Origin of the sequence: Rhizobium sp. C1, assembly GCF_021026335.1 — a bacterium.
In the GTDB taxonomy this organism is placed as follows: domain Bacteria; phylum Pseudomonadota; class Alphaproteobacteria; order Rhizobiales; family Rhizobiaceae; genus Ensifer_A.
The window spans coordinates 173015-230685 of the sequence record NZ_JAJNCY010000003.1 but is presented as its reverse complement, the minus strand read 5'-3'; the positions used below and the strand labels follow the sequence as shown (position 1 = coordinate 230685).

The window sequence follows — 57671 nt, the reverse complement described above, 5'->3', positions numbered from 1 at the left end:
AGAGGATTTTGATGGCGATTACGTCATACCCGGCCTTGTCGAACTCCACACCGACCATCTGGAATCGCACTATTCCCCGCGTCCCGGCGTGCGCTGGAACATGATGTCGGCGATCCAGGCCCATGACGCGCAGATCTCATCCTCGGGCATCACCACGGTGTTCGATTGCCTGCGCATGGGCGCAGACGAGGATGGCGGTTTCGACGACGGCGAAATGCGCATGATGGCGGATGCGTTGCAACAGGCTGCCGACGAGGAACGGTTGCGTGCCGATCACTTCATCCATCTGCGTTGCGAAGTCTCGGCGCATAATGTGCTCGACCACTTCAACGCCTTCAGCGATGTCGCCGCCGTCCGGCTCGCCTCGATGATGGACCATGCGCCGGGTCAGCGCCAGTTCCAGACCATGGACCAGTACACGCTCTATTACAAAACCAAGCGCGGCCTTTCCGACGAGCAGTTCGCGGAATTTGTGCAGCGCCGCCTCGAAGCATCTGAAAAATATTCCAACCAGCACCGCATCGCGATTGCCGATTCCTGCCATGCGCGCGGTATCTCGATTGCATCGCATGACGACGCAACGCTTGATCATGTCGAGGAAGCCAAGAGCTTCGGTGTGCGCCTGGCCGAGTTCCCGACCAGCATGGAAGCCGCAAAGGCATCGCATGAGGCTGGCATGAGCGTGCTGATGGGCGCGCCGAACATCGTGCGCGGCAAGTCGCATTCCGGCAATATCGCCGCCCGCGATCTCGCCGAACACGGCGTGCTGGACGTTCTTTCTTCCGACTACGTGCCGCTGAGCCTCATCCATGCGCCCTTCATTCTGGCCGAGACGCATGAGGATATCTCGCTGCCGCAGGCGCTCGCCATGGTCACCGCAACACCGGCCCGCACCGTCGGTCTCGACGATCGCGGCCGCATCGCGCCCGGCCTGCGCGCCGATCTCGTCCGCGTTCGCCGCAACGACGGCGTTCCGGTTGTGCGCGGCGTGTGGCGTCAGGGTCGTCGGGTGGCGTGACATGGGCGCGGGAACGATCTTTGTCGTCGTTGGTCCGAGCGGCGCTGGCAAGGACAGTGTCATGGATCTTGCGCGCCGCCAGCTTGCCGGCGACAAAACAATGTATCGCTTCGTCAAGCGATACATAACGCGGCCTAAGGAGGCGGGTGGCGAGGATCACCAGCCGGTCGATCATGCCGGCTTTAGCGAACTGGCGGCGACCGGAAAGCTTGCCCTGCACTGGCAGGCGCACGGCCTGTTCTATGGCATACCCGTCGAAACGCTGGACGATCTCGATGCGGGTCGGATTTTGATCGTCAACGGCTCTCGCGCTGCCCTGCCCACTTTTCGCGAGGTCTATGGAGATGCGCTGAAAGTGGTTCTGGTGACCGCGCCGAAAGACGTGCTTGCCGAGCGGCTGGCCGCACGCGGCCGCGAAAGTGCCGAGAGCATCCTTCAGCGCCTTGAACGCAGCGGGGAACTGGGCGACGACACGACTGCCGATCTGGTCATCGTCAACGACAAGGATCTGGCAAAGGCCGGTGATCTTTTCACCAACTATCTCCGCTTGAGCCTCGCGGCCTGACACAGAACCCCACTTGAATCTCTGCGGTATGATCTGACCGCTGGGGGTACGAGAATGGAGCTTTGTATATGCCCCCGCCAGACATCTGCCACATTTCGAGCTTCTGTAAGCTTCATGATGCAATGTCCCAGCCAAGACGCAAAGACACGTAAGCGTTAACGTCACCCAACGCGCCAGTGAAGAAGGCGAAGCCCGCAAAAAGGCCGGCTTGCCTTCGCTTGCCTAAAGGATCCAGGACATGACACTGAACGACCATGCGACCGCGCTTTCGGAAGCACCGCCCGTGATCGAACGCGCCCGCCTCGAACTCAAGCGCCGCAATCTGACCATCGCCCGATCCGAGCGGCTGTCAGACGGCATGCTGCGGCTGCATTTTACAAGTGAGGACCTTGCCGATTTCGCCAGCCTTGCCCCGGACGACCATATCAAGCTTTTCATCCCCAATGCGGATGGCCAGCCTTTCATGCGGGAATATACGCCCCGGCGCTTCGACACTGCCGCCCGTACGCTGATCATCGATTTCGCTGTCCACGATGCCGGTCCGGCGACCTCGTGGGCGCTGAAAGCCCAGGCTGGCGACACGATCGAGATCGGAGGCCCACGGGGCTCGGCGCTGCTGCACGGCCGGATCGACCATTGGCTGCTGATCGGCGACGAGACCGCTATTCCCGCGATCGGCCGCCGGATTGAGGAGGCGGCACCCGGCGTGACGCTGACCAGCGTGATGGCAATTGCAGCAGACGAAGACAGACAAAGCTTCGAGGGAAGGGCCACACACCGAGAGATCTGGGTGACCCGCCCAGTCTCCGACAGTGCGAACGCGCAACCACTGATCACCGCCCTCAACCAGATCGAGCTTCTTCCGGCGACTTTCGTTTGGATTGCCGCAGAAGCGAAGGTTGCCAAGGCGATCCGGACTTACATGACGGACACCCGCGGCCTCCCAGCCGGATGGTTCAGGGCGTCGGGCTACTGGCAGATGGGCGAGCCCGGCGCGCATATGAGCATTGATTAAGATCGACTCGGTCGCGGGTGCTGTCTACTGCGCCCGCGACCAGCTCACCGACTTGCAGACGATCTTGGCAAGGACGCAGCCGCGCGTCGTCATGCTGGAGCCCTTCACGTCGACCTGCAGATTGTAGGTCAGGCCGCGCTGGGGGTCCTGCGCCTTGCCCTCGTATTTGCCGCCGCCGGACGAGGTGACATTCATGATCAGCTTGTCACCCACCTTTTCGCTCGGCGTACCCGGCTTGATCCAGAGATTGGTGGCGCAGAGAGCAGATCCGCAGCTCTCGATACGAACCTTTGCGTTGCCGTCGCCGCGTGACCAAACCCCTTTCATGGATCCGTCTTCGGCAGCAAACGCCTGTCCGGCGCCCATAAGAACAAGAGCTGTCAGTGCAATCGAGCGGTTCAACATCGCAAATATCTCCTCAGAAATTTTATGCAACTGATTACGGTTTGAAGATCACGGCGGATCGCGCACCAGCGAAATTCTGAAATCCAGAACGCCGATGCCCCCGTAATGAGTTCCATAGAAACAAATGGATTTGGCGATGAATGCGCTTTCGATGATAGTTCCCCTGATATTCCTTTCGCTCGGCATGGCCGCCGCTTGGGCTGTGCAGCGCAAGACCGGCAATAGCGGCTGGGTGGATATGGCCTGGTCGGCGCTGACCGGAATTGCGGCGATCATCGGCCTTGCGCTCGCTGGCGTCTTGACCACTGAGCCGGGCATCGTGGCGGCGCTGATCCTGGCGCTGTGGGCGGCGCGGCTCGCCGTTCACATCGGCGGTCGCAGCCGGTTCGCTGGCGAAGATCCGCGTTACGCGGCACTTATAGAGGAATGGGGCAACGCAGCACCGCAGCAGCTCTTCAAGTTTCTCCAGATTCAGGCCGTCGTATCCTTCATCCTGGTGATCTCGGTCATGGCCGCCACCACCGGCGTCGCGACACTGACGCACTTCCACCTTGCTGCGCTCGCGGTCGCCGTGATCGCCATTACGGGAGAAGCGATCTCCGACCGCCAGCTTTCCGAGTTCCGTCGCGAAAACAAGGGCTTCAAGGGCATTTGTGATGTGGGTCTCTGGCGCTGGTCGCGCCATCCCAATTATTTCTTTGAATGGCTTTACTGGTGCGCATGGCCGGTGATGGCTCTTTCCACGGGCAGCCCCCTGGCGATAGCTGCATCGCTGCTCGCGCCCGCACTCATGTATTACCTTCTCGTGCACGTGTCGGGCATTCCGCCGCTCGAAAAGCACATGCTGGCATCCCGCGGCGAACGCTTCCGCCAGTACCAGCAGCGCGTGAATGCCTTTTTCCCCGGCCCGCCCCGCCCGCTCGATTTCAAGGAGACCGCGAAATGACCATGATCGCCAATGTCATCAATGCCGCCGAGCGGGTGAACCTTCCCGACTGGCTGACCGCCGCCGGCGTGGAGTTCCTCGTCGGACGCACGGGCCGCCGTCTTCAGACCGTCGCAGAGACCGAAGAGGCGATGTTCTTCGAGACGATGAAGGCCTATCCGATTGCCATCCACACGGACGAGGCGAACGAGCAGCATTACGAAGTGCCCGCGGACTTTTTCGGCCTGGCGCTCGGCGCACGCCGCAAATATTCCTGCTGCTTCTATGAAAATGCCGGCGACACGCTCGACCAGGCGGAAATCGCAGCCCTGAAGCGCACCGTGGAAAATGCCGGCCTCGCCGATGGCCAGACCATTCTGGAACTCGGCTGCGGCTGGGGTTCGCTGTCGCTCTACATGGCGGAGCATTTCCCCAACTCATGTATCGTCGCAGTCTCGAATTCCGCCTCCCAGCGCGCCCATATAGAGGGCGTAGCCAAGGCGCGCGGTTTCAAGAACCTCGCCGTTCGTACCGCCAACATGACCGAATTCGACCCGCAGGCACAGTTCGACCGGATCGTTTCGGTCGAGATGTTCGAGCACATGTCGAACTGGCACGAACTGCTGACCCGCACCCGCTCATGGCTGAAGCCGGACGGCCGCCTCTTCATGCATATCTTCACCCATCGCGACCGATCCTACCGCTTCGACCATCGGGACCAGGCCGACTGGATCGCACAGCACTTCTTCACCGGCGGCATCATGCCCTCGCATGAGCTGATCCACCGCTTTTCCGATATCTACAAGGTCGAGGCCGAGTGGAAGTGGAACGGCCAGCATTACGAAAAGACGGCGAAGCACTGGCTGGAAAACTTCGACAGGAACGACGAAGCCGTGCGCCGGGTCCTGAGCGAATGCTACGGCAAGGATGCACAGGTCTGGCATCGCCGCTGGCGCCTCTTCTTCCTCGCCACCGCAGGTCTCTTCGGTCACAACAATGGCGAGACCTGGGGCGTTTCCCACTACCGGCTGTCGCCGGCATGACGCTCGCCATGGACAGAAGCGAGCCCCGCGCGCTCGATCCATTGACATCGGCAGCCATGTCGGTGTCGACGGTGATTGCGCTCAACAAGCCTATCTATCCTCTTTACGTCTGGTGGCTCGCGCCAGACGCACTGAAGGCATCGTTCTGGACGGCCGCGTCGTTTCCCATCTGGGTCGCCCTGCCCTTTCTGGCCCGGCGCAATCCTTATGCGGCACGGGTCGCACTGGTCGCTGTCGGCGCAATTGACACGGTCGCGATCGGCATGGCGCTGGGCGACGGCACGGGTGCCTGGCTCTTCCTCTTCGCGGCCCTGATGCTCGCGGCCATGTCCTTCGAAGCGGCAGAGGTCTGGACGAGGCGCATCGCCATTTCGGCAGTCTTCGTGCTGTTCGCTCTCGTCTATGGCCGCTTTCCGGTGGGCCTCGCGGGCGCATTTTCGCCTGAAAGTGTTGCGACGCTGTTCAAGCTTAACGCCTTTGGCGCGGCCGCACTTCTTGCCTTCATCGGCCTTCGCTATCCTTCCTCACGCTGACCGCGTGAGGACGATCTTTATGTTTTCCTGATGCGCCCTCCCCACCTTCGCAATCGAGACCTGACCTGATGCGGGCGTAAAATCCGGACCTGTAACAACAGGAGTCCGGACATGTCCGACATCATCTTTCTCGCGCTGGGCATCGGCACGTTCATCGTGCTGGCCCTTTATGCGCACAGCCTCCAGCGTCTTTGAGGCTCGCCATGATCATTCCCGTCATCGGCTTCATCATTGCCGTCGCTCTCGCCGTCTATCTGGTCGCCACGCTTCTGCGACCGGAGAAATTCTAAAGGTCGGGGAGAAACATCATGACACTTATCGGATGGGTTCAGATCGGCTTTCTGCTGGCGCTCGTGCTGGCTTCGATCAAACCGCTCGGCCTTTACATGGCCAAGGTCTTCTCAGGCGAGAAGACAGTCCTCGCGCCGGTCCTTGGACCGCTTGAGACCGCCATCTACAAGCTTTCCGGCATCAATCGCGACAAGGAACAGGGTTGGCTTGCCTATACGCTCGCCATGCTCGCCTTCTCGGTCGCCGGCTTCGTCGTACTTTATGCCATCATGCGCCTGCAGGCCTATCTGCCGGTCAATCCGCAGGGCTTTGGCGCTGTCCCGAGCGATCTCGCCTTCAACACCTCGGCGAGCTTCGTCACCAACACCAACTGGCAGAACTATTCCGGCGAAGCGGTGATGAGCAATTTCACCCAGATGGCCGGTCTGGCCGTGCAAAACTTCCTCTCTGCCGCCACCGGCATGGCGCTCGCCATTGCCGTCACGCGCGCCTTCATCCGTTCCAAGGCGGAAACGGTCGGCAATTTTTGGGTCGATACGACACGGGCGACGCTTTACGTCCTGCTGCCGCTCTCCATCATCGTCACGATCGCCTTCATCTTCCTCGGCCTGCCGCAGACGATGGACGGCTCGGTGACCGCCACGACGCTGGAAGGTGCCAAGCAGGTGATCACGCTCGGCCCCGTTGCCAGCCAGGAAGCCATCAAGCAGCTCGGCACGAATGGCGGCGGTTTCTATAACGCCAACGCCGCGCATCCGTTTGAAAACCCGAACGCGATTGCCAACTACATCAACATCTTCGCCATGCTGTCGATCTCGGCGGCCATGGTCTACATGTTCGGCCAGATGACCGGCAACCGCAAGCAGGGCTGGGTTCTCATCAGCGCCATTGCCGTCCTGCTCATCGCCGGTATCGGCATCACCTACTGGGCGGAAACTGCCGGCAACCCGATCCTGACCTCGCTCGGCCTCGACCCCTCCATGGGCAACATGGAAGGCAAGGAAGTCCGCTTCGGCCAGGCCATGTCCACGCTCTACACGGCGGTCACGACAGGCCTTTCGGACGGCGGCGTCAACAGCATGATCGGTTCCTATACCGGCATCGGCGGCCTCGTTCCGATGTTTCTCATCCATCTCGGCGAAGTCCTGCCGGGCGGTGTCGGCTCGGGTCTCTATGGCCTGATCGTCTTCGCCGTGCTCTCCGTCTTCGTTGCCGGTCTCATGGTCGGCCGCACGCCGGAATTCCTCGGCAAGAAGATCGAAAGCCGCGAGATGAAGTTCGCCATGCTGGCGGTTCTCATCCTGCCGCTGGTCATCCTTGCCTTCTCCGCCATCTCGGCCATGCTGCCCGCAGCGGTCGCCGCCATCGGCACGCCCGGCCCGCACGGCCTGTCGGAAATCCTCTATGCCTTCACCTCGGCTGCCGGCAATAACGGCTCGGCCATGGCAGGCCTCAGCGGCAACACCGTCTGGTACAACACGACGCTCGGCATCTCCATGCTTCTCGGCCGCTTCGCCTATGTCGTCCCGGTCATGGCCATTGCCGGCTCGCTCGCCGCAAAACAGAAGATCCCCTCTTCCAAGGGTACCTTCCCCACCGACACGCCGCTTTTCGCCGGCCTGCTGATCGGCATCATCCTGATCCTCGGCGGACTGCAATTCTTCCCGTCACTGGCACTGGGCCCGATCGTCGAGCACTTCGCCATGATGGCCGGCCAGACGTTCTAAAGGTCAATGACAATGTCCAACAAGACAACAACCCCGGCCCTTCTTGATCCGAGCATCGTGTTCCCGGCCATCAAGGACGCCTTTATCAAGCTCGATCCGCGTCAGCTGATCCGCAACCCGGTCATCTTCGTCACGGAAGTCGTCGCCGCCTTCGTATCCGCCATCTTCATCCGCGACCTGATCGCGGGTGGAAACGAAGGCGTCTTCTCCGGTCAGATCGCTGCCTGGCTCTGGTTCACCGTGCTCTTCGCCACCTTTGCCGAAGCCGTCGCCGAAGGGCGCGGCAGGGCGCAGGCCGAAAGCCTGAAGAAGACCAAATCCGAACTCGTCGCCCGTCGTCTCAAGGACGGGCGCGAGGAAAAGATCGCCGCCACGCTCCTCAAGCTCGGCGATATCGTCATCGTCGAGGCCGGGGAACTCATCCCCGGTGACGGCGAAGTGATCGAGGGCATCGCCTCGGTCAATGAAAGCGCCATTACCGGCGAATCCGCTCCCGTGATCCGCGAATCCGGCGGCGACCGCTCGGCCGTCACCGGCGGCACACAGGTTCTCTCCGACTGGATCAAGGTCAAGATCACCGTTCAGCCGGGCTCGAGCTTCGTCGACCGCATGATCGCCCTGATCGAAGGCGCCGAACGCCAGAAGACGCCGAACGAGATCGCGCTGTCGATCCTGCTCTCAGGCCTCACGATCGTCTTCCTCATCGTCGTCGTCTCGACCTGGGGCCTCGCCGGCTATTCCGGCACGCTGGTCTCGGCCACGGTTCTCGCCGCTCTCCTCGTCACGCTGATCCCGACCACGATCGGCGGCCTGCTCTCGGCCATCGGCATTGCCGGCATGGACCGCCTGCTGCGCTTCAACGTGGTGGCCACCTCCGGCCGCGCCGTGGAAGCCGCCGGCGACGTCGACACGCTGCTGCTCGACAAGACCGGCACGATCACCTTCGGCAACCGCATGGCGTCCGAATTCCTGCCCGTTCCCGGCGTCGATGCCCATGAACTGGCGGAAGCCGCGCTTCTCGCCAGCCTTGGCGACGACACCCCGGAAGGCCGCTCCATCGTGGCGCTTGCCAACGGCACCTATGGCGTTGCAACGCCGAACATCACGCCCGATCTCGTCGTGCCCTTCGCCGCTGAAACGCGTCTGTCGGGCTGCGACATCGGCACCCGCCGCCTGCGCAAGGGCGCGGTGGATTCCGTTCGCAACTTCACCGGCCTCACCGAAGCCGAATGCCCCCCGGCATTTCGTCAGGCGGTCGACAAGGTCGCTCGCTCGGGCGGCACGCCGCTCGCCGTCGCCTCCGGCAACAAGCTGCTCGGCGTCATCCACCTGAAGGATATCGTCAAGCCGGGCATCAAGGAGCGTTTCGCGGAACTTCGCGCCATGGGCATCCGCACCGTCATGGTGACGGGCGACAATCCGGTCACCGCTGCGGCGATTGCCTCTGAAGCCGGCGTCGACGACTTCCTCGCCGAAGCAAAGCCGGAAGACAAGCTCGCCTATATCCGCGAGCAGCAGCGCGGCGGCCGCCTCGTCGCCATGTGCGGCGACGGGACCAATGACGCTCCGGCGCTTGCCCAGGCAGACGTTGGCGTGGCCATGCAGACCGGCACGCAGGCCGCCCGCGAAGCCGCCAACATGGTGGACCTCGATTCCAGCCCGACCAAGCTCATCGAGATCGTCGAGATCGGCAAGCAGCTGCTGATGACACGCGGCGCGCTCACCACCTTCTCGATCGCCAACGACGTCGCGAAATATTTCGCGATCATCCCGGCGCTCTTCGTGGTGACCTATCCGCAGCTTTCAGCACTCAACATCATGGCGCTCGGTTCTCCGAAGTCCGCCATCCTGTCGGCCGTGATCTTCAACGCGCTGATCATCATCGCGCTGATCCCGCTGGCGCTGAAGGGTGTCTCCTACCGTCCGGCAGGGGCTGCCACACTGCTGCGCCGCAACCTCCTCATCTACGGCCTTGGCGGCATCCTGCTGCCCTTCGCCGGCATCAAGATCATCGACCTCGCGGTCGTCTTCCTCCACCTGGTATAAGTCCATGTTGAAACATCTTCGCCCCGCATTCTCGCTGGTCATTCTCATGACCCTCGTGACCGGCGTCGCCTATCCCTTTGCCATGACCGGCGTCGCCAAGGTCGCCGCCCCCGCCAAGGCGGAGGGCAGCCTCATTGCCAAGGATGGCCAGATCGTCGGCTCCACTCTGATTGGCCAGAACTTTTCGAGCGATCGCTACTTCTGGCCCCGCCCGTCCGCAACCTCGCCGAACCCCTATGATCCGACAGGCTCGGGCGGCTCGAACCTTGGGCCGACCGCGGCAAAGCTCAAGGACCGCGTCGCCGGCGATGTCGACAAGCTGAAGAAGACCGGCGTTGCCACGCCGATCCCCGCCGATGCCGTCACCGCCTCCGGCTCCGGCCTCGACCCGGACATCACGCCACAGAACGCGCTGATGCAGGTCGGGCGCGTGGCGCAGGCGCGCGGGCTCGATGTCGGCAAGGTCGCCGATCTCGTCAATGCCCATGTCGAAAAGCGGCTCTTCGGCTTCATCGGCGAACCGCATGTTAACGTGCTTGAGCTCAATATGGCGCTCGACGCCCTCAAGAGCTGACAGGACGCATGGCAGGAAACGGCCAGGATCAGATCAAACGTCCGGACCCGGATGCGCTGCTTGCCCTTGCGGATAAGGACCGCAGGGGCAAGCTGACCATTTTTCTGGGCGCGGCTCCCGGCGTCGGCAAGACCTATGCCATGCTCCAGCGCGCCAGGCGGCTGCGCGCTGCCGGAACCGACATCATCGTCGGGCTGGTCGAGACCCATGGCCGCAGCGAGACCGCCTCGCTTCTCGAAGGCCTCGATATCCTGCCTCGCCGCGAGATCGACTATCGCGGCCGCACACTGCACGAATTCGATCTCGATGCGGCGCTTGCCCGGCGCCCCACCGTCATCATTGTGGACGAGTTGGCTCATTCCAACCCGGAAGGCAGCCTGCATCCCAAGCGCTATCAGGACATCGACGACCTGCTGGACGCCGGCATCAATGTCTGGACGGCGCTCAATATCCAGCATGTCGAGAGCCTGTCCGATCTCGTCACCCAGATCACCGGCGTGACCATCCGCGAGCGCGTGCCCGACAGCGTGCTCAACCGCGCCGACGAGATGCTGCTTGTGGACCTGCCGCCCGCGGAACTCATCGAGCGCCTGCAGGAGGGCAAGGTCTATCTGCCGGAAAGCGCCAACCGCGCCGTCGACCGCTTCTTCCGCATTGGCAACCTGACCGCCTTGCGCGAACTGGCGCTGCGCCGCACCGCCGACCGTGTCGACGACCAGATCGTCGATTATCTCAAACAGAACGCTATTGCCGGCCCTTGGGCCAGCGGCGAACGGTTGATCGTCTGCGTCGGCGCAGACCCGCTCTCCGAAATCGTCGTGCGCGCGGCGGCGCGCCTCGCCTCCGGGCTCAACGCGCCCTTCGTCGCCGTCCATGTCGAGCGCGCCGACCGGGAGAATGACGATGCCGCCGCGATCCGGCAGCTCGACAAGGTGCTGCGGCTGGCCGAAGAACTCGGCGGCGAGGTCAAGCGCATCGTCGGCCGCGACTATGTCGAGGAAATCCTGAAATTTGCGGCGGCCGAACACGCGACCCAGATCGTCATCGGCTCAAGCCCGAAACGCGGCTGGGCCTTCTGGCGGCGGGGCTCGCTGCAGGATGCGCTGACGGCCCATGCAGGCGGTCTGGCCCTGCATGTCGTCACCGCCGACAGGGTGCCGGAGAAGCGCCGCAAGCCACGCCCCAACGTCGACCTCGCCTCGCTGCGCATGAATGTGCTGATCGGCGTCGCGGCCGTCGCGGCAGCAAGCCTGATCGGCGAAGGCATCGACCAGATCATCCATCTGCCGAACCTCTCCATCATCTTCCTGATGGGCGTGCTGGTCGCCGCCGTCTATGGCGGGCTGACGTCGGCGCTACTGGCCTCGGCGCTCTCGACGCTGGCCTACAATTTCCTCTTCATCGAGCCGCGCTACACGCTGACCGTCGCCGAGCCTTATGAAGTCTTCGCGCTTGTGGCCTATCTCTGCGCCGCCGTTCTGACGGGCAGTCTCGCGGCGCGAAGCCGCGAACGCGCCAAGGCAGCCCGCAGCCGTGCTGTCGCCATGCAGGCGCTCTACGACTTCTCGCGCAAGCTGTCCGGCACCACGAATATCGAGGAAGTTCTCTGGGCCGCCGTCACCCAGCTTCAATCGGGCCTGAAGAAGAACGTCCTCCTGCTTCTGCCCGTCGAGGGTGATCTGAAGACTCTCGCCGCCTGGCCGCCGGACACGGAACCCGACGTCGCCGATCTCACCGCCGCACGTTGGGCGCATGAAAAGCGCGAGCATGCCGGCTTTGGAACCGGCACACTGCCCAACAGCCGTTTCCATTTCCGTCCGCTGATGAGCCCGCATGGCGTCGTCGGCGTCTGTGGCGTCGAGCTTGCGGAAGAAACGCTGAACCCGACCGATGAGCGCATGCTGACAGCCATCCTCGACCAGACGGCCGTCGCCATCGATCGCGCCCGCCTGTCTCAGGAAAGCGTCGACCAGGCCGCGCAGCTGGAAGGCGAGCGCTATCGCGACGCGCTTCTCTCCTCGATCTCGCATGATCTCAAGACGCCGCTGGCCACCATCACCGGCGCGGTCAGCAGCCTGCGCGAATTCGGCGACAGGATGCAGCCGGAAAGCCGCGACGATCTCCTGCAATCGATCGAGCAGGAAAGCGACCGCCTGTCCCGCTTCGTTGCCAACCTGCTGGACATGAGCCGCATCGAATCCGGCGCGCTGAAATTTACCCGCGACTGGGTGGATGTCGCCGATGTCGTGCGCACCGCCGTCGAGCGGGCGCGGAAATATTTCCCCGGCCGCAGCATAGAGACAGGCCTTGCTGCCGACCTGCCGCTGATCGAGGCGGACAGCGTGCTGCTCGGACAGGTACTTTTCAATCTGCTCGACAACGCGGTCAAATATGGCGGTACGGAGCCGATCAATGTCTATGCCCGCCGTGATGGCGAAGCGGTGATCATCTCCGTCACCGACCTCGGCAAGGGCATTCCACCGGAAGAGCTGGAACGGGTCTTTGAAAAGTTCTATCGACGCGGCAAGAGCGATGGTCGCGCGCCGGGGACCGGCCTTGGCCTTTCCATCGCCCGAGGCTTCATCGAGGCGATGGGCGGCACAATCAAGGCCGAAAGCCCGGCGCTGAAGAAACGGGGAACCCGCATCACCATGCGGTTTCCTCTGAAACCCGCGAGGAACGACGCATGAGCCTGGACCGCATTCTGGTCGTCGATGACGAGCCGCAGATCCAGCGCTTCCTGAAACCCGCGCTCAATGCTGCCGGCTATGAGGTCATGGAGGCAGGGACCGGCGCGGAAGCGCTGAAAGCGGTCGCCACGGCTGCACCCGATGTGGTCATCCTCGATCTCGGCCTGCCGGACATGGATGGCAAGGACGTCGTGGCGCAGCTGCGCGGCTGGTCGGATATCCCCATCATCATCCTTTCCGCCCGCGACCGCGAGAGCGAGAAGATCGCCTCTCTCGACCTCGGCGCGGACGATTATGTCGAAAAGCCCTTCGGCATCGGCGAGCTGACGGCCCGCATCCGAACGGCGCTGCGCCGCAAGAACAAGGAAACCGCCGTTTCCACGCATTTCACCATCGACGGACTGGACATAGACACGCAACGCCGGATCGTCTCGCGCGACGGAGCGCCGATCAAGCTGACGCCGAAGGAATATGATCTTCTCGTCCTGCTATCCCGGCACGCGGGCCGCGTCGTCACCCATAAGATGCTGCTGACCTCCGTCTGGGGTCCGGCGCATGGCGAGGACCTGCATTATCTGCGCGTCTTCATCGGCCAGCTGCGGCAGAAGATCGAGCGGAACCCGACGGAGCCGGTGATCATTCGCACCGAACCGGGCGTCGGCTACCGCTTTGCCGAAAGCGCCGGCTGAACTCAGACCGGCCGCACGCGGGTCACGTAGTTCTCGAAGAAATCCGAGAACCTCGCGACACGCATCGGGAGCTTCTCATAGGGCGGATAGTAGAGCGTGAGCCAGAGTTCGGCGGGTTCCCAGTCGGGCAGTACGGGAACGAGATGACCGGAGCCTAGCACCTCCTCGACGATGAAATGGGGGAGCAGCGCGATTCCCTCGCCGTTTTCCGCCAGCCGCGCCGAAACCTCGCCATTATTCGTCGCCAGCACCTTTCCCGCGTGAACCTTTCGCATGCGTCCAGCCTTCGAAAGTTCCCACTCTTCTGCCAGTGCCTCCTCATCGAAGGCGATGCAGTCGACCTGTCTGAGGTCCTCGGGCTCCTGCGGGGTTCCGTTGATCGCCAGATAGCCCGGCGAGGCGACCAGGAGCCGGCGCACGGGGCGGATCTTGCGCCAGATCGTGGACTTGTCCTGCGGCGCGCGCGAGATGCGAATGGCAAGATCGAAGCCACCCGAAACGATATCGATGAAATGGTCGGTCAGCGACAGAGACACGCTGATATCCGGGTTCTCGACACGAAGCCCGGAGACAACATCCGGCAATATCCTCTGTCCGAGAGACAGCGGCGCATTGAGCCGAATATGGCCTGAAACGTGATCGGTCTGCGCCCGAACCTCATCGGCAACAGTTTCGAACTCATCGAGCAACGGCGAGATGCGCGCGGCATAGACCGCACCCGCTGACGTCAGCGACACCTGCCGCGTCGTGCGCAGGAGAAGCTGGACGCCGAGTTCGGCTTCGAGCGTACTGACCGCCCGTGTCACGGTCGGGGCCGTCATCGACAATTGCCGCGCGGCGGCCACGAAGCTGCGATGGCGCGCGACGGCGAGAAATATCCGAATGTTGGTCAGATCGCTCATGTCGATAATTTCACATTATGCAATAATATTGTCAATTTTATTTCTATTCACAATAGGACGCCTGGGGGCCATCTTCTGCCCATCGGAGGACGCAAACACGGCGTCCCGCAAGAAAGGACCAAGGCAATGCTGACTCAGATCAAGGGATTGCACCATGTGACCTCGATGGCCGCGGATGCGCAGGTCAACAGCGATTTCTTTACCAAGACGCTGGGCCTTCGCCGCGTCAAGAAGACCGTCAATTTCGATGCCCCTGAGGTCTATCACCTCTATTACGGCGACGAAGTCGGGACCCCCGGCTCGGTCATGACCTATTTCCCCTTCCCGGATATCGCCGCCGGCAAGGCAGGCGTGGGCGAAGTTGGCGAGACCTATTTCGCCGTTCCCAAGGGCTCGCTCGGCTACTGGCGCGAACGCCTTTCCAAGTTCGGCGTCCAGGGTCTTGCCGAAACGGAAGCTTTTGGCGAAAAGCGCCTGCGCTTTGCCGGCCCCGACAATGACGGCTTCTCGCTGATCGAGGTCGATGGCGACGACCGGAACGGCTGGCTGCACGACGAGATCGGCGCGGCGGAAGCGATCAAGGGCTTTCATGGTGCGAGCATGCGCCTCAAGGATGCGGGCGCCACCCGCGAACTTCTCGGCTTCATGGGCTACCAGAAGGTCGACGAAAAGAACGAATGGTCGCGCTATGCCATCCCCGGCGGCAACGGTGCCGATTTCATCGACATCGAAACGCTTCCCGGTGCAGGCTTTGCTCGTCAGGGTGCCGGCTCGGTACACCACATCGCCTTTGCGGTGGAAGACAGGGCAGCCCAGCTGGAAGTCCGCAAGGCACTTCTCGACACCGGCTATCAGGTCACCGCGGTCATCGACCGCGATTACTTCTGGGCGATCTATTTCCGCACGCCCGGCGGCGTTCTTTTCGAGATCGCCACCAACGAACCGGGCTTCGATCGCGACGAGGATACGGCCCATCTCGGCCAGGCTCTGAAGCTGCCGACGCGCTATGAACCGCATCGCCAACAGATCGAAGGTCTGCTGAAGCCGATCGTCGATTGATGGCAACGCAACACAAAGCAGCGGGATCGCAAAAGCGGTCCCGCCTGTTGGAGATGATGACATGACCACCTACCATGCTTTCACGAAGGCGCCAGCGCCGGGCGCACCGCTCATCTTTGCCTTTCACGGCACAGGCGGCAACGAATTCCAGTTCAACGAACTGATCGGTGAGATCCGTTCGGATGCGGGCATCGTCGCGCCGGGGGGCGATGTCAGCGAACACGGTGCGCTGCGCTTCTTCCGCCGCACAGGCGAAGGCGTCTACGACATGGACGACCTGAAGCTTCGCACCGAACGGATGGCGGCCTTTGTCGCCGCACAAAAGGAGGCGCATCCAGGCCACCCGCTCTACGGGTTGGGCTATTCCAACGGCGCCAATATCCTCGCCTCGGTGATGTTCGAACATCCGGATCTGTTTGAAAAAGTCGCGCTGCTGCATCCTCTTATTCCTTGGGAGCCGGAGGCAAACGAAGGGCTGAACGGCAAGCAAGTCCTGATCACCGCCGGCGAGCGCGACCCGATCTGCCCGCTTCCGCTGACCCAGCGGCTGATTTCCTACTTCGGCGGTCAGGGCAGCCGCGTCGAAGCCGCCTTTCATCCCGGCGGGCATGAAATCCGTCAGGGGGAACTGCAGGCTCTCGCGCAGTTCCTCGGTGCCTGAGGGCGCAAGGCCCCGGCGATGTGGCCTTTGCCTTCTTCTCACGGGCCTTCAGCGACGCCACCCCGCTGTCGTCCAGATCGGACAACCGCGGGGTTAAATTGCTGTCCCAACCGAGTGTGCAGCGAGCACAACGGATGCCGGTGTCTCACAAGCTGATCACTATCCCAAACAAAATTAGCTAACCTTATGAACACACGTGGACATCGTTCAAAATCGAGTGCTAAAACACGACAACTGACGAACATCAATTCCTGATGGGCGCTTCAAGTTCGGGTTGCATTATTGGTGGGGAAATATGCGCTCAAGGCTCGGCGATAGTGCAGTTGAGCGGTCTGGCTCGAGATGGGCATTCCTGTCGCGTCGCCAGCGCGCCTATGCCGTTGCCATTCTGGCGGCCTTTTGCGCGATCGGCATCTGTCTCGTCTTCAAGTCACGTATGAGCGATTCGCTCGCCGCCATGATTCTCGCCATGCCTGTGGTTGCGTCTGCGGCCATTGGCGGGTTTGGACCTGTGCTGATCGCGGGCCTCCTGTCGCTGGCGGCCCTCGTCGCATTGGACGACCACGCCGACCTCGCCTTTTCACTCGGCCCGGCGATGGCGTTTGCGCTTCTTGTCGTCTCGATCGCCCTGCTGGCGGAGGTCCTGCAGCGCACGCGCGATGCCGGGCGGCAAGCTCTCGCAGAGATGACCGCGCAGGCCGCACATCTGAAATCGGTTCTGGACACCGCTCCGGATGCCGCCGTGGTCGCCAATCCAGACGGGATCATCGTCTCCTTCAATGCCGCTGCCGTCCGCCAGTTCGGCTATAGCGAACAGGAAGCGATCGGCCGGAACCTGCGCATTCTCATGCCGGAGCCGTACAGGGCCGAACATGACGGTTATATCGCCAGATACCGCAACACCGGCGAGCGACGGATCATCGGCATCGACCGCGTTGTCGTCGGCAAGCGCAAGGACGGGTCGACCTTCCCGATGAAACTTGCCGTCGGCGAGACACATAGCGAGGGCAAACGCTATTTCACGGGCTTCATCCGCGACCTCACCGAGCGCGAGGAATCCGAAGCCCGGCTGCAGGCGATCCAGGGCGAACTGGCCCGCCTTGCCCGTCTCAACGAAATGGGCGAAATGGCCTCGACGCTGGCCCACGAACTGAACCAGCCGCTCTCCGCCATCTCCAACTATGTCCACGGCTGTTCGCGGCTGCTGCGCGACATGGACGACGATCTCGCGAGCCGCATGCGCGATGCGCTGGACGAGGCCGGCCGGCAGTCGCTGCGCGCCGGGCAGATCATCCGGCACCTGCGCGAATTCGTGACCAAGGGCGAGACGGAAAAGAACCCCTACAATATCCGCAAGCTGATCGAGGAGGCTGGCGCGCTGGCGCTGGTCGGCTCCCGCGAAAAGGGTGTGCGCGCCGTCTTCGACTTTGCCTCCGAGGCGGAACTGGTCATGGTGGATCACGTCCAGATCCAGCAAGTGCTGATCAACCTGATGCGCAATGCCATTGAGGCGATGAAAGATTCGTCCACCAAGCAACTGGTCGTGCGCACGGCACGTTCGGCACCGGGTGAAATCAGCATCACGGTCGCCGATACCGGACCGGGGATCGCGGAGGAGATTTCCGCCCAGCTCTTCAAGCCCTTCACCACGACGAAGCCAGGCGGGATGGGAATTGGACTTTCCATCTCCAAACGCATCGTGGAGGCTCATGGCGGACGGATGGCTGTGATCTCCAACGAACATGGCGGCGCCACATTCGAATTTACGTTGCCGGAATACGAGGAAACCACCGATGTCGAAGACTGACTTCACGGTGCACATCGTCGATGACGAGGAAGCGGTGCGCAAATCGCTCGCCTTCATGCTGACCATGAACGGCTTTGCCGTTCGCATGCATCAGTCGGCAACGGAATTCCTCGATTTCGCGCCCAGCGCCCGCGACGCGGTTCTCATAACCGACCTGCGCATGCCCGATATGAGCGGCGTCGAACTCATACGCAAGCTCGCCACCGTCAACGGGGCGATCCGCCCCGTCGTGATCACCGGCCATGGCGACGTGCCGATGGCGGTCGAGGCGATGCGTGCCGGCGCGGTCGACTTCATCGAAAAACCCTTCGACGATACGCTGATCATCGAGGCGATCCACCGAGCAGCGGATGGGTTGACGCCGTCTACCGGCGAAGGCGAGGACGTGAACACGGTCAAGGCCCGGATCGACAGCCTCAGCGAACGCGAGCGGCAAGTTCTTTCCGCCGTTGTCGCCGGCCTTCCCAACAAGGCCATTGCCTACGATCTCGACATCAGCCCCCGCACCGTCGAAGTCCACCGCGCCAATGTCATGGCCAAGATGGCGGCGAAAAGCTTGCCGGAACTCGTGCGGATGGCGCTTGCTGCCGGCTTTCATGCTGCGTGATTTTTGATATATAACAAAGCGCATGCGGAAGGGTTTCTGCAGAATGGCGCATTGAAGCCGGATTTTCGGCAAGTTCATTGTGCCAACCATGCCCAAGTCACGCCCCATTGTCGTCATCGTGCCAGATCAGGCCCTCAACAAGTCTCTCGCCTTCGCGCTGGAGGCTGACGGCTATCGTGTGTCGAGCTTTTCGTCCGTTGCCGCAGCGACAAAGGCGCTGCCGGAGGCGCTCTGTATCATCGCCGATGACGGTGTACTGAAGGCTGCTGTCTCGCCGAATGATCTCTCAAGCTTTGCGGGACGAACCTTGCTTCTGAGGGAACATGGAGCGATGCCGCGCCATGACGCCATGACCGTGCTCAGCAAGCCGCTCAGCGGCGCCGACGTTCTGGCTGCCGTCGCCCGTTTCATCCCGCCTGCAACCCTGACCGACCCCGCCTACGTATGACTACGTAGTGGTACAACCGAATTTCGCAACTCGACGCGATCCAGCATAGTCACCTCACAGTCAAACGCCGCACAGCAAGACAGAGGTGGTTCAAATGCAGGCTCTCGCACACACTCAAGCCTTCCAGCCGGTTCCTGCCTCGCATATCCATGCGGCCAACATCCTGAACGGGCCCGGCTCGCTCACGACCTATTCGGCAGACGAGGAAATCTACGGCCAGGGCGAACGCGCTGGTACACTCTATGAAGTCCGCTACGGCGCAGTGCGACTCTATCGGCTTCTCTCCGATGGCCGCCGGCAGGTCGTGGCCTTTCACTTTGCGGGCGAGACCTTCGGCTTCGAGACCGAGGGCGTGCACAGCTTCTTCGCCGAAGCCATCGTCGAAACGGGCCTGCGCAAGGTCGTCACCCACGCCAACAGCAACATCAATCCGGAAATGCTGGCGCTGGCGCTGCGCGGCATGATCCGCGCGCAGCAGCACCTTCTGGTCGTCGGCCGCCAATGCGCCTCGGAAAAGCTCGGGGCCTTTCTGCTCGATCTCGCCGAACGCCAGGGCGATCCGGACCGTATCGACCTGCCGATGTCGCGCCTCGACATCGGCGACTATCTCGGCATGACGATCGAAACCGTGTCGCGCAGCATCTCCAAGCTGAAGGCCGCCGGCATTCTCAAGCTGCACAGCCTGCGTTCGGTCGAAATCCTGAAGCCCGAAAAGCTCCGCCAGATCTGCAATTAAGGCATCACCCTTCGGCGCGTCTCAGCGCTGCGCTGTCTTCTTCTGCAACGGAATGGCGTCCGCGCCGGTGCAAAGCGGAACCGGCTTCGGCGGCGGACCGGGATGATCGTGCCGGTATTGCGCGATCAATGGCTCCAGCACATCCTTTGACCAGTAATGCGGGCTACCGATTTCCGTCATGCAGGACGAATTCCAGTAAAGCCCCGCCTGCGCCGGGCTCTTTCCCGCCTTAGCGGCCATTTCAACCGCCTTCACCACGGATGCCTCGGGATAGATGTAGACCGTTGTGGGCGAATCCTTGACCATGTTCATGATCGTCGACGCGTCCGACTGGCTCCAGCTGGTGCAGCCATTGCTGCGGCCGCCCGCATAATCGACCAGCTTGCCGAAGGGCACATAACCGTCCTTGTTGGCGTGGCTGTCGCCGGGGGCCTTGCGCATGCACACGCCCTTGATCGTCACTGCCGCATGGCCGCCGATGGCGCGCTTGCGGGCATTCGCCGTCTCGCCCTCACCGTCAAACTGCACGAAGGTGCGGCTCAGCATACCGATCTGGTTTGGCGATGCTTTGTAATAGCCCTTGAACGAGGTCTTCAGCTCACTGGTGATATAGGAGCCGCCCATGGTGAGATCGGAATCGGCCGCATTGCCAAAATTCTTCACGCATTCGCGGCCGTTCTGGAAATTGACGAGCCCCGGCAGGTTGCGCCCGCTGCCATGGCCTGACGCGATCACACGAAACACCTGCTGGCTTTCGCAGATGATGTAGAAGCGGCCCGCCGGCGTGTTGGGGCGCGTGGCGTCCATGGCAAAGTAGCAGCCGTTATGGACCTTGCCTTCCTTCACCTTCTCATAATAGAGCGCCCGCGCCTTGGAGAGAACAGGCGCGGCAATCTGCCCGTCGCCGACGCCAACATGGGCCATCAGCCAGGCAGGTGTTTCGGCTGACAAGGCTGGAGACGCTGCCAGACCGACGGTCAAAAGCAGCGAACGGGAAAGAGTGCCTGAAAAGCGCACGGGAGACCTCCGCGAATCAATACCGATGCCAGTACGGTCCGATTATGGCACGGCATGGGCAACAAAACATTGCCGGACGCGAATCCTTGTCACCGTGCGCTCCAGCGCGCTATGACCAAGCGCGGACATTAGCCGGAGATCGCCTTTGGCCTTCACTTTGAGACAGTTGCAGTATTTCGTTGCAGTGGCGGAGCAAGGCACGGTTTCCGGCGCCGCCCATGTCATGTCGATCTCGCAATCCTCGATCACCGAAGCGGTGAAGGAACTGGAGCAGGATCTCGGCGTCCTCCTCTTCGACCGCCATCCGCGCGGGCTCGCCATCACCCAGCAGGGCCACCAGTTTCTCCGCCACGCGACCAAGATCCTCGCCAGCGTATCGGAAGCACGGCAGGTCTTCGACGCCGATCCAGAAATGCTGAAAGGCTCGCTGCAACTCGGCGTGACATCTCTGGTCGCCGGTTACGTGCTCTCCGACCTCCTTGCCCGCTATCGCCGCGCCTTTCCGGGTGTCGAGGTCAACACGATCGAGGATGACGGCAACTATCTCGAACATCTGCTGATCGGCGGCGAGCTGGATGTCGCTGTGGTGCTCCTCAACAACCTGCGCGACCGTCAGGCGCTGCAGGTCGAAACGCTGGAAATGTCGCCCTTCAGCCTCTGGCTTCCGGCGGGCCACGATCTCGCGTCGCGGGAATCCATTACCGTCGAGGACATTGCCGGGCAGCCGCTGATCATGCTGACCACGGACGAGATCGAGGAGGCGACGCGCAAGCTCCTCGGTGTCTTCGGCGCGCGGCCGCGCGTCGCCTTCCGCACCCGCTCGGTGGAGGCCGTGCGCTCGTTGGTGGCGACGGGCGCCGGTGTCGCCATCCTGCCCGACATGATCTATCGCCCCTGGTCGCTGGAAGGCGACCGCATCGAAGCCCGCGACGTTTCAGCGTCTCTGCCGGCTATTCATGTTGGTCTCGTCTGGCGCAGGGGTCTCAGCCTTTCGGCACCGCTCAGGAATTTCATCGCGCTTGCACAGGCCCAACGTACGCCTCGACTCCGCTGAGGAGCTTGATATCGGAAATTCCGAAACCGGATTTCTGATAAAAGAAATTGCGAACGCTCACCGCCCGCATATCATCCCCTTATCGCCTAATGGAAATATCCGGGCACTCACCGCTAAGGGGAACATCATGAAGTCCATTCTGAACATCACGACTGCGCTTACCCTCGTTCTCGGCTCCACCCTGCCGGCCTTTTCGGCAGAGATGAAGGAAATCGGCAAGGGCGAAGGCGAAGTCGATATCGTCGCCTGGGCCGGCTATATCGAACGCGGCGAAAGCGACAAGGCTTATGACTGGGTCACCGGTTTCGAGAAGGAAACCGGTTGCAAGGTCCATGTGAAGACCGCCGCCACCTCGGATGAAATGGTAACCCTGATGAACCAGGGCGGATTCGACCTCGTCACCGCCTCGGGCGACGCCTCGCTCCGCCTTGTTGCTGGCAAGAAGGTGCAACCGATCAATACCAGCCTGATCAAGAACTGGGCGAATGTAGACAAGCGCCTGCAGGATGCACCCTGGCACACGGTCGATGGCAAGCACTATGGCACACCCTATCAGTGGGGCCCGAACGTGCTGATGTACAATACCAAGGCCTTCAACGATAAGGCGCCGGAAAGCTGGGACGTCGTCTTCAAGGAAATGACGCTGCCCGACGGCAAGTCGAACAAGGGTCGCGTTCAGGCCTATGACGGCCCGATCTACATCGCCGACGCCGCCCTTTACCTGAAGACGGCAAAGCCGGAACTCGGCATCAAGGACCCCTACCAGCTCAATGAAAAGCAATATGCCGCTGCCATCGAGCTCCTGAAGGGCCAGCGTTCTCTCGTCGGTCGCTACTGGCATGACGCGACCGTCCAGACCGACGACTTCAAGAATGAAGGCGTCGTCGCCTCCGGTTCCTGGCCCTACCAGGTCAACCTGCTGCAGGCCGCCAAGCAGCCCATCGCTTCGACCATTCCGAAAGAAGGCGCAACCGGCTGGGCCGATACGACGATGATGCATGTCGACGCCAAACATCCGAACTGCGCCTATATGTGGCTCAACCACTCGCTCGACACCAAGGTGCAGGGTGATGTCGCCGCCTGGTTCGGTTCAGTGCCGGCCGTTCCCGCAGCCTGCAAGGGCAACGAACTTCTCGGCGAAAGCGGCTGCGCCACCAACGGCTTCGACAATTTCGAGAAGATTTCCTTCTGGAAGACGCCCACCGCCAAGTGCGAACAGGGAACCTGCGTGCCGTATTCCAAGTGGGTCAGCGACTACATCGCCGTGATGGGCGGGCAGTGATCTGCCTCGGCAGAGCACGCCTGAAAACCCCTCACCTGCAATTTTCATCGTTTAGCTGTCACGAGCGCCGGTCGATCGTGTGGCACCGTTTCGGGCGTGACAGCTAATTCGATGAAATTGCTTCCTCTCCCACACGGGGAGAGGACGACCTGGCAACCTCTCGCGCCACCTCTCCCCCCCTGTGGTAGAGGAAGCAAAATCAGCATCTTAGCTTTAACTGAGTGCTAGATTTTGCAGGTGAGGGGTGCATTCTTCCCCGCATACCGGAGACCACCCATGCCTGCAGCCGTAACCTTCCGCTCCGTCTCGCGCCACTTCGGCGCGGTCAAAGCGGTGGACAGTGTCGATCTTGAGATCGCCGAGGGCGAGTTCTTCGCCATGCTGGGACCATCCGGTTCCGGCAAGACGACATGCCTGCGCCTGATAGCCGGTTTCGAGCAGCCCGATGGCGGCGAGATTTCCATACTCGGGACCAGCGCCAACGGCGTTCCGCCGTGGAAGCGCCACGTCAACACTGTCTTTCAGGACTACGCCCTCTTCCCGCATATGGCGATCCTCGACAATGTCGCCTATGGCCTCATGGTGCGGGGCGTCGACAAGGCGACCCGCCACAAGGCCGCGGAAGAGGCTCTCGACCTCGTCAAGCTCGGCGGCTATGGCGCACGTCGAACCGGTCAGCTCTCCGGCGGCCAGCGCCAGCGTGTGGCGCTCGCCCGTGCGCTCGTCAACAAGCCAAGCGTGCTTCTGCTCGACGAGCCTCTCGGCGCACTCGACCTCAAGCTGCGTGAGGCGATGCAGGAAGAGCTGAAAGGTCTTCAGAAGCGGCTCGGCATCACCTTCGTGCTCGTGACCCACGATCAGGGCGAAGCGCTCTCCATGGCCGACCGGGTCGCCGTCTTCAACGAAGGCCGCATCGTGCAGTCCGGTGCGCCGGAAGACATCTACAATCGCCCGAAGACCCGCTTCGTCGCCGATTTCGTCGGCTCCTCCAACATCCTGTCACCCTCGTTAAGCGGGAGCCTGTCAGGTGACAGGCGCTGGAAAAGCCTCCGCCCCGAGGCGTTCACGCTGGAACCCGGCAACGGCCGCCTGTCACTCACCGGAACCCTCGAAGCCTCGAGTTTCATGGGCGCTGTCCGCCGCGTTTCCTTGAAAGTTGCGGATACCAGCATCCATGCACACCTGCCTGCCGGAGCTGCCCTTCCCGCGGACGGCGAAGCCCTCACGTTGCATTTCGCACCCGAGGCGCTGAACCCGCTGGAGGATGCAGCATGACGGCCAGCGCCTCACCGGCAAGCCCCGACAGCCTCGCCTCCCGTGCGTCTGCCGCTCTTTGGCGCTCACCGCGCCTGCTGCTTCTGCTTCTGCTCACCCCACCTCTCCTCTGGCTCGGCGTCGTTTATGTCGGATCGCTGGCAGCGCTTCTCGCGCAGAGCTTCTTCTCCTTCGACGACTTCACCGCGCAGGTGACCTATGAGCTGACGCTCTCCACCTATGCGGAACTGCTGAGCCCCGCCAATTTCGACATCATCGTGCGCACCGTCACCATGGCAGCATTGGTGACGATCGCCTCCGCCATCCTCGCCTTCCCCATTGCCTATTATGCCGCGCGTTATGCCAAGGGCCGCTGGAAAGCCTTTTTCTATCTCGGCGTCATGCTGCCGCTCTGGTCGAGCTATCTGGTCAAGATCTATGCCTGGAAAATGATCCTGTCCAAGGAGGGCATCATCAGCTGGGCTGCGGACAAGCTGCATCTCGGCTGGCTGCTCGATGCCTGGCTGTCGCTGCCTGTCGTCGGCGGCAATTCGCTTTCGGTGAGCGCGACCGGCACCTTCCTCGTCTTCCTCTATATCTGGCTGCCCTATATGATCCTGCCGATCCAGGCCGCGCTCGAGCGCGTGCCGTCGAACCTCATCGAGGCCTCGTACGATCTCGGCGGCGGACCGGGCAAGACCTTCCGCCATGTCCTCCTGCCGCTCGCCATGCCGGGCGTCGCCGCAGGCTCCATCTTCACCTTCTCGCTGACGCTGGGCGATTATATCATTCCGGGCATCATCGGCACCTCGCGCCTCTTCATCGGGCAGGCGGTCTATACGCAGCAGGGCACGGCCGGCAATATTCCGCTCGCCGCCGCCTTCTCGGTCGTCCCGGTCGTCATCATGGCCTTCTATCTCTGGGGCGCCAAGAAACAGGGAGCGTTCGATGCGCTCTGACAAGCACAACCGCGCGCCGTTCCCTCTCACGCTGGCAGCCACCGGCGGCCTGCTCTTCCTGCATCTGCCGCTGCTGCTGATCTTCGCCTATGCGTTCACGACAGAGGACAAGAGCTTCCAGTGGCCGCCGCCGGGCTTCACCACGCGCTGGCTCGCCGTCACCTGGGCGAGGCCCGACGTCTGGCAGGCGCTGACGCTCTCGCTGCAGGTCGCGGCGATCGCCACCGCCTTCGCCCTTGTTCTCGGCACGCTCTGCGCTGCAGCCCTCTCCCGCGCCCGCTTCTTCGGGCAGGAGGCGATCACGCTGCTCGTCATCCTGCCGATCGCGCTGCCCGGCATCGTCACGGGCATAGCGCTGCGCTCCGCCTTCGGGATGATGGGAATTCCCTTTTCCTTCTGGACCATCGTGCTCGGCCACGCGACCTTCTGCATCGTGGTGGTCTATAACAATGCGGTCGCCCGCTTCCGCCGCATGTCGCCCTCGCTGGTCGAAGCCTCCTACGATCTCGGCGCGAACGGGTTCCAGACCTTCCGCCATGTTATCCTGCCGAATATCGGCACCGCGTTGCTTGCCGGCGGCATGTTGGCCTTCGCGCTCTCCTTCGACGAGGTGATCGTGACGACGTTTACGGCAGGCCAGCAGCAGACGCTGCCGATCTGGATGCTGGAGGAACTCATCCGCCCGCATGAACGGCCGGTGACCAATGTGGTTGCCATGGCGGTCGTGCTGGTGACACTCATCCCCATTCTCGGGGCCTATTATCTCACCCGCGACGGCGCAGAAACCGCCGGTAGCGGCAAATGACAGACGGAAAGGGAACGATCATGGAAACCGAAATGCTCATCGGCGCCTCCTTCATCAAGGGTGAGGAGCAGGAAGAAAACATCCTCAATCCGCGCAGTGCCGAGACCATCCTGAACCTGCCGGAAGCCTCGCCGGCGCAGATCGAGGCGGCCGTTTCCGCCGCGCGCGGTGCCTTCTCCACCTGGTCGCGCACGACGCCGGGCGAGCGCTCCGCGCTTCTGCTCAAGATCGCCGATGCCATCGAGGCCGATGCGGACGCCTTCGCCGCGCTGGAATCGCTCAATTGCGGCAAGCCGATCAACGCCGTGCGCAACGATGAAATTCCAGCGATTGTCGATTGCTTCCGCTTCTTCGCCGGCGCGATCCGTAACCAGCACGGCACGATTGCCGGCGAATATCTGCCGGGCTTCACTTCGATGATCCGCCGCGATGCCGTCGGCGTCATCGGGTCGATTGCGCCGTGGAACTATCCGCTGATGATGATGGCCTGGAAGCTGGCACCGGCAATCGCAGGCGGCAACACTGTCGTCTTCAAGCCGTCGGAACAGACGCCGCTCACGGCGCTCAAAATGGCGAAGCTTCTCGCCAATATCTTGCCCGAAGGCGTCGTCAACGTCATCCTCGGCCGCGGCGAGAGCGTCGGCAATACGCTGATAAACCATCCGGGCATCGACATGGTCTCGATCACCGGCGACATCGCCACCGGCAAGAAGGTGCTGCAGGCCGCCTCCAAGTCGGTCAAGCGCACCCATCTGGAACTCGGCGGCAAAGCCCCGGTCATCGTCTATGGCGATGCCGATATCGACGCAGCGGTCGCCGGCATCCGCGCCTTCGGCTTCTACAATGCCGGCCAGGACTGCACTGCAGCCTGCCGGATCTATGCGCACAAGTCGGTCTATGACCGCTTCGTCGCGGATCTGAGCAGCGCCGTCTCCTCCATCCGCTACAACCTCGCCGACGACAGCGAGAACGAGATCGGCCCGCTGATCTCGCGCCGCCAGCGCGACCGCGTCGCAAGCTTCGTCCAGCGCGCCGCCGAAACCGGCCACGTCGAAGTCACGGCCGGCGGTGCGATCCCCGATGGCTCCGGCTTCTACTACCAGCCGACCGTGGTCGCCGGCGCTCTGCAGAATGACGAGATCGTCCGCCGCGAAGTTTTCGGCCCCGTCGTCTCCGTCACGCCGTTTGGCGATGATGACGACGTCATCGGCTGGGCCAACGATTCCGACTACGGCCTCGCCTCCTCGGTCTGGACAAAGGACATTTCCAAGGCCATGGCCGCAACGGCGGGCCTTCGCTACGGCTGCACCTGGGTCAACACGCATTTCATGCTCTGCAACGAAATGCCCCATGGCGGCCTGAAACAGTCGGGCTATGGCAAGGACATGTCGATCTATGCGCTGGAAGACTACACCGTCGTGCGCCATGTGATGATCGCGCACGGCTGAACCAGCATCTGCGCGAAACCGGGCGGGTTCAAAACCCGCCCTCACCGCGCCGAAAAGCCAGTGGCGTCATGCCCGTCCATTTGAAAAACGCACGATGAAAGGCGCTCGGCTCGGTGTAGCCGAGCGCCGTCGCGATCTGGGCAACGCTGTGCGAGCTGTCCCGCAGCAGGCGTTGCGCTTCCGCCTGACGGATCTCGTCGCGGATCGCCACAAAGCTTTGCCCCTCGGCCTTCAGCCGTCGCCGCAGCGTCGCGGGCGACAGCCGCATGGCCGCAGCGACCGCATCGAAATCCGGCCAGCTGTCAGGACTGATAGTGCGCAGGCGATGGCGGACACCGGCCGTAAAGCCCTGATCGTGACGATAGCGCAAAAGGATATTGGCGGGAGCCGCCCGCAGAAAACCCTTCAGCGCCTTCTCGTCACGGATAATCGGTAGTTTCAGATAATCGGCGCGAAAGGCCATGAGGCTCTGCTTCTGGCCGAAATGAACCGGCGCGCCAAAGAACTGGTGATATTCCTGCCGGTTCGCCGGTTCCGAGCAGGAAAAGTCGACACGGCTCAAGGGAATGCGCCGCCCGATCAACCAGCAGGCAATCCCGAGAAGGATCAGCCAGTAGGTGCGATAGGTGAAGGCCGAGCGCGGGCCGAACTGGTCCGTCAGCACGATCTCGGCAAGCCCGCGCTCCTGCCGCAATTCGCCGTTCGGATCATCCAGCACGATGTTCAGGAAGGTCAGCGCCCGCTTCAGCGCACGCTCCAGCGTGCCCGCATGGATCACCGTGTAGCAGAGCAGCCGGAAGGCACCGGGCCGCATGGGATGGGCCGCCAGTCCGAAAAATTCGTCGCCTGAAAGAGCGGCGATCGAGAGCCACAGCGCGCCGTATTGCTCGTTCGTCACCGGACCGAAAGACTCCGGGTCGATCCCGACGTTTCTGAGCACAGGCGCAGGATCGATACCCTTGACGCGCAGGCTGTCCAGCGCGTCCTCGACAAAACCCGGCGCGATCATCCGGCTTTTCATGCGTGCACCTATTGACATTTCCAATCACCAATTCTGCTTCTGATTGTCATTGTTTGCAAGTCGTGCTGCGTTATGATCCCAGAACGCTCCCGAGGAGACGCCTTTGGCGGGGAGCGAGATTGAGGAGCCCCAGATGTCAGAGACGACTATTCGAGCGACACGGCCGCGCTATGAAGACGCGGTAGCGAGTTTCCGCATCGAGGACGCCATTGCGCGCCTCGAGGGCGATCTAACGGGTAGCGTCAATGCCTGTGTCGAATGCTGCGATCGGCATTGCGGCGACAACCGGCTGGCTTTGCGCTGGATCGGCACCGATGGACGGCTGGAGAGCTTCACCTTCGAAGAGTTGCGCGCCATGTCTGCCCGCGTTGCCAATATGCTGCGGGCTGAAGGCATCGTGGCCGGCGATGTGGTCGCGGGCCTGCTGCCGCGCGTGCCGGAACTCATCGGCTTCATCCTCGGTGCATGGCGCATCGGGGCGGTCTATCAGCCGCTCTTCACCGCCTTTGGCCCAAAGGCCATCGAGCATCGTTTCCAGACGGGATCGACAAAGCTTGTCGCTACCAACAGCGCGAACAGGTCAAAGCTGGCCGATATCGCCAATGGCACGAAGATCGCGACGCTGGTTGCTCCGGGTGAAACCCTGCAGCAAGGTGATATCGATTTCAGCAAGATGCTCGCGGAAGGTTCGGACGTCTTCGAACCGGTCATGCGCCACGGTGACGACCTCATGATGATGATGTCGACCTCCGGCACCACCGGCCTGCCCAAGGGCGTTCCGGTGCCGATCCGCGCACTTCTCTCGTTCGCCGCCTATATGAGCGACGCGATAGATCTGAAAGAGACGGATGTTTTCTGGAACATCGCCGATCCGGGCTGGGCCTATGGTCTCTATTATGCTGTGGCCGGCCCGTTGCTGCTCGGCCAGGCAACAACCTTCTATGAAGGCGGCTTTACTGCCGAAAGCACCTATCAGATTATCGAACGCCTCGGCGTCACGAGTCTCGCAGGTTCGCCCACCGCCTATCGCATGCTGATCGCCGCAGGCGTTGAAGCCGCAAAGCCGCTCAAGGGCAGGCTCCGTGTCGTCAGCAGCGCCGGCGAGCCGCTCAACCCGGAAATCATCCGCTGGTTCGAGGCACATCTCGGCGCCCCCATCCACGATCACTACGGCCAGACGGAAACCGGCATGGTTGTGAACAACCATCATGGTCTCGACCACCCCGTTCGCCACGGCTCGGCCGGCTTTGCTATGCCCGGCTATCGCGTCGTCGTTCTCGATGACGCCGGAAACGAACTCGGGCCCAACCAGCCGGGCATGCTGGCGGTCGACATCAAGCAATCGCCGCTGATGTGGTTCACGGGTTACTACAAGAAGGACACGCCCTCGATCGCCAATGGCTACTACAACACCGGCGACACAGTCGAGTTCGAGCCGGACGGATCGGTCAGCTTCATCGGCCGTTCGGACGATGTGATCACCTCCTCCGGCTACCGCATCGGGCCCTTCGACGTGGAAAGCGCGCTGATCGAGCATCCAGCCGTCATCGAAGCCGCCGTGGTCGGGGTTCCGGACCCGGAGCGCACCGAACTCGTCAAGGCCTTCGTGATCCTTGCCAAAGGCTATGAAGGCACGCCGCAGCTCGCCGAGGAACTGCAGCAGCATGTGCGCAAGCAGCTCTCTGCGCACGCCTATCCCCGCCTCGTGGAATTTGTGAAGGAACTGCCGAAGACGCCGAGCGGCAAGATCCAGCGCTTCATCCTGCGCAAGGCGGAAGTCGAAAAACAGGCCAAGAACTGAGGTCATATCAATGCAAATTAAGGACCGCGTATTTCTGATCACGGGCGCCGCCTCCGGGCTTGGTGCGGGCGTCGCGAAGATGATTGTCGAGGCAGGCGGCAAGACCATGCTGCTCGACGTCAATGCCGATGCACTGAAGACGCTGGCCGCCGAACTCGGTGATGCGGCACAATACCAGCGCACCGACGTGACCAGCGAAGAAGACGGCAAGGCTGCCGTTGCAACCGCCAAGGCCGCCTTTGGCCGCATCGATGGTCTCGTCAATTGCGCCGGAGTGGCACCCGGCGAGCGCATTGTCGGCCGCGATGGACCGCACAAGCTTGAAAGCTTTGCGCGAACTGTCTCCATCAACCTCATCGGAACATTCAACATGCTGCGTCTGGCGGCCGAAGCCATGGCCACTAATGAGCCCGGGGAAAGCGGCGAGCGCGGCGTCATCATCAACACCGCCTCTGTTGCCGCCTTCGATGGCCAGATCGGCCAGGCGGCCTATTCGGCCTCCAAGGGTGGTGTCGCCGCCATGACGCTTCCGGCCGCACGCGAGCTTGCCCGCACCGGGATCCGCGTTCTCGCCATCGCGCCCGGCATTTTCGGCACGCCGATGCTGTTTGCCATGCCGCAGGAAGTGCAGGATTCGCTCGGCGCCTCCGTGCCCTTTCCTTCGCGCCTCGGACGGCCGGATGAATTCGCATCGCTGGTGCGACACATCATCGAGAACCAAATGCTGAACGGCGAAGTCATCCGCCTCGATGGCGCCATCCGCATGGCGCCGCGCTGAACATCGACATAGGAGAGCCCCCATGACGCAGTCCGACCCCATCGTCATCGCCGGCATGGCCCGCACGCCCATGGGCGGGTTCCAGGGCGATCTCTCCGGCGCAACCGCCAGCGAACTCGGCGCGGTGGCCATTTCTGCAGCCACCTCCCGCGCGGGGCTGACCGCCGATCAGATCGAAGAGGTGATCTTCGGCTGCGTCCTGCCGGCTGGCCAAGGTCAGGCTCCGGCCCGTCAGGCGGCACTTGGCGCAGGTGTGCCGCTTTCCACCGTGGCCACCACCGTCAACAAGATGTGCGGCTCCGGCATGAAGGCCGCAATGATGGCGCATGATGCGATCCTTGCAGGGGCGGCGAACATCGTCGTGGCTGGCGGCATGGAGAGCATGACCAATGCACCCTATCTGCTGCCGAAAGCGCGCGGCGGCTATCGCATGGGCCATGGCCAGATCATCGACCACATGTTCATGGACGGTCTGGAAGACGCCTATGACAAGGGCCGCCTGATGGGCACGTTTGCCGAGGATTGCGCAGAAGCGTTCCAGTTCACGCGCGGTGAACAGGACGCCTATGCGATCGCCTCGCTGGAGCGGGCGCAAAAGGCGATCGCCAACGGCCATTTCGCCGGTGAAATCGCCGCCGTGACCGTCAAGGGGCGCAAGGGCGACGTTCAGGTCGTCATCGACGAACAGCCCGGCAAGGCGCAGATCGACAAGATTCCGACGCTGAAGCCCGCCTTCCGCAAGGACGGCACGGTGACGGCCGCGAACTCGTCCTCCATCTCGGATGGCGCGGCTGCGCTCGTGCTGATGCGGCGCTCCGAGGCCGAAAAGCGCGGCCTGACGCCGCTCGCCGCCATCATCGGCCATGCGAGCCACGCGCATGAACCGAACCTCTTCCCCACAGCGCCGATCCACGCGATGCGGAAGCTCTCCGACAAGACCGGCTGGGCGCTGTCCGATGTCGATCTCTTCGAGATCAACGAAGCCTTCGCAGTCGTCGCCATGGCCTCGATGCGCGAGCTTGGCCTGCCGCATGACAAGGTCAACATCCATGGCGGGGCCTGCGCGCTCGGCCATCCGATCGGCGCCTCTGGCGCGCGTATCATGGTGACGCTGCTGGCGGCGCTCCAGACCCACGGCCTGAAACGCGGCATTGCCTCCATCTGCATCGGTGGCGGCGAAGCGACGGCAGTTGCGATTGAAAGGATGTCCTGATGATCCTCGACGAAACGACCGAACAGATCCGCGACGCGGTACGCGACTTCGCGCAGGAGCGGCTCGCTCCGGGTGCGGCCGAACGTGACCTCACCTCCCGCTTTCCGCGCGAGGAACTGACAGAGATGGGCGCGCTCGGCTTTCTCGGCATGCTGGTGCCGGAAGCCTATGGCGGCTCCGATCTCGGCACGCTTGCCTATGCGCTGTCGCTGGAAGAGATCGCCGCGGCCGATGGCGCCTGCTCGACCATCATGTCCGTTCATTCCTCGGTCGGCTGTGTGCCGATCCTGCGCTTCGGCACGGAGGAGCAGAAACAACGCCTCCTGCCCAGGCTTGCCAGCGGCGAATGGATCGGCGGCTTTGCACTGACCGAGCCGCAGGCCGGTTCCGACGCTTCCGCTATACGCACGAAGGCGCGGCGCGATGGCGACCACTATGTCATCGACGGCGCGAAGCAGTTCATCACGTCCGGCAAGAACGGCAACATGATCATCGTCTTCGCCGTCACCGATCCGTCCGCCGGCAAAAAGGGCATTTCCGCCTTCATTGTCCCGACCGACACGCCCGGCTACAAGGTGGTAACCGTCGAAAAGAAGCTCGGCCTGCATTCCTCCGACACTTGCGCCCTCGCCTTCGACGGAATGCGTATCCCGGTCGAAAACCGGTTGGGCGAAGAGGGTGAAGGCTACAAGATTGCACTCGCCAATCTCGAAGGCGGCCGCATCGGCATTGCCTCGCAATCCGTCGGCATGGCGCGCGCCGCCTTCGAGGCCGCCCGCGCCTATGCGCATGAGCGCAAGGCCTTCGGCAAGCCGATCATCGATCAGCAAGCCATCGCCTTCAAACTCGCCGACATGGCAACGCAGATCGAGGCCGCCCGCCACATGGTCGTCCACGCTGCGACGCTCAAGGATGCCGGCAAGCCGTGTCTCACGGAAGCCTCCATGGCCAAGCTCTTCGCCTCGGAAATGGCTGAGCGTGTCTGCTCGGACGCCATCCAGATCCACGGCGGTTACGGCTATCTGTCGGATTATCCCGTCGAGCGCATCTATCGTGACGTGCGCATCTGCCAAATCTATGAGGGCACGAGCGAAGTGCAGCGGCTGGTGATCGCGCGGGGACTGTGAGCCGCGGGCGAAGCGCTCACACAGCCTCGGCATTTCTCACGAAACCAAGCCGGCTTGCTTCAAGATGGCAGGTAATTTCTCCGGGAACAGGATGTTGGTGGCGTCCAGTCTACGCCAGCTGCCATGTTCGTTATTACCTTCCTGATCCGGGAACGCCGAGTTCTTATACAATTCCGGGTCAACAAATTCGGCCTCGACGATCACGGCGACTTCATGCTTTCGATGATCGCCCACAGTGAAAAACGATTCTGTCACACCCAGAATACGCCCCGCTGTGATATCGATGCCGATCTCCTCCTTCACCTCCCGGCGAACAGCATCGGAAACGGTTTCTCCGAATTCCAGCCCGCCGCCGAAAGGCCTGTCATACACAAGACCTCTCATCTCGTCCCTGCCGGTAAAAACAAGAAACTCACCAGTTCCTGGCCGGCCAATCGCAGCCAGAACTACAACGCGGATAGCCTCGTTCATAGTCAACTCTTCGCGATCTTCACCTGCATCACGTCAATGCAGCCGACGCTGAAGCCTGCTGCACAATACTGCAGATAATAGCGCCACATGCGCTTAAAGCGCTCGTCGAAGCCCATGTCGCGGATGCGGTCCCAGTTGGCCGAGAAGTCGTTGTCCCAGATACGAAGCGTCTTCGCATAGTGCGTGCCGAACGCGGCCCAGTCCTTGACCGCAAGCCCCGCATTATGCGCAGCCTCCCGGAAGGTCGAGAAGGACGGCAGCATGCCGCCGGGGAAGATGTAGGTCTGGATGTAGTCCGCGTTGCGGCTATAGCCCTCGAAGCGATGGTCTTCGATGGTGATCGTCTGGATCATCGCCCGCCCGCCAGCCTTCAGCCGGTCGCGGACGGTCTCGAAATAGCGTGGCCAGTTCTCCTGACCAACCGCTTCGAACATCTCGATCGAGACAATGCGGTCATAGCTTCCTTGCGTGTCGCGATAATCCTCGATGCGGATTTCCGTACGATCCGCCAGACCGGCCTTCGCCAGACGTTCGGTCGCGAATTTCGCCTGTTCGGCCGAGAGCGTGATGCCGGTCACATGGCAGCCCGTCGTCGAGGCCGCATATTCGGCAAACCCGCCCCAGCCGCAGCCGATTTCCAGCACGCGATCATTCGGGCCGATCTCCAGCTCCTTGATGATGCGATCATATTTCGCATTCTGCGCTTCCGCCAGCGATGCCTCGGGATGCTGATAGAAAGCCGAGGAATAGGTCATCGTCTCGTCCAGCCACAGGCTGTAGAACTCATTGCCGAGATCATAATGATAGGCGATGTTCTTCCTACTGCCGCGCTTCGTGTTGGCGCGGAAACGGTGCTTCAGATAGGCAAGCTTCCCCCATATCGCCGACGTGCGGGTCACCGGCGAGAGCGCATGCTCGTTTTCGAGCGCGAGCGTCATCAGCGCGCCGATATCGGGGCTGTCCCAGTCGCCATCGATATAGGAGCGGGCAAAGCCGAGATCGCCGGATGTCGCAAGCCGCCAGATCGGGCGCGGATTTTTCAGGAAAAGCTGCGCCTGCGTCCCGCCGTCGTGGCGGTCGACTCGATAATGGCCGCCCTTTGGAAAGGTCAGCGTCAGGCTGCCGGTCTCGATCCGGTCCGCCATGCGGCACACAGCGCGCTCCCAAAGCGAAAGACGCCGGGATTTAACGGTCGAGGAAGCGGTAGAGTTGATGATGTTCAGCATGCTTTATTCCCCCGGCTTTGCGACACCGACGAGCGAGCTGGCCACGACCTTCTCCGCAGGACTGTGCCGATAGATTTTCAGGCCCTTGATCCAGAGGCGAACGGCTTCGATATGGATCGCAGCCGTGACCTTCATGGTCATGAGCGGATATTTCAGAAACGCGCGCAACAGGTTGCGATCCGTCATCGGTCGTCTCTCGCCGGCGAAAGATGCAAACAACATCTTTCCGTCAGGTCCGGTTTCCGTAATCCTGATCGCGGTTCTGTCCTGCGGTTTGAGTATATCGAAATGATACTCGCAGTCCATCGGCATGAAAGGCGAAACGTAGAAAGTCTTCGCGCAGCTATGCTTGATCGGTCCGTCCTGAGCGGAAGTCGGGATGATGTAGGTGTGACGCTCGTGGAAGGTGTTGCAGACTTCGTAAAGCACGGTCTTCAGTGAACCGTCCGACGCATAGCAGTAATAGACCGTCAGCGGATTGAACGTGTAGCCGAAGATACGCGGATAGCAGAGCATCTCGACCCGCATCCCCGCTGTGTCAAAACCCGTCTCGGCCACATGCGACAGCGCCCAGTCCTTCAGGCTCTCACCCGGCTTCAGGTTCCCGTGATCCTTGTTGAAGAAGCTGAACAGCGCGAAACGGTCCACGCCGAGAAAACGCAGCTTCGAGTTCAGTGCCTCCAGCTCATCCAGATCGATCAGCAGCGAGAAGACGCGATAGTTCAGCGTGTGTGTCTTCGGCGCAAAGCGCCGGTGCACGACGTGACCTTCATATATGGCGGATCGAAAATTCATTCTGCGGCCGCCAAGGTCTCCGGAAGGTGGATACGGCCCGATTCACCTGCCACCTGCCACGGTCGCTTTCCGCCCGTCAGGCTTTCAGCCACCGCAAGACCGGACTGCAGGCCATCCTCATGGAAGCCGCTGCCGAAATGCGCGCCGCAATACCAGATGCCGCCCTGCCCCTGGATCGACCAGAGCCGCTTCTGCGCGTCGAGCGCGGCCGTGTCGAACAGCGGATGCGTGTAGTCGAAAGACGCATGAACCATGTCGGCCCTGACCGGACGGCAGGGATTGAGCGTCACGAAAACCGGAGTCTTTGCAGGCAGGTTCTGCAGCTTGTTCATCCAGTAGGTGACGCAAAGCTGCTCGTCGCCCGACCCGCCACGCTCACCAATATAATTCCAGCTCGACCAAACCCGCTTGCGCTTTGGCATCAGTCCTGCGTCGCTGTGCAGAACGGCGGTGTTGTGGGTGTATTTGAAGGCGCCGAGCAGGGAACGCTCCCGCTCGCTGGCGTCCGTGCGCATGGCGAGGGCCTGGTCGGCATGGGTTGCGATCACCACGTCGTCGAAAAGCTCCGGCCCCTGCCCGCAATCAACCAGCACGCCCTCCGCGGCGCGGCGAACGGAGCGAACCGGCGAATTCAGCCGTACTTCGCCATCGAAATCCGACAGGATGCGCTCGATATACTGCCGGCTGCCGCCGCTGACCGTGCGCCAGACAGGACGATTGAGAATCGAGAGCAGACCGTGGCTTTCAAAGAAGCGGATGAAGGCGACGAGCGGATAGGACCGCATCTCCTTGGCCGTGGTCGACCAGATTGCGGCGCCCATCGGCAGGATGTGATTGTCGACGAAGCTTTTCGAATAGCCCTCGCGATCGAGGAATTCGCCAAGCGTCATCTCGCGCGCGTCATCCCGCTTCGCGGCAACGGGCGCCTCGCGGTAAAACCGCAAAATATCGCCCACCATCTGCCAGAATCGGATTCGGATGATATTGGTCTTCTGACCGATCATCGACAGAAAGTTCGTGCCCGAATATTCGAAGGCTCCATTGTTGATGGAGGCCGAAAACGACATGTCGGAAGCTTCCGTCTTCACGCCGATCGTCTGGAACAGGCGAACGAGGTTCGGATAATTCCACTCATTATAGACGATGAAGCCGGTATCGACCGGAACGGAGCCGTTTTCCGTCTTGACGTCCACGGTATTGGAGTGGCCGCCCGGACGATTGTCAGCCTCTATCAAAGTCACCCTGCAATGCTTGCTGATCAGCCATGCGGCGCTCAGCCCGGAAATGCCGCTGCCGATCACGGCGACATGGCGGTTTCCCTGAGACTTTTGCGGTTTGATCGTGTTGAGCATCGAGTGTTCCTTTCGTTTTGAAAATCAATACGCTCGATAGAGGTTTCCGGATTGAAATGATGCTAAATTTCTTCGATGCTGTGATCCGGCAGCGAAACCGCCGCGTAACTTGCGGCATGGACACAGTTGCTTCGACGTTTGCATCAAGAGAATTCCGCCCTCAGCCATCCTGGCCGGCGGAGAAGAATGGCGTGGGTTCCTCCAAGGTTCGCGTCCGCAAGTTGGAAAAGACTGTGAAAGAACCGGATAAGGAAGAATTGTCAGCATGCCTCATCGCCGTGGGCGCCAGCAAAGATATTAAGTCGTTTGAAGTCCTGTTCAGGCACTTCGGACCTAAAATCAGAGCGTTCATGCTGAAGCGTGGCGGCAATCGCCAGCAGGCAGAAGAATTGATGCAAGAAACGATGATGATGATCTGGAATAAGGCGGCATTGTTCGATCCGGCGCGCGGATCGGTGTCCAGCTGGATATTTACCGTTGCGCGTAATGTGCGGATCGACGCGTTTCGCAAGACGAACCGGCCGGAATTCGATCCGAACGATCCGGCTTTCGTGCCCGATCCGGAGCCCGCCGCAGATCATATTTTTCAGGCCGATCAGGAGGCTGAACGCTTGCGCGGAGCCATGGTGAAGCTGCCGCCTGAGCAGGCCGATCTCCTGCGTCTGTCTTTTTATGAAGAGATTTCGCACAGCGCGATTGCCGAACGCATGAATCTGCCGCTCGGCACGGTCAAATCTCGTATTCGGCTCGCATTCTCGCGTCTCCGCGAAATCCTGGGAGACGCAGCATGAACATAAGACATCACATCAGCGACGAACTTCTCTTCGACTACGCCAATGGTGTTCTTGAGGAAGGCTGGAGTATTGCCGTCGCCACGCATCTGGCCATGTGCCCTGCCTGCCGCAAGCGGCTCGCCATGATGGAGGCCGCAGGCGGCCTTGCGCTGGAAGCGATCGAGGTCGAGCCCGACGCAGCGACGGCCGCAGATTTTTCTTGGGAAGCCATGCGTACCCGGCTGGGGAATGCCGGACCGGCAGCGGAAGTTCCCGTGCCGAAGAAAAAAATGTCTGCCGGCGCTGGATCGGTACCGGAACCGCTTCGCTCCTACATTGGCGGCGACGTCAACGCGGTGAAATGGAAGCCGCTCGGTCTGGGCGCCTACCATTTTCCCATCAAGACGTCCAACCAGGATATCTCCGTGCGCCTGCTGCGCATTCCGGCCGGCAAGCCCGTGCCTGAACATACGCATGGTGGACGCGAACTGACGCTGGTTCTCAAGGGCAGCTTCAGCGACATCAGTGGTCGCTTCGGGCCCGGTGATTTCGAGGAAACAGACGAGACAGTGGATCACCAGCCGATCGCCGATCCGGGGGAAGACTGTATCTGCCTGGCCGTGACGGATGCGCCGCTGAGGTTCAAGAGCCGCATCGTCCGGATGATCCAGCCGCTGATCGGCATCTGACGATACCTGAATCAAAGGATTCAAAATCATGCGCAAGGCATTGATCGCGTTCGCCAGTCTGGCGATCGCCTTTCTGGCTATAGACTCCATCTGGCTCGGTGTGATTGCCGTCGACTTCTACAAGGCGACCATCGGGCATCTGCTCGCGCCGAAGCCGGATTTCGTGGCTGCGGCCTTCTTCTACGTCATCTATCTGGCGGGCGTGGTGCATTTCGTCGTGCTGCCGGCGGCCTCAACAGGCAGGGTAGCCGTAGCGGCACGGCAGGGCGCCCTGTTCGGTCTCGTCGCCTATGCGACCTACGACCTGACGAACATGGCCACCATGCGGGACTGGCCGCTTTCGGTGACGCTGGCGGATCTGGCCTGGGGCGCGTTCATCACGGCGACCTCCAGCGCGATCAGCGCCTGGATTGTGCGAAGGTTCGGTTGACAGTTCAGCGCAACCCGGAAACGAAAGAGCCCGCCGTCGATCATCTCGCCGGCGGGCTCTTTCACATTCTGGGATAACGATTATTCGCCAGCCTTGTCCTGGCCCGCAGCATAACCGCCGCCGACGGCGACGTTGAGCGCGATATAGTCCAGTGCAGACTGGCGGATCGCGGCGGCCAGACTCTGCTGGGCGGTCGCAACCGAGCGCTGCGCATCGAGCACATCGAGCAGCGAAGACGCACCGTTCTTGTAGTTGGTCTTGGAAAGGTTCAACGCTTCCTCATAGTTCTTGACCGAGGCACGAAGCGCGGACACTGTCGCACGATCGCGGTTATAGGCGACCATGGCATTCTCGGTTTCCTCGATGCCCTGCAGGACCGAAGCCTTCCAGGCGAGATAGGCTGCACGCGCAGCCGCTTCCGAGCTCTTCACATTCGCACGCAGCGCGCCGCCTTCGAAGATCGGCAGGCTCAGCGAGGGACCAAAGGACCAGCTCGCACCGCTCCCGGTCAGGGGCGAAGACGCCAGATAGAGCGGCGAGATCGAACCGCTCAGCTGGACGCTGGGATAGAGTTTGGCTTCGGCCACTCCGATATTGGCGACGGCGGCGGCCAGCTGCCGTTCGGACTTGCGAATATCCGGACGATTGCGGATCAGATCTGCGGGAATGCCCGCCTTGATCCTGTCACGCGCCACCGGTTGCGGACCGCTACGCTGCATATCTGCGAGAAGCGTCGGCGCGGGAACGCCAAGCAGGGTCGAAAGATGATTGACCTGTTGGCGGAAATTCGTTTCCAGCCCCGGAATATCAGACAGTGTCGAATTGACCAGACCTTCAGCCTGAACAACGTTGAGACGCGAAGCCGCGCCGGCGTCGAGCTGGGCTTTCGTCAAATCCAGCGTGTCTCGACGAGTCTTGAGGTTTTCCCGCGCAATTGCCAGCAGTTGCTGGTAATAGCGCGCATTCACGTAATAGGTCGCAACGTTGGATATCACCGTCAGGCGCGCAACATCGGCTGTGGCATAAGATGCATCAAGCGAAGCGTTGGCGCTTTCCTTGGCGCGCCGATACTGGCCGAAGAGATCGAGCAGCCAGGACACGGAAAGTGAGCCAGACGTGGTCGACCGCTGAGGCGTCGCGTTGACCCCATTCGACTTGCTGACCGTCTCGGAGGCACTGCCGGCAAGGCTCGGAAGCGAGCCGGCGCCCGCGACGACGACGCCCTGACGCGCCTGCTCGATCGCCTCAAGGGCCTGCAGCACGGTCAGGTTTTTCGACATTCCTTCGGTCATCAGATGATTGAGGCGCGGGTCGGAAAAGGCCGTCCACCATGTTGCCGTGGTGACGTCGCCGTTGCTGTTCTTGCCGCCTTCGGAAAATTTCGCCGGCATCGGCGTTTCCGGCGCCTGCATGTCGGGGCCAACCATGCAGCCTGAAAGGAACAACATCATCGCCAGCGGCGCAACGGTATGGAGAGTTGGTTTCATGAGATGGGGCACTCGGGTTATGGTTACCGACATATTAATATTGAAGCCTTACTATACGGTTCCCGGCTCAGAAAAGCCCCAAAATTGGCAGGCACGCATTCATCCGCAAAAAGATGCGGAAAACCGCGCAGGGCAACGCAAGGCCACCATTCCTGCCCCCTTCAGCAGCCGGAGACAGCCAATAGATAAGCACGCCTTTGTGAAGTGAAAAGCTAAAAAGCGTTAAGAAATGGCGCAGAGCGAACGATCGTTCGGAAAGCTGGCAAATTTGCCACGCCTGTCCCTCGGACGGCGTGGCAAAGGCTATCAGGCCTTGATGCGCTGCATCGTCGGATCGTAAAGCGGGCCGAGATGCAGCGCGGCGCTGACGGTTTCCATGGCGACAACCAGTTCGTACCGGCCCACCTGCAGCCAGGCCTCATCGAGACCGGCAGGATTGCGGACATAGCCATAGCCTATGTTCTTGCCGACCGTATAGCCATAGCCGCCGCTGGTGAGATAACCGACGGGCTCGCCGTTGCGCAGGATCGTCTCGCGGCCGAGAAGTACGACAGACGGGTCATCCACCGTGAAACAGGCCAGCGACTTGACGATGGGCTGCCCCTGTTTTGCGAGAAGCGCGCTACGCCCTACAAAATCGACATCCTTCTTCAGTTTCACCGCCCAACCGAGGCCCGCGTCGAAGGGCGTGTCGTTCGGCGTGATGTCGGAGCCCCAGGCGCGATAGCCCTTTTCAAGGCGCAGCGATTCAATCGCGCGATAGCCGGTCGGGCGGATGCCGAAGGACTCGCCGGCTGCCATCAGCGCGTCGAAGACATCGCCGGTCGCGGCAATCGGCACATGCAGTTCCCATCCGAGTTCGCCGACATAGGTCACCCGCAGCGCGCGAACCAAATGCCCGGCGATCGTCAGTTCCCGGACATGGCCGAAGGGGAAGGCGGCGTTGGACACGTCCGCGTCCGTCACCTTCTCCAGAACCACACGCGCATGCGGTCCCATCAGAGACAATGTGCCGAAATCCTCCGTGACATCGCCGAGTGTCACACGGCTGCCCTTGGGCAAATGATCCTCGATCCAGCCGAAGTCATGTGTCCGGAAGCCCGTGCCGGTGACGATGTAGAACTTGTCCTCGGCCAACCGCGCCACCGTCAGGTCGGCCTCGATGCCGCCGCGCGTATTGAGAAGCTGCGTATAGGTGAGCCGCCCGGCAGGCTTGGCCACATCGTTGGCGCAGATCCAGTCGAGCGCGCGGCCAGCATCCGGGCCATAAAGCTCGAACTTGGCGAAGGACGACTGGTCGAAGACGCCCACGGCCTCGCGCACATGTTTGTGCTCCTCGCCGACAGCGTCGAACCAGTTCTGCCGACCCATGGAATAGACGTCGCAGCCTTCACGCCCCTCCCCTGCAAACCAGTTCGGCCGCTCCCAGCCGAGCTTGGAGCCGAAGACGGCGCCGTGGGTTTTCAAGCGCTCATAAAGCGGCGAAACGAGGCGCGGACGGCCGCTTTCATATTCCTCATGCGGGAAGGCGACCGTGTAGTGCTTGCCATATGCTTCGAGCGTCCGGTCGCAGACCCATTGCCGGTCGCGATGGAGCCCGGAGAAGCGGCGGATATCGACTACCCAGAGATCGAGCGGCGCTTCGCCATCGACCACCCATTGCGCCAGAACCCAGCCTGCTCCGCCACCGGACGCAATGCCGAAGGCGTTGAAGCCTGCGCCGACGAACATGTTCTTGCATTCGGGCGCAGCGCCGAGAATGAAATTGCCATCCGGCGTGAAGCTCTCCGGCCCATTGATCATCTGCTTGACGCCGACATTTTCGAGCGCCGGCACGCGCTCGATCGCCTGCACCATATGCTGCTCGAAATGGTCGAAATCGTCGTCGAACAGGCGGAAACCCCAATCATTGGGCACCTCGCCCGTCGTCCACGCTTGCGGGTTCGGCTCATAGCCCCCCATGACAAGGCCGCCGACCTCCTCCTTGAAATAGGTCCGCCGATCGGGATCGCGGATCGTTGGCGCATCGAGCGCCAGACCCGGCACCTTCTCGGTGATGATATACTGATGCTTGACCGGCTGCAGCGGCACGTTGATGCCCGCCATCGCGCCCACCTGCCGTGCCCATTGCCCGGCGCAGTTGACGACCTTCTCGCATTGAATGTCGCCCTGATCCGTCTTCACGGCGGTAATCACGCCACCCCTGATGTCGAAACCGGTCACGCGGACGTTTTCTAGAAGTTTGGCGCCATGCATACGTGCGCCTTTGGCGAGCGACTGCGTGATGTCGGAGGGGCTCGCCTGCCCGTCCGTCGGCAGCCAGCTGGCGCCGATCAAGTCGCTCGTCTCCATCAGCGGCCACATCTTCTTGACCTCTTCGGCCGAGATCAGATGCATGTCCATGCCGAAGCTCTTGGCGGTCGTCGCCGTTCGCTTGAACTCCGTCCAGCGATCCTCGTTGGTGGCAAGGCGCAGGCAGCCGGTCATCTTCCAGCCGGTCGCGAGCCCCGTCTCGGCCTCCAGCCCCTTGTAGAGTTCGACTGAATATTTCAGCACGCGGGTGATCGAGGCCGAGGAGCGGAGCTGCCCGACAAGACCGGCCGCATGCCATGTGGACCCCGAGGTCAGCTGGCCCATTTCCAGCAGCACGACATCGGCCTTGTGGTCTTTCGCCAGATGATAGGCCGTCGAGCAGCCGATGATGCCACCGCCGATGATGACGATCTGGGCGTGAGAGGGAAGCGCCATGTTCAAAGCTTTCCGTAGGTTGACTGATGGTGTTGAAGCGCGGTCTCAAGCCGCACCAGATTGTCGTCCGTGTAGCTCTCGTAATCGGCACCGGGCGCGGAGAGATGGATTTCGGACACCATGCTCCACATCGCCTCGCGCAGCAGCGAGGCGCATTGCATGGCCGAATGCGAGCGGCGGATTTCGGTCGGCGCCGTGCCGCCGAAATAGCCGGCGAGAAAATCGTCTGCCTGATCGTCTGAAAAGCCCGCATTCGAGGTCGTGCCCGCGAGATCAAACATGGCGGTCGAGAAGCCGGCATATTCGAAGTCGATCAGCCAGAGACGTTCGCCATCGTCCAGAATATTGGCGGGCAGAAGATCGTTATGAGCAAAGACGATCGGCAGTGGCGTCTGCGCCGCCTCCAGCACCCGGCAGAGTTCCAGGTAACGCGGCACTTGGGCTGACATCCGGCTTTTGCCGGCTTCCAGCGTCCGCGCGTAATCGCGGATGACATGAAACGGCCAGAACATGAAGCCTGGTCCGGTCACATGTGCGGGCATCGCCTCATGGAAACGCCGCAGCAACGCCGCCACGCGCTCGGCATTCGCGCGCACATCATCTGCCGCAAAAGTTCGCGCGGCCAGAAAAGCCGAGACCATCACCCCTGGCGCGGAATGCTCTACCTTCGGCCCGAAGCCCGCCTCGTGCGCCGCCCGCGCGGTCATGATCTCCCGCTCCCGCAGGACGTGATGGAAGGGATAATCCTTGCCGAAACGCACGACATGACGGCCGAGCCCATCGCTGACAAGATAGCTTTCATTGGAAATCCCGCCCTTCAGCGGTTCGATCTCGATCCGGCCGGTCCAGCAGCCAAGGTCAGCGATCCTGTCTTCAACGCCTGCCTGCACCAGCGCCTCCAGTGTCTGACGAGACCGGTTCCCTTATGTTTCTCCGTGTCTCGACGCTCGGCAAATTCAAACACGATCCTGGCGAGAGTCAATCCAATTTTGTGGCTTAATGTGTCTTTATGACCGATTATGACCGCATAAATTGAACAGCGATTGCGATTTTGCCCGAGTTTGTATAGTTTCAGACCCGCACGACACAGGAAGCGCCCCGACATGCTGGCTTCGAAACGACATGGTGACATTCTGAAACTGCTGGAGATGGACGGCTCCATGGCCGTATCTGATCTGGCGGAACGCCTCGGCGTGTCGCTCGAAACCATCCGCCGCGACATCAAGCCTCTGGCCGAAAGCGGCGCGGTGTTGCGCATGCACGGCGCCGTGGCGCTACCCTCCGCGCGCGGCGAAGCGCCGTTCGAAAAGCGCATGCGCGAGATGAGCGCGGCCAAGAAGAAGATCGCGGAGCGCGTCGCCCGCACCGTCACGGATGGTGAGAGCCTGATGCTCGATACCGGCACGACGACGAGCTTTCTCGCCCGTGAACTGCTCGGCCATCGACGGCTGACGGTGATCACCAACTCCTCCGACATCGCGCGCGTTCTGGCGAGCGTCAACGGCAACCGTGTCTACATGGCCGGCGGCGAAATCCGCCCGGACAGCGGCGCGGTCTTCGGCCTTTCTGCCATCGAATTCATCACCCGCTTCTTCGTCGATCATGCCATCATCTCGGCAGGCGCGGTTGATGTCTCGGGCATTCTCGACTATGCCCTGGACGAGGCGGAATTCGCCCGCACCGTGCTCTCCCGCGGGCGACGCAAGATCGTCGTCACCGACAGTTCAAAATTCTCCCGCGCCGGCCTGATCCATGTTTGCGATTTCGGCGACGTATCCGAAATCGTCACGGAAGCGGCACCGCCGGAGGAGATTGCAACGGCCGTCCGACATGCAGACGCTGAACTGACGATTGCGGACTAGGCCCGTTCCCAGGCGAGAACGACGATACGCGGGCGTAGGCAAAAGGCGAGCTCGACGATGCGCCCCCTGCTTGTCCGCCCGAGACCCTTCCTCAAATCGATGACGACGTCCTCGAAGCCGAGGACGACCTGATCACGCGGAAACACTGCCTTGTAGACGGCCTCCTTGGCCGCAAAAAGCAAACGCTCCGCAAAAATGACATCAACACCATCAAGGACATCGTCGGCGATCCTGACAATTTCGGCAACCTCGCGGGCAAGTGGCTCGGCTGGCTCGACATCAATGCCCAGCGCCGCAAACGAAGCCATTGAAGCGACGGCCGCGACGGCATAGGCATCGTCATGCGCCAGCGAACCGACGCTTCCATTCGGCCATAGGGGAGCGCCAGCGGCCGTCTTCAAGATCGGGGAACCCGAAACACCTTCACGCTCCAGCAAACCCCTCGCGACATGTCTGGCAGCGCCGCTGGCATCGCGCATCCGATCCTTGCGTGCGGAGATCGAGATCGCCTCCTGCGGCATCAGCAGCGCGGCATCTCCCGGCCGGATGGCGCGGCAAGCGGCGCGAATGCCGGCAGGCAAAAGGGCGGCCAGCGCCTCCTCAAGGGCGCGTTCGCCCGCAGCAGCCGAAAATGCTTCGCCGCCGCTCATGAGCCGCCGGAGCCACGCAGATCCAACGCGGCAATCATCTCGCCGTCCTCGTCCAGCCCCTCCTCGATGAAACCGGCCTTGGCGTAAAGACTACGGGCCGGTTCGTTTTCGGGCTCATAGCAGATGGAGATGCGGGAAACATCGCCGAGCGCGGCGATCTCGTCCAGAAACGCCTTCAGCGCAGCGCGGCCATAGCCCCGTCCCTGCTGCGCAAAGTCGATCATGAAGCGATAAAGCCGCACGTCGTCGCGGTCGGAAGCGTCATACATGAGGAAGCCGACGAACGTGTCGCGGGCCATGATGGCGCGTGGCGATGCGCCCGGATCATGATCCGCCTCGGCGAGCGAGGCTGCGTTGTCGGCAACGAAATGCGCCTGCGCCGGCTCGACAGCCAGCGCCTCGATTGCGGCACGATCACGCGCCGCAATCGGCACCAGACGGACAGAAGGACGAGATGCCTCTCCACCCGCCATGACGATCAGCTCTTGGTGCGCGCGGCACCCTCCTTGATAGGCGTGATGACGCTATGGAGCTTGGCCGGGTTGCCGCGCCAGATCGTGTTCGGCTCCAGGGCCTCGCCCTTCATGACGAAGCTGTCCGTCTCGGCAATCGAGCCTTCGCCCATGACCACGCCATAGTGGACAAAGGCAGCCGGGCCGAGTGTGCAGCCCTTGCCGATGCGGATGAAGTCCGACTTGAACGCGCCTTCTTCCAGCGAATGCGCCTGGATGACGCAGCCTTCGTTCAGCGTCGCATCGTCGCCGATTTCCACCAGCGAGCGTTCCGTCAGGTTGGCCCCGCCGTCATAAACCCGCTTGCCCATCTTGACGCCGACGGCGCGCAGGATCAGCGGCCGGAACGGCGTGCCGGCAAAGAGATACATGATCGGCGAGTCGGACAGCTTCCAGTGCCGCTCATGCCGCCAGAAACGCTCCTCATAGATCGTCGTGGTCATCGGCTTGAGCTTGCCGAAACCAAGGCTGGCGCGCTCGATCATGATATACATGAAGATCTCGAAGGTCGTCACGATGACCGTGGCGATGAAGAGACCCGTGCCACCCCATTCCGTATAGTAGTTCAGCGCGCGGTCCCAAATTGCCAGCGCCGAGAACAGGGCGACCCACTGTGCCGCCAGGAAAAGAACAGCGGTCCAGAAGTTGTACATGTTCTTGCGCGGCAGGCGCGCACGGCGATCCTCTTCGCTGACACCCTGAATGAGGTCGAGGTCGCGCTTGACCATGCGCGGAATTTCGAAGGGCGGAGAGCCGAGAAGGCCGATATTCTCGCGTACGGGCCCTTCGATCGGAACCATGACCTTGGTTCCAAGAAGGCAGTTGTCACCCGTCTTGCCATCCGGCGGATAATAGATGTTGTTGCCGAAGTAGTTGTCGTCGCCGATCCGCGTGGGCGCCAGGCTGAACGACGAGGCCGACTTGTGCACGTTGATCATGTAGAGACCGTCGGATACCATGGTCCGGCTGCCGAGGTCGCACATGAACGGGTTGTCGTGCTGCGTGTTCGTCCCGAAATTCGAGCCGGTCTGGACGACGGTGTTGAGGTTCCAGCCGACAGCGCGGATGTAGTGGACGACGGCCGAGCTGTCGCCGAACAGCAGGTTCATCAGGCGCGAGTTGCTGACGGTTTCCGTCACCGACTGCATAAAGTAATGAACACCGTAGAGCGAATAGGTCTTGCCGGGCTCGAGGAAACGCCGGAACAGGCGCGGCACGCCCACGGCCAGCAGGAGAGCAAGCGTAAGTCCGCCGACTTCGGCAACAACGGCGCCGATCGCAACCAGACCGATCGTTTCCTGATAGCCATCGCCGACATTTTCCCAGTAGGTCTGGATGATCAGCGGCAGCGGCGTGAGGACCGTGAAGAGGAAGATCAGCTGGACGGCTTCGTAGATGACGCGGCGCGCGCGCGACAGCGTGACACCGCGCACCTTCGAGTAATCCGCGTTGGACTTCACAGCAGGTGAGCCGTGCCAATGCTCGCCATCCGGGATGACCTGGCCGCGCTGCAGCGACGAACCGTGGCCGAGCTGCGAGCCGTCACCCATCTTCGTATCGATGTCGAGCGCACTGCCGACGCCGACAAACGCGTCGCGACCGATGGTGATGCGGCCCGTGTGGATATAGCCGGCCTCGGCGCGGAAGCCGGGAATCAGGGTTTCCTTGCGCAGGATCGAGTTTTCACCGATGGAAATCAGGTCTGTGCAGACGGGAACCGACTTGCTCTCGATCGCGGTGCTGGAGCCGAGCTTTGCGCCCAGGAGCTTCAGGTAGAGGCTGTAAAGCGGGCTGCCGCGGAAAAGCACGACCGGCGCGGTGCGGATCAGCGTCTTGACGACCCAGAAACGATAGTAGCGCCAACTCCAGATCGGGAAGATTTCTTCCTTCCAGCGGCCCACAAGGATCCATTTCGCGGCGACAGAAAAGCCCGTCATTGAGAAGAAGACCGCGCCCGAGAGAATGACGCAGCGGATGTAGAGCGCCAGCGGTTCATCCAGCTTTTCGTAAAGCCACATCAGCCCATAGTTGAACAGCCAGAGACCCACATAGGCGTAAACGCCATAGAAGGCGAGCTGCGCCGCCCCCGTCAGCCAATAGGCGAAGCTGGAGGCGCGATGCGTCAGAACAATTTCTTCAGTCAGCGGCTCGTCGGCGGCTGTATTGCCAAAATGGGCGAGCAGCTGGCCGATGCTGGGATTGGCATAAATGTCGCGCATGGACGTGGTCGCCCATTCCTTCCGCGTGCGAACGCGCGAGCAGAAATGCGCCAGAAGCAGCGAGTTTGCGCCGAGATCGTCGAAGAAATTGTCCTCGACATAGACCTCTTCCACTTTGAGGACGTCCGCCAGCGCTGCGGCCAGAAAGCGCTCATCGTCCGTGCTGGGCAGGAATTTTGAGCGGTTGTCCGATACGCGACCCATGGTCGGCTTCGGCAGCCGGCGGGTGTCGATCTTGTCCGAAACCGTCATGGGCAGCGCGTCGAGCTGCTCCAGGAAGTTCGGAACCATGTAATCCGGCAAGCGGCGCTTCAATTCACGCGAGAGCGTCAGACGATCCAGACCTTCAACGCCCGATTTCAGCGCGTAGTAGCCGACGAGTTCGATGCGTCCCGGCTGAACCTCGAAGGTGGTGACGGCAGCCTGCGCGATCTGCGGCTGATCGAGAAGGATCGCCTCGATTTCACCGGTCTCGATGCGATAGCCGCGGATCTTGACCTGCGTGTCGATGCGGCCGTGATATTCGACATCGCCATCGGCATTGATGACGCAGAGGTCACCGGTGCGGTAGATACGATGCGAAGGGTTGTTGGGCAGGTCGAGGAAGTCGTTGATGAACTTCTCTTCGGTGAGTTCCGGGCGGTTGAGATAGCCGACGGCCACCCCGATACCGGCAATACCAAGCTCGCCCATCTCGCCCACGGGCATCAGTTCCGGCTTTTCCGGATTGAGGATGACGACGGAATAGGTCGGCAGCGGCTTGCCGATCGTCACGGGCTTGTCCGGCGTCAGGACGCCCATCGTGGCCGTTACGGTGGCTTCCGTCGGACCATAGGTGTTGAGTATCTTGCGCTTGCCGGTAGCCCAGCGCGCCACGAGGTTCTGCGGACAGGCTTCACCGCCCACGAGGATCAGGCGCAGGCTCGGCACATCGCTTTCGATAGACGACAGAAGCGTCGGGCTGCAGGCCATGCAGGTGATTTCATTCGCACGCAGGAAGTCTGCGAGTTCGTCGCCGACCAGCGTCATCTGCCCAGCCGCCGGAACGATCGTCGCACCGGCTGCGAGCGGAACCCAGATCTCCTCCGTCGAGAAGTCGAACGCAATCGTCATGCCCTGATAGACGCGGTCGCCGGGCTTGTAGCCGTAGGAATGCGCCGCAACCCGCACGAAGTTGCAGATGCTCTGATGGCGGATGACAACGCCCTTGGGCTTGCCCGTCGTGCCGGAGGTGTAAAGGATATAGCACGTGTCGTCGGTAGAGATGGCAACCTCGGACGCGGTCAGCGGCACGTCGCTCTTCGTATCCACGTCTTCGCCGGCGCGGTCGATCAGAAGGTTTTCGACGGACAGCTGGCTCGCCTTTTCGAGATAGCCCTCGATCGTCAGCACGAGACGGATGCCGGCATCTTCGATGATCAGGGCCATGCGCTCCGGCGGAAAGGCGGTCGCCAGTGGCACGAAGGCGGCTCCGGCCTTCATCACCGCGAGAACCGCGATATAGGTTTCGGCGGAACGGTCGAGCAGCAGCGCCACGCGATCGCCGGCCCGCACACCCTTCTCGATCAGGAGCCGGGCGAGCTGGTTGGCCCGCCGGTCCATCTCGTCATAGGTCCAGGTGCGCCCTGCGGAAATGACAGCCGGATGCGTCGCGAAAGTCTCGGCGCGCTGGGCAAAGACCCGATCCAGACGCTCGCCGGGCCGGCCCTCGTCGGCGAAATTATCGCCGAGAAGAACCTGCCGGTCTCCAAGCCACCCACGCTCATTCTTCTCAGCGCTCGATCGGGTTGCCGACGTCATAGTGCATAACTCCAGTAGGCATCATTCAGCCGATTAACCGCTTGCGCGGACGGGGACCATCCCCGGCGCATGTCGGTCGTTAATCTTGTGATAATCGGGGTTGCATTACTCCGATTTGGCAGGCTTGCAAGCAAAATCGGCACATAGTCTGTTTCAATGACAAAACCTTGACGTCCCCGTACGCAACCACCCGCTCCTCAGCTTCAAACAATTACATTGGGGCGATTGTCCGGCAAGACGGCGGGCGTTTCATGAAACTTTGTCCATGATCGCCTTGGCAACGCGGCCGCGGTCAACACAATGCAGCCGTCGAGCTTGCGCCACCGGCCGTGTCTTTCTGATGCGCAGATCAAAGGCGAGCGGTGGCGGCCTTCAGCGCGCCGCCGCCGAGCTGCCGCTCTCTGCCTGATCGGCCATATAACGCTCCAGCACAGCCATGTCGGCTTGCGCGATATGCAGGCCCTGCTTGGTGCGTCGCCACAGCACATCCTGCGCCGTTCGCGCCCATTCATGCGCGATCAGATAGCGCACTTCAGCTTCATAGAGCGTACCGCCGAAATGGACGCCCAGATCGGCGATGCCTTGAGCGCCGCCCAGAATATCGGAAGCTCTGGTGCCATAGCACCGGACGAGCCGCTCGGCATGGTCGCGCGAAAGGAATGCATGACGCCCGAGCAGAGCGGAGACCTGTGCGCTATAATCCCTGACGGCAAAGTCGCCACCCGGCAGATGCGAGCCAGCGGTCCACGGCTTGCCCTTGCCGCCGATGGCGTCCCCGATCTTTTCCAGCGCATGCTCCGCCAGTCGGCGATATGTCGTCAGCTTGCCTCCGAACACATTGAGCAGCGGCGGCGTTCCTTCCCCCGCCTCGAGCTTCAGCACGTAATCGCGTGTCGCCTCCTGCGCCTTCGACGCGCCATCGTCAAAGAGCGGACGGACGCCGGAATAGGTCCAGACGACATCCTCGCGCCGCACCGGCTCGGCGAAATATTCGCTGGCTGCGTTACAGAGATAATCCATCTCTCCCTCGCTGATGACGGCATCGCGCGGATCGCCCTTGAAGTCGCGGTCGGTCGTGCCGATCAGCGTGAACTCCTGCTCGTAGGGGATCGCGAAGATGATGCGATTGTCGGGGTTCTGGAAGAAATAGGCGCGCGGATCCGAGAACTTCTTGCGCACCACGATGTGGCTGCCCTGCACGAGGCGGACATTCTGCGCGTCGTTGCGGCCGACGACACCCGCAAGAACCTTGTCGACCCAGGGGCCGGCCGCGTTGACCAGCATGCGCGCCTGCCAGGTGCGGCGTTCGTCGCTGTCGATGTTCCGCGTTTCGATGATCCAGAGACCCTTCTCGCGGCGGGCGTTGACCACCTCGGTCCGATTATGGATTTCAGCGCCTCGATCGGCGGCATCACGGGCGTTCAGCACGACCATGCGGGCATCATCCACCCAGCCATCGGAATATTCGAAAGCCTTGGCGAAGAGCGGCTTCAGCGGCTTGCCTGCCGGATCACGGCGCAGATCCAGCGTCTTCGTCGCCGGCAGAAGCTTACGGCCGCCGAGATTGTCATAGATGAAAAGACCGAGGCGGATCAGCCATGCGGGACGGATGCCACCCTTCTGGAACGGCAGCACGAAACGCATGGGCCAGATGACATGCGGAGCCATGGCCCAGAGAATTTCGCGCTCCATCAGCGCTTCGCGCACGAGCCGGAACTCGTAATATTCCAGATAGCGCAGCCCGCCATGGATCAGCTTTGTCGAGCCGGAGGATGTGCCGGAGGCGAAGTCGCCCTTCTCCGCCAACGCGACCGAATAGCCGCGACCAGCGGCATCCCGCGCAATGCCGCATCCATTGATCCCGCCACCAATGACGAAAATATCGTGAACCCGTGCCTCTGCCATAGCAACCTCATCATTCCCGGCAGCATGGATGCGCCAAATGAAATTGGAAACAGAGAAAACGAAAATAAAACGAATGTCAAACGAAACTTATATGGCGGCGCTGCCGGATGCCGCCGTTTCGATGAGCCGGACATCGTTTTCCGCGCAGATCTCGCGGATACGCGGCACCTTACATTGATCGGTGATGAAGGTATGGACCTGCGAGATGTGGCCTATGCGCACCGGCGCATTGCGCTCGAACTTGCCGGAATCGCTGACAAGGATCACATGCCGGGCATTGGCAATAATCGCCTGCGCGACCTTGACCTCGCGATAGTCGAAGTCGAGCAGGGCGCCATCCTCATCGATCGCCGACACGCCGATGACGGCAAAATCCACCTTGAACTGGCGGATGAAGTCGACGGCCGCCTCCCCGACAATACCGCCGTCGGAGCCGCGCACAACGCCGCCCGCAATCACGACCTCGATGGCAGGATAAGTGCGTAAACGATTGGCAACATTTATATTGTTCGTAATGACCATCAGTTCGCGATGGTCGCTCAGCGCGTCTCCCACAGCCTCCGTCGTCGTCCCGATATTGATGAACAGCGAGGCATTGTCGGGAATGAGGGCGGCGGCAGCGCGGCCGATATCCTGCTTCTCGGCAGATGCCATGGCGCGGCGCGACTCATATTGCAGGTTTTCGGTCCCGCTGGGGAAGAGCGCACCGCCGTGGATGCGGGTCAGCACCTTTGCGTCGCAGAGGTCGTTCAGGTCCTTGCGGATGGTCTGGGGCGTGACCGAGAAGAGGTTTGCCAGTTCCTCGACATAGATACGCCCCTTCGACTTGGCGAGCGCCACGATCTCATCCTGTCGTGCCGAGAATATCATTCGAACGTACCCACCTTTCGTTTTGTTTCAGATTACAGTCTTTCGAACGCAAATCAAAGCATTCGGAACCGAACATGAAAAAGCCGCAGCGTTTCTCAAACGCTGCGGCGCGAAAGGTCGGTGGCGCGAGCGTCAGACCTCTTCGGGCTTCGGCTCGCGGATGCGGAACACGGCAACATAGAGCGCCGGAAGGAAGAGCAGCGTCAGGGCCGTGCCGATGATGATGCCACCGATCATGGCATAGGCCATCGGCCCCCAGAAGACTTCCTCGGCGATCGGGATGAGGCCAAGGCTGGCGGCGAGCGCCGTCAGCATGATGGGGCGCAGACGGTGAATCGTGGCGTCGAGCACCGCTTCCCAGGCATTCATCCCCCCGTTGCGCAGATCTTCGATCTGCACGATGAGGATAACCGAGTTGCGGATCAGGATGCCGATCAGCGCCAGCACGCCGAGAATGGCGACGAAGCCCAGCGGCGCGCCGCTGGGAAGCAGCGCGGCCACAACGCCGATCAGGCCGAGCGGCGCCACCGCGATCACGATGAAAAGCCTGCTGAAGCTCTGCAGCTGCAGCATCAGCACCGTGAACATGACAAGCAGCATGACCGGTAGAACGGCAATGATCGGCTCCTGAGATTCCTCGCTGTTCTCGACCACGCCGCCGGTTTCGACCTTGTAGCCGGCCGGCAGCGTCGATGCGAAGGCCTTCAGCGTCGGACGCAGGTCCTCGACCACATTGAGGGCTTCGCGGTCGCCCTGAATGGCGGCCGACACAGTGATGGTGGGCAACCGGTCACGGCGCCAGATCACTGGCTGTTCTTCTGTATAGGCAAAGCGGGCGATGGAGGACAACGGAATGGAATTGCCGGTCGCATTCGGCAATTGCAGATTCTCGAGCGCATCGATGGAGGAGCGCTCCGTCTTGTCCGCCCGCACCATGACATTGATCAGATAGATCGAGTCACGCAACTGCGTCACGGTCATGCCGCCGACGATGCCATTGAGGGCCGTAGCGATATCCTTGGAACTCACCCCAAGCTGGCGGGCACGGTCCTGCAGGACATCCACCTTGACGACGCGGGCCGGCTCCATCCAGTCGTAGACGATCTTGGCAAGGTGCGGATCCTTACTCAGCTCGGTCTTGAGCTGCATGGCATAGCCACGCACCTTGTCGACATCCGGGCCACTGACGCGGTACTGCACCGGGCGTCCGACCGGCGGACCGAGTTCCAGAAGCTTCACGAGGCTATCGGTGCCGGGGAAGGACTTGTCCAGATATGTCTGGAACTGGCTGAGCAACTTGTCGCGCGAGAGAATATCCTTCGCAATCACCACGATCTGGCCGGAATAGGAAGAAGGCTGCTTGACGTCGAAGGCGAGGACGAAACGCGGGGCCCCGGCGCCGATATAGGTCGACCAGTGCTCGACGCCCTCATTGCCCTTCAGCATGTCGTTCTCGAACTTGGTCATCTGCGCCGTCGTTTCCTCCATGGAGGAATTGTTCGGCAGATTGAAGTCGATCACCAGTTCGTTCCGGTCGGAGGACGGGAAGAACTGCTGCTGGACGAACGTCATGCCGTAGACAGAAATCCCGAACACGATGAATGTGGCGACGATAGTGAGCCAGCGATTGCGCATGCAGCTCTGCAATGCCTTGCGGAACATGCGCATCCAGCGGCTCTCATGACCCTCTTCATGGTGTTTCTTCCACGTTTCCGGAAGAATCGTCACGCCGATCAGCGGGGTGAACAGCACCGCCACGATCCAGGAAACAATGAGAGAAACCGCAATCACGACAAACATCGTGAACGTGTATTCGCCGGCGGCGCTGCTATTCAGGCCGATCGGGATGAAGCCTGCAACGGTCACCAGGGTGCCGGTCAGCATGGGAAATGCCGTCGACGTGTAGACCGCCGTTGCCGCCTTTTTCAACGGATCGCCCGCCTCCAACCGCGCGATCATCATCTCCACGGCAATCATCGCATCATCGACCAGAAGGCCGAGCGCAATGATCAAGGCGCCGAGCGAGATACGCTGCAAGGTGATATGAGAATATTCCATCACCATGAAGGTAATGGCGAGAACCAGCGGGATGGCGATGGCCACAACGATCCCGGCGCGCATGCCGAGGCTGACGAAGCTGACGGCGAGCACGATGATGATCGCCTCGAACAGGGCCTTGGTGAAACCACCGACAGCCTGCTGCACGATCTTCGGCTGATCCGCCACAAGATGAATGTCCACACCGATCGGCAGTGTCGCTTGAATTTGGTCCAGCTTTGCATCCAGTGCCTTGCCGAAATTCAGAAGGTTTGCGCCGGATTTCATGCCGACCGCCAGGGCGATCGCACTCTTCCCGTTGAAGCGGAACAGCGATGACGGCGGATCGACATAGGTCCGAGTCACGGTCGCCACATCGCTCAGACGGAAGAAGCGGTCGTTCAGGTGAAAATTGATGTTGCGAAGGCTGTCCTCGGACGTGAACTGCCCCGTCACCCGCAGCGCAATGCGCTCCGGACCGCTGTCGATGACGCCGGAGGGGGAGATCGCGTTCTGCTCCTGCAGGGCCGTCAGCATGGCCTGCTGGTCGATCCCGAAGGCGGCCAGCTTGCGCGGGGAGAACTCAAGATAAACAACCTCGTCCTGCGCGCCGATGATATCGACCTTGCCGATATCCTTGACCGAAAGAATGCTCGAACGGGCACTCTCGACATAATCGCGCAGTTGACGGTAGCTCAGCCCGTCACCGGTGAAGGCGTAGATATTGCCGAACACGTCACCGAACGTATCCTGATAGAAAGGCCCCACGACGCCCTGAGGGAATGTCGCGGAAATGTCGTTGATCATGTTGCGGACGCGGAACCAGACGCCCTGAACATCGCGCGCCTTCGTCGTCGCCAGCAGCTCAACGAAGATCGTCGCCTTGCCGGGCTCAGTCATCGACTTGGTATAATGAAGTTCGGGAAGCTCCTGCAGCTTCTTCTCGATCCGGTCGGTGACCTGATCGGCCGTTTCGGCAGCCGTCGCACCCGGCCATTGCGCCTGGATGACCATCGTCTTGATGGTGAAGGACGGGTCTTCCTCGCGACCGAGGTTGAAGAAGGAGAAGATGCCCGCGACCAGCGATACGATCATGAAATACCAGACCAGAGAGCGGTGCTCGAGGGCCCAGTCGGACAGGTTGAATTGTTTCATCGGCTGGCTTCCTCGACGAGCTTGACCTGCTGGCCATCCTTGAGAGCATGAACTCCGGCAACGGCGACGACATCGCCAGCGGCAAGGCCGGATTTGACGACATAGGTCGCACCGGGCCCTTCGGTCGCCTCGATTCCGGTTCTGACAACCTTGGAACTGGCGGGATCGAACTTCCAGACAACGAGCTTTCCGTTGTCGGAAATAACCGCATCTGCGGGCACGAGAATGGTTTCTCCGCCGGTCTTGCGGGCCTTTGCATCGATCGTCGTGCCGATCCGGAAGGCTTCAGGAGCATTGCCGATCGAAATCTTGACGCGCACCGTGCGGGTCAGCTTGTCGGCGCTGGGGGCGATCTCTCGCACCTTGCCCTCGATTTTCTTGTCGGGCTGAAACAGCGTCGAAACATCGAAAACGTCGCCGACTGAAATACGCCGGACGATGTCGTCCGGAACGTCGATCACCGCGTCCCGCAGGTCCGGGCGCGCAATCGTCAAGGCGGGCGCACCGGCTGCCGTCGTCTGCCCGACCTCGATATTCGACGCCGTGACAATGCCGTCATAGTCGGCAATCAGCTGTGCATAACCAAGCTGCTCGCGCGCCTTTTCGAGCTGCGCTCTGGCGCTTTCCAGATTGGCGTTGGCGGCAACCAAGTTCTGCGCGGCGCTTTCGAGCTGGGCGGGAGACGCGAAACCTTCCTTGGCCAGCGCGTTCGCGCGATCGTCGACGGAGTCTGCATTCGTCAATTGCGCCTGCGCGCTGGTGACGCTTGCCTCTGCAGACCGGACACCTTCCTTCAACTGGGCCGTATCCAGGACCGCCAGGACTTCGCCCTTCTTGACCGTGTCGCCGACGCCAACGTTGCGGGCAACGACCTGACCGGCCACACGGAAAGCTTTTTGCGTGGAAATCTGCGGCTCGATAGTGCCTGGAAAATCAAGAACCACTTCGGGGCGGATCTCGACCTTGGCGGCCAGGATAGGCCGCTCCGGCGCCGGGGCCTGCGACTTCTTTTCATCGCAAGCCGTCAGGGCAAGCGCGGCAGCGATGAGGACAAGTCCGCGTGTGGACACCAGAACAGCCTTCATTGCGCCGCCTCCGTATATTTTACCGCAAGCTTGGGGCTCAGAAAGATCGCACCCTGGACGACCACCAGATCACCCTCCTTGAGATCGCCGTCGACGACCATCGTC

The 57671-nt window shown here is 61.7% G+C and carries 51 protein-coding genes (2 of these 51 running past the window's edge); 32 read left to right on the top strand and 19 right to left on the bottom strand.

Annotated elements, in window-relative coordinates; all coding sequences use genetic code 11:
* The 3 genes from LQK83_RS09295 to LQK83_RS09285 form a co-directional block, all read left to right on the top strand.
* Positions 1-1018 carry the 3' portion of an alpha-D-ribose 1-methylphosphonate 5-triphosphate diphosphatase gene (locus LQK83_RS09295; protein WP_230837120.1) on the top strand. The gene continues 122 nt to the left of window position 1, outside the view, so the window shows 1018 of its 1140 coding nt (coding positions 123-1140); its start codon lies off the left edge, out of view; its stop codon occupies positions 1016-1018.
* A gap of 1 nt (position 1019) precedes the next feature.
* Entirely contained in the window at positions 1020-1583 is a 564-nt protein-coding gene (gene phnN / locus LQK83_RS09290; RefSeq protein ID WP_230837119.1) for a phosphonate metabolism protein/1,5-bisphosphokinase (PRPP-forming) PhnN, read from the top strand.
* A 238-nt stretch (positions 1584-1821) separates the two neighbouring features.
* A complete protein-coding gene (locus LQK83_RS09285) occupies positions 1822-2598 on the top strand; it encodes a siderophore-interacting protein (protein WP_230837118.1) in 777 nt (258 codons plus the stop codon).
* Between the two features lie 24 nt (positions 2599-2622).
* Here the strand turns inward: LQK83_RS09285 and LQK83_RS09280 are convergent, their stop codons facing one another.
* Positions 2623-3003: a DUF2147 domain-containing protein gene (locus tag LQK83_RS09280; RefSeq protein WP_230837117.1), complete on the bottom strand. Its 381-nt coding sequence runs from the start codon at positions 3001-3003 to the stop codon at positions 2623-2625.
* A 151-nt stretch (positions 3004-3154) separates the two neighbouring features.
* Here LQK83_RS09280 and LQK83_RS09275 point away from each other — a divergent pair, with 151 nt between their 5' ends.
* From LQK83_RS09275 to LQK83_RS09240, 9 genes are all read left to right on the top strand, one after another.
* Positions 3155-3949, top strand: a complete 795-nt coding sequence (locus tag LQK83_RS09275; RefSeq protein WP_230837116.1) for a DUF1295 domain-containing protein — start codon at positions 3155-3157, stop codon at positions 3947-3949.
* Entirely contained in the window at positions 3946-4971 is a 1026-nt protein-coding gene (locus LQK83_RS09270) for an SAM-dependent methyltransferase (RefSeq protein WP_230837115.1), read from the top strand. The genes LQK83_RS09275 and LQK83_RS09270 overlap by 4 nt, the downstream gene beginning before the upstream one ends.
* A gap of 8 nt (positions 4972-4979) precedes the next feature.
* Positions 4980-5504: a hypothetical protein gene (locus LQK83_RS09265; RefSeq protein WP_230837114.1), complete on the top strand. Its 525-nt coding sequence runs from the start codon at positions 4980-4982 to the stop codon at positions 5502-5504.
* Positions 5505-5707: 203 nt separating this feature from the next.
* Positions 5708-5794, top strand: a complete 87-nt coding sequence (gene kdpF, locus LQK83_RS21840; RefSeq protein WP_109854265.1) for a K(+)-transporting ATPase subunit F — start codon at positions 5708-5710, stop codon at positions 5792-5794.
* Between the two features lie 18 nt (positions 5795-5812).
* Positions 5813-7522: a potassium-transporting ATPase subunit KdpA gene (gene kdpA / locus LQK83_RS09260; RefSeq protein ID WP_230837113.1), complete on the top strand. Its 1710-nt coding sequence runs from the start codon at positions 5813-5815 to the stop codon at positions 7520-7522.
* Positions 7523-7534: 12 nt separating this feature from the next.
* Positions 7535-9568: a potassium-transporting ATPase subunit KdpB gene (kdpB, locus tag LQK83_RS09255; protein ID WP_230837112.1), complete on the top strand. Its 2034-nt coding sequence runs from the start codon at positions 7535-7537 to the stop codon at positions 9566-9568.
* 4 nt (positions 9569-9572) lie between these two features.
* The gene (kdpC, locus tag LQK83_RS09250) at positions 9573-10142 is read left to right on the top strand and encodes a potassium-transporting ATPase subunit KdpC (RefSeq protein WP_230837111.1); all 570 of its coding nucleotides are present in this window, start codon (positions 9573-9575) and stop codon (positions 10140-10142) included.
* An 8-nt stretch (positions 10143-10150) separates the two neighbouring features.
* The gene (locus LQK83_RS09245) at positions 10151-12832 is read left to right on the top strand and encodes a sensor histidine kinase (protein ID WP_230837110.1); all 2682 of its coding nucleotides are present in this window, start codon (positions 10151-10153) and stop codon (positions 12830-12832) included.
* Positions 12829-13521 (top strand): response regulator, encoded by a 693-nt coding sequence (locus LQK83_RS09240; RefSeq protein ID WP_230837109.1) that lies wholly within the window; start codon positions 12829-12831, stop codon positions 13519-13521. Before LQK83_RS09245 ends, LQK83_RS09240 begins: the two co-directional genes overlap by 4 nt.
* Before the next feature lie 2 nt (positions 13522-13523).
* Here the strand turns inward: LQK83_RS09240 and LQK83_RS09235 are convergent, their stop codons facing one another.
* A complete protein-coding gene (locus LQK83_RS09235) occupies positions 13524-14423 on the bottom strand; it encodes a LysR family transcriptional regulator (RefSeq protein WP_230837108.1) in 900 nt (299 codons plus the stop codon).
* A gap of 126 nt (positions 14424-14549) precedes the next feature.
* Between LQK83_RS09235 and LQK83_RS09230 the strand changes: the two genes are divergently transcribed.
* The 6 genes from LQK83_RS09230 (at position 14550) to LQK83_RS09205 (ending at position 19741) form a co-directional block, all read left to right on the top strand.
* Complete coding sequence (locus LQK83_RS09230) at positions 14550-15482, top strand: VOC family protein (RefSeq protein ID WP_230837107.1); 933 nt, start codon at positions 14550-14552, stop codon at positions 15480-15482.
* Positions 15483-15543: 61 nt separating this feature from the next.
* Positions 15544-16143: an alpha/beta hydrolase gene (locus tag LQK83_RS09225; protein WP_230837106.1), complete on the top strand. Its 600-nt coding sequence runs from the start codon at positions 15544-15546 to the stop codon at positions 16141-16143.
* A gap of 295 nt (positions 16144-16438) precedes the next feature.
* A complete protein-coding gene (locus LQK83_RS09220; protein ID WP_330166273.1) occupies positions 16439-17950 on the top strand; it encodes a PAS domain S-box protein in 1512 nt (503 codons plus the stop codon).
* A complete protein-coding gene (gene fixJ, locus LQK83_RS09215; RefSeq protein WP_230837105.1) occupies positions 17937-18557 on the top strand; it encodes a response regulator FixJ in 621 nt (206 codons plus the stop codon). The genes LQK83_RS09220 and fixJ overlap by 14 nt, the downstream gene beginning before the upstream one ends.
* Before the next feature lie 88 nt (positions 18558-18645).
* A complete protein-coding gene (locus tag LQK83_RS09210) occupies positions 18646-19005 on the top strand; it encodes a hypothetical protein (protein ID WP_230837104.1) in 360 nt (119 codons plus the stop codon).
* 94 nt (positions 19006-19099) lie between these two features.
* On the top strand, positions 19100-19741 hold the full coding sequence (locus LQK83_RS09205; RefSeq protein ID WP_230837103.1) for a helix-turn-helix domain-containing protein: 642 nt from the start codon (positions 19100-19102) through the stop codon (positions 19739-19741).
* Between the two features lie 21 nt (positions 19742-19762).
* Here LQK83_RS09205 and LQK83_RS09200 read toward each other — a convergent pair whose 3' ends face one another.
* Entirely contained in the window at positions 19763-20758 is a 996-nt protein-coding gene (locus tag LQK83_RS09200; RefSeq protein ID WP_230837102.1) for a murein L,D-transpeptidase catalytic domain family protein, read from the bottom strand.
* A gap of 145 nt (positions 20759-20903) precedes the next feature.
* Here LQK83_RS09200 and LQK83_RS09195 point away from each other — a divergent pair, with 145 nt between their 5' ends.
* From LQK83_RS09195 to LQK83_RS09170, 6 genes are all read left to right on the top strand, one after another.
* A complete protein-coding gene (locus tag LQK83_RS09195) occupies positions 20904-21812 on the top strand; it encodes a LysR substrate-binding domain-containing protein (protein ID WP_230837101.1) in 909 nt (302 codons plus the stop codon).
* A gap of 127 nt (positions 21813-21939) precedes the next feature.
* On the top strand, positions 21940-23094 hold the full coding sequence (locus LQK83_RS09190) for an ABC transporter substrate-binding protein (protein WP_230837100.1): 1155 nt from the start codon (positions 21940-21942) through the stop codon (positions 23092-23094).
* A 276-nt stretch (positions 23095-23370) separates the two neighbouring features.
* Positions 23371-24369 (top strand): ABC transporter ATP-binding protein, encoded by a 999-nt coding sequence (locus LQK83_RS09185; RefSeq protein ID WP_230837099.1) that lies wholly within the window; start codon positions 23371-23373, stop codon positions 24367-24369.
* Positions 24366-25307, top strand: a complete 942-nt coding sequence (locus tag LQK83_RS09180) for an ABC transporter permease (protein WP_230837098.1) — start codon at positions 24366-24368, stop codon at positions 25305-25307. The genes LQK83_RS09185 and LQK83_RS09180 overlap by 4 nt, the downstream gene beginning before the upstream one ends.
* Complete coding sequence (locus LQK83_RS09175) at positions 25297-26112, top strand: ABC transporter permease (protein ID WP_230837097.1); 816 nt, start codon at positions 25297-25299, stop codon at positions 26110-26112. Before LQK83_RS09180 ends, LQK83_RS09175 begins: the two co-directional genes overlap by 11 nt.
* A gap of 20 nt (positions 26113-26132) precedes the next feature.
* The gene (locus LQK83_RS09170) at positions 26133-27560 is read left to right on the top strand and encodes a gamma-aminobutyraldehyde dehydrogenase (RefSeq protein ID WP_230837096.1); all 1428 of its coding nucleotides are present in this window, start codon (positions 26133-26135) and stop codon (positions 27558-27560) included.
* A gap of 28 nt (positions 27561-27588) precedes the next feature.
* On the opposite strand, the gene LQK83_RS09165 is transcribed toward LQK83_RS09170, so the two are convergent.
* Positions 27589-28581 (bottom strand): AraC family transcriptional regulator, encoded by a 993-nt coding sequence (locus tag LQK83_RS09165; protein ID WP_230837095.1) that lies wholly within the window; start codon positions 28579-28581, stop codon positions 27589-27591.
* Between the two features lie 133 nt (positions 28582-28714).
* Between LQK83_RS09165 and LQK83_RS09160 the strand changes: the two genes are divergently transcribed.
* The 4 genes from LQK83_RS09160 to LQK83_RS09145 are packed head-to-tail and all read left to right on the top strand — an operon-like array spanning position 28715 to position 33500.
* The gene (locus tag LQK83_RS09160) at positions 28715-30382 is read left to right on the top strand and encodes an acyl-CoA synthetase (RefSeq protein ID WP_230837094.1); all 1668 of its coding nucleotides are present in this window, start codon (positions 28715-28717) and stop codon (positions 30380-30382) included.
* A gap of 10 nt (positions 30383-30392) precedes the next feature.
* Entirely contained in the window at positions 30393-31160 is a 768-nt protein-coding gene (locus LQK83_RS09155; protein ID WP_230837093.1) for a 3-hydroxyacyl-CoA dehydrogenase, read from the top strand.
* A 22-nt stretch (positions 31161-31182) separates the two neighbouring features.
* Complete coding sequence (locus LQK83_RS09150; RefSeq protein ID WP_230837092.1) at positions 31183-32373, top strand: acetyl-CoA C-acyltransferase; 1191 nt, start codon at positions 31183-31185, stop codon at positions 32371-32373.
* Positions 32373-33500 (top strand): acyl-CoA dehydrogenase family protein, encoded by a 1128-nt coding sequence (locus tag LQK83_RS09145; protein WP_230837091.1) that lies wholly within the window; start codon positions 32373-32375, stop codon positions 33498-33500. The genes LQK83_RS09150 and LQK83_RS09145 overlap by 1 nt, the downstream gene beginning before the upstream one ends.
* A 36-nt stretch (positions 33501-33536) precedes the next feature.
* Here LQK83_RS09145 and LQK83_RS09140 read toward each other — a convergent pair whose 3' ends face one another.
* The 4 genes from LQK83_RS09140 to LQK83_RS09125 are packed head-to-tail and all read right to left on the bottom strand — an operon-like array spanning position 33537 to position 37344.
* Complete coding sequence (locus LQK83_RS09140) at positions 33537-33971, bottom strand: NUDIX domain-containing protein (protein WP_230837090.1); 435 nt, start codon at positions 33969-33971, stop codon at positions 33537-33539.
* Positions 33972-33973: 2 nt separating this feature from the next.
* Complete coding sequence (locus LQK83_RS09135) at positions 33974-35197, bottom strand: SAM-dependent methyltransferase (protein WP_230837089.1); 1224 nt, start codon at positions 35195-35197, stop codon at positions 33974-33976.
* Positions 35198-35200: 3 nt separating this feature from the next.
* Entirely contained in the window at positions 35201-35992 is a 792-nt protein-coding gene (locus tag LQK83_RS09130; protein ID WP_230837088.1) for a DUF1365 domain-containing protein, read from the bottom strand.
* A complete protein-coding gene (locus LQK83_RS09125) occupies positions 35989-37344 on the bottom strand; it encodes an NAD(P)/FAD-dependent oxidoreductase (protein ID WP_230837087.1) in 1356 nt (451 codons plus the stop codon). The genes LQK83_RS09130 and LQK83_RS09125 overlap by 4 nt, the downstream gene beginning before the upstream one ends.
* Before the next feature lie 17 nt (positions 37345-37361).
* Here LQK83_RS09125 and LQK83_RS09120 point away from each other — a divergent pair, with 17 nt between their 5' ends.
* From LQK83_RS09120 to LQK83_RS09110, 3 genes are read left to right on the top strand one after another with little or no spacing between them, the layout of a single operon-like run.
* Positions 37362-38135 (top strand): sigma-70 family RNA polymerase sigma factor, encoded by a 774-nt coding sequence (locus LQK83_RS09120; RefSeq protein WP_330166272.1) that lies wholly within the window; start codon positions 37362-37364, stop codon positions 38133-38135.
* On the top strand, positions 38132-38806 hold the full coding sequence (locus LQK83_RS09115) for a ChrR family anti-sigma-E factor (protein WP_230837086.1): 675 nt from the start codon (positions 38132-38134) through the stop codon (positions 38804-38806). Before LQK83_RS09120 ends, LQK83_RS09115 begins: the two co-directional genes overlap by 4 nt.
* A gap of 28 nt (positions 38807-38834) precedes the next feature.
* Positions 38835-39236: a DUF2177 family protein gene (locus tag LQK83_RS09110; RefSeq protein ID WP_230837085.1), complete on the top strand. Its 402-nt coding sequence runs from the start codon at positions 38835-38837 to the stop codon at positions 39234-39236.
* An 80-nt stretch (positions 39237-39316) separates the two neighbouring features.
* Here the strand turns inward: LQK83_RS09110 and LQK83_RS09105 are convergent, their stop codons facing one another.
* The 3 genes from LQK83_RS09105 to LQK83_RS09095 form a co-directional block, all read right to left on the bottom strand.
* Positions 39317-40723: an efflux transporter outer membrane subunit gene (locus tag LQK83_RS09105; protein ID WP_230837084.1), complete on the bottom strand. Its 1407-nt coding sequence runs from the start codon at positions 40721-40723 to the stop codon at positions 39317-39319.
* Positions 40724-41029: 306 nt separating this feature from the next.
* Entirely contained in the window at positions 41030-43471 is a 2442-nt protein-coding gene (locus tag LQK83_RS09100; RefSeq protein WP_230837083.1) for a GcvT family protein, read from the bottom strand.
* 2 nt (positions 43472-43473) lie between these two features.
* On the bottom strand, positions 43474-44361 hold the full coding sequence (locus tag LQK83_RS09095; protein WP_230837082.1) for a choline kinase family protein: 888 nt from the start codon (positions 44359-44361) through the stop codon (positions 43474-43476).
* A gap of 213 nt (positions 44362-44574) precedes the next feature.
* Between LQK83_RS09095 and LQK83_RS09090 the strand changes: the two genes are divergently transcribed.
* The gene (locus tag LQK83_RS09090) at positions 44575-45333 is read left to right on the top strand and encodes a DeoR/GlpR family DNA-binding transcription regulator (RefSeq protein WP_230837081.1); all 759 of its coding nucleotides are present in this window, start codon (positions 44575-44577) and stop codon (positions 45331-45333) included.
* Here the strand turns inward: LQK83_RS09090 and LQK83_RS09085 are convergent.
* From LQK83_RS09085 to LQK83_RS09050, 8 genes are all read right to left on the bottom strand, one after another.
* Positions 45330-45983: a 4'-phosphopantetheinyl transferase gene (locus LQK83_RS09085; RefSeq protein WP_230837080.1), complete on the bottom strand. Its 654-nt coding sequence runs from the start codon at positions 45981-45983 to the stop codon at positions 45330-45332. The two genes, LQK83_RS09090 and LQK83_RS09085, sit on opposite strands and share 4 nt — an antisense overlap.
* Positions 45980-46456: a GNAT family N-acetyltransferase gene (locus tag LQK83_RS09080; protein WP_230837079.1), complete on the bottom strand. Its 477-nt coding sequence runs from the start codon at positions 46454-46456 to the stop codon at positions 45980-45982. Before LQK83_RS09080 ends, LQK83_RS09085 begins: the two co-directional genes overlap by 4 nt.
* Positions 46457-46461: 5 nt before the next feature.
* A complete protein-coding gene (locus LQK83_RS09075; protein ID WP_230837078.1) occupies positions 46462-50514 on the bottom strand; it encodes a Pls/PosA family non-ribosomal peptide synthetase in 4053 nt (1350 codons plus the stop codon).
* 372 nt (positions 50515-50886) lie between these two features.
* Positions 50887-52419: a glycerol-3-phosphate dehydrogenase gene (gene glpD, locus LQK83_RS09070; RefSeq protein WP_230837077.1), complete on the bottom strand. Its 1533-nt coding sequence runs from the start codon at positions 52417-52419 to the stop codon at positions 50887-50889.
* Between the two features lie 87 nt (positions 52420-52506).
* Entirely contained in the window at positions 52507-53289 is a 783-nt protein-coding gene (locus LQK83_RS09065) for a DeoR/GlpR family DNA-binding transcription regulator (protein ID WP_230837076.1), read from the bottom strand.
* 132 nt (positions 53290-53421) lie between these two features.
* Positions 53422-56481 carry an efflux RND transporter permease subunit gene (locus tag LQK83_RS09060; RefSeq protein WP_230837075.1) on the bottom strand — a complete coding sequence of 1020 codons (3060 nt, stop codon included), beginning with the start codon at positions 56479-56481 and terminating at the stop codon, positions 53422-53424.
* Entirely contained in the window at positions 56478-57566 is a 1089-nt protein-coding gene (locus LQK83_RS09055; protein WP_230837074.1) for an efflux RND transporter periplasmic adaptor subunit, read from the bottom strand. The genes LQK83_RS09060 and LQK83_RS09055 overlap by 4 nt, the downstream gene beginning before the upstream one ends.
* Positions 57563-57671 carry the end of an efflux RND transporter periplasmic adaptor subunit gene (locus LQK83_RS09050; protein WP_230837073.1) on the bottom strand. The gene runs 986 nt beyond the window's last position, so the window shows 109 of its 1095 coding nt (coding positions 987-1095); the start codon falls outside the window, past its right edge; it ends in the stop codon at positions 57563-57565. Before LQK83_RS09050 ends, LQK83_RS09055 begins: the two co-directional genes overlap by 4 nt.

Excerpts from the sequence above, each read along its gene's own strand:
- phnN (WP_230837119.1), top strand. The coding sequence starts at position 1,020 with ATGGGCGCGGGAACGATCTTTGTCGTCGTTGGTCCGAGCGGCGCTGGC.
- LQK83_RS09285 (WP_230837118.1), top strand. The coding sequence starts at position 1,822 with ATGACACTGAACGACCATGCGACCGCGCTTTCGGAAGCACCGCCCGTG.
- LQK83_RS09280 (WP_230837117.1), bottom strand. The coding sequence starts at position 3,003 with ATGTTGAACCGCTCGATTGCACTGACAGCTCTTGTTCTTATGGGCGCC.
- LQK83_RS09275 (WP_230837116.1), top strand. The coding sequence starts at position 3,155 with ATGATAGTTCCCCTGATATTCCTTTCGCTCGGCATGGCCGCCGCTTGG.
- LQK83_RS09270 (WP_230837115.1), top strand. The coding sequence starts at position 3,946 with ATGACCATGATCGCCAATGTCATCAATGCCGCCGAGCGGGTGAACCTT.
- LQK83_RS09265 (WP_230837114.1), top strand. The coding sequence starts at position 4,980 with ATGGACAGAAGCGAGCCCCGCGCGCTCGATCCATTGACATCGGCAGCC.
- kdpF (WP_109854265.1), top strand. The coding sequence starts at position 5,708 with ATGATCATTCCCGTCATCGGCTTCATCATTGCCGTCGCTCTCGCCGTC.
- kdpA (WP_230837113.1), top strand. The coding sequence starts at position 5,813 with ATGACACTTATCGGATGGGTTCAGATCGGCTTTCTGCTGGCGCTCGTG.
- kdpB (WP_230837112.1), top strand. The coding sequence starts at position 7,535 with ATGTCCAACAAGACAACAACCCCGGCCCTTCTTGATCCGAGCATCGTG.
- kdpC (WP_230837111.1), top strand. The coding sequence starts at position 9,573 with ATGTTGAAACATCTTCGCCCCGCATTCTCGCTGGTCATTCTCATGACC.
- LQK83_RS09245 (WP_230837110.1), top strand. The coding sequence starts at position 10,151 with ATGGCAGGAAACGGCCAGGATCAGATCAAACGTCCGGACCCGGATGCG.
- LQK83_RS09240 (WP_230837109.1), top strand. The coding sequence starts at position 12,829 with ATGAGCCTGGACCGCATTCTGGTCGTCGATGACGAGCCGCAGATCCAG.
- LQK83_RS09235 (WP_230837108.1), bottom strand. The coding sequence starts at position 14,423 with ATGAGCGATCTGACCAACATTCGGATATTTCTCGCCGTCGCGCGCCAT.
- LQK83_RS09230 (WP_230837107.1), top strand. The coding sequence starts at position 14,550 with ATGCTGACTCAGATCAAGGGATTGCACCATGTGACCTCGATGGCCGCG.
- LQK83_RS09225 (WP_230837106.1), top strand. The coding sequence starts at position 15,544 with ATGACCACCTACCATGCTTTCACGAAGGCGCCAGCGCCGGGCGCACCG.
- LQK83_RS09220 (WP_330166273.1), top strand. The coding sequence starts at position 16,439 with ATGCGCTCAAGGCTCGGCGATAGTGCAGTTGAGCGGTCTGGCTCGAGA.
- fixJ (WP_230837105.1), top strand. The coding sequence starts at position 17,937 with ATGTCGAAGACTGACTTCACGGTGCACATCGTCGATGACGAGGAAGCG.
- LQK83_RS09210 (WP_230837104.1), top strand. The coding sequence starts at position 18,646 with ATGCCCAAGTCACGCCCCATTGTCGTCATCGTGCCAGATCAGGCCCTC.
- LQK83_RS09205 (WP_230837103.1), top strand. The coding sequence starts at position 19,100 with ATGCAGGCTCTCGCACACACTCAAGCCTTCCAGCCGGTTCCTGCCTCG.
- LQK83_RS09190 (WP_230837100.1), top strand. The coding sequence starts at position 21,940 with ATGAAGTCCATTCTGAACATCACGACTGCGCTTACCCTCGTTCTCGGC.
- LQK83_RS09185 (WP_230837099.1), top strand. The coding sequence starts at position 23,371 with ATGCCTGCAGCCGTAACCTTCCGCTCCGTCTCGCGCCACTTCGGCGCG.
- LQK83_RS09180 (WP_230837098.1), top strand. The coding sequence starts at position 24,366 with ATGACGGCCAGCGCCTCACCGGCAAGCCCCGACAGCCTCGCCTCCCGT.
- LQK83_RS09175 (WP_230837097.1), top strand. The coding sequence starts at position 25,297 with ATGCGCTCTGACAAGCACAACCGCGCGCCGTTCCCTCTCACGCTGGCA.
- LQK83_RS09170 (WP_230837096.1), top strand. The coding sequence starts at position 26,133 with ATGGAAACCGAAATGCTCATCGGCGCCTCCTTCATCAAGGGTGAGGAG.
- LQK83_RS09165 (WP_230837095.1), bottom strand. The coding sequence starts at position 28,581 with ATGAAAAGCCGGATGATCGCGCCGGGTTTTGTCGAGGACGCGCTGGAC.
- LQK83_RS09160 (WP_230837094.1), top strand. The coding sequence starts at position 28,715 with ATGTCAGAGACGACTATTCGAGCGACACGGCCGCGCTATGAAGACGCG.
- LQK83_RS09155 (WP_230837093.1), top strand. The coding sequence starts at position 30,393 with ATGCAAATTAAGGACCGCGTATTTCTGATCACGGGCGCCGCCTCCGGG.
- LQK83_RS09150 (WP_230837092.1), top strand. The coding sequence starts at position 31,183 with ATGACGCAGTCCGACCCCATCGTCATCGCCGGCATGGCCCGCACGCCC.
- LQK83_RS09145 (WP_230837091.1), top strand. The coding sequence starts at position 32,373 with ATGATCCTCGACGAAACGACCGAACAGATCCGCGACGCGGTACGCGAC.
- LQK83_RS09140 (WP_230837090.1), bottom strand. The coding sequence starts at position 33,971 with ATGAACGAGGCTATCCGCGTTGTAGTTCTGGCTGCGATTGGCCGGCCA.
- LQK83_RS09135 (WP_230837089.1), bottom strand. The coding sequence starts at position 35,197 with ATGCTGAACATCATCAACTCTACCGCTTCCTCGACCGTTAAATCCCGG.
- LQK83_RS09130 (WP_230837088.1), bottom strand. The coding sequence starts at position 35,992 with ATGAATTTTCGATCCGCCATATATGAAGGTCACGTCGTGCACCGGCGC.
- LQK83_RS09125 (WP_230837087.1), bottom strand. The coding sequence starts at position 37,344 with ATGCTCAACACGATCAAACCGCAAAAGTCTCAGGGAAACCGCCATGTC.
- LQK83_RS09115 (WP_230837086.1), top strand. The coding sequence starts at position 38,132 with ATGAACATAAGACATCACATCAGCGACGAACTTCTCTTCGACTACGCC.
- LQK83_RS09110 (WP_230837085.1), top strand. The coding sequence starts at position 38,835 with ATGCGCAAGGCATTGATCGCGTTCGCCAGTCTGGCGATCGCCTTTCTG.
- LQK83_RS09105 (WP_230837084.1), bottom strand. The coding sequence starts at position 40,723 with ATGAAACCAACTCTCCATACCGTTGCGCCGCTGGCGATGATGTTGTTC.
- LQK83_RS09100 (WP_230837083.1), bottom strand. The coding sequence starts at position 43,471 with ATGGCGCTTCCCTCTCACGCCCAGATCGTCATCATCGGCGGTGGCATC.
- LQK83_RS09090 (WP_230837081.1), top strand. The coding sequence starts at position 44,575 with ATGCTGGCTTCGAAACGACATGGTGACATTCTGAAACTGCTGGAGATG.
- LQK83_RS09085 (WP_230837080.1), bottom strand. The coding sequence starts at position 45,983 with ATGAGCGGCGGCGAAGCATTTTCGGCTGCTGCGGGCGAACGCGCCCTT.
- LQK83_RS09080 (WP_230837079.1), bottom strand. The coding sequence starts at position 46,456 with ATGGCGGGTGGAGAGGCATCTCGTCCTTCTGTCCGTCTGGTGCCGATT.
- LQK83_RS09075 (WP_230837078.1), bottom strand. The coding sequence starts at position 50,514 with ATGACGTCGGCAACCCGATCGAGCGCTGAGAAGAATGAGCGTGGGTGG.
- glpD (WP_230837077.1), bottom strand. The coding sequence starts at position 52,419 with ATGGCAGAGGCACGGGTTCACGATATTTTCGTCATTGGTGGCGGGATC.
- LQK83_RS09065 (WP_230837076.1), bottom strand. The coding sequence starts at position 53,289 with ATGATATTCTCGGCACGACAGGATGAGATCGTGGCGCTCGCCAAGTCG.
- LQK83_RS09060 (WP_230837075.1), bottom strand. The coding sequence starts at position 56,481 with ATGAAACAATTCAACCTGTCCGACTGGGCCCTCGAGCACCGCTCTCTG.
- LQK83_RS09055 (WP_230837074.1), bottom strand. The coding sequence starts at position 57,566 with ATGAAGGCTGTTCTGGTGTCCACACGCGGACTTGTCCTCATCGCTGCC.